Raw genomic sequence first — 52,743 nt, 5'->3', positions numbered from 1 at the left:
TCATGACGGCGATGGACGAGTTCTTGAGTCGCCTGGCCAGCCCGAACTTCCGCGCCATCTATGACGGCCTGGACGCCACCTGGAACGGCCGCGCGCAGAAGCTCAACCAGATGATGGAGGGCGCCGACCTGCCGGTGCGGTTCGCCAACTTCTCCTCGATCTGGACGGTGAAATACACCACCCCGTCCCGCTACAACTGGATGCTGCAATATTATCTGCGCGCCGAGGGCCTGGCGCTGAGCTGGGTCGGCACCGGACGGCTGATCTTCAGCCTCAACTACACCGACGCCGATTTCACCGAGGTCGCCGAGCGCTTCGTCCGCGCGGCCGAGAAGATGAAGGCCGACGGCTTCTGGTGGCACGACGGCGTGCTCACCAACAAGACCATCAAGCGGCAGATCCTGAAAGAGATGCTGGCCAAGCGCCTCGGGCGCTGAGGTTCTTCCTTCCACCACGGTCAGTCCGGGGCACAGCCTCTCCTCTCCCTCTCCCCGCTCTTCGCGGGGAGAGGGTCGGGGTGAGGGGCTGCTTCCGCAATCACGGTGAGAGCTGGACTCGCGGAGAGCCCCCCTCACCCGGATTTGCGTGACACGCAAATCCGACCTCTCCCCGCACGCGGGGAGAGGTGAAGGAAGCACCGCGTTCGCGGCCCCCAAGACGTGGATGCCCGGGACAAGCCCGGGCATGACGCAACCATCAGACATCGGAGGCCTTGGTGAGAACGGCGCGCTCAGGCGTGCTGCTCTTCGAGCGTGGGCTCGCCGATCAGCCCCAGCGTGTGCTCGGGCTTGAGGTGCAGGCCGGGGTCCATCAGCTCGCCGCGCATCAGCGCCAGCGGCGCGTTACGGTAGAGCATCAAATCGTGGAAGGGGTCGGTCAGGATCTTCGTCATCCAGACGAGGCCGGTCTCGACGTCGCGGATGAAGAACAGGTGCACCGTCCGGAACATGAGACCGCCGCCGCCGACCACGAGCCAGATCTTGGCGACCTGCCGCATGAAGTCGGTCGCGCCCACCCAGGGCGTGAACAGTCCGAACAGCGTGGGATCGACCAACAGCACCACCGGGGACAGCGCCCAGATCGACATCAGCACCACCTTGCGCTGAAGGTTGTAGCCGACCTTGATCTCTTCCTTGTGCTCGTGCGTCGCCTGGTTGATCTGGTCGTAGCCGTGCGGCTCGAAGAAGAAGTGACCCGCCTGGCGCGAGGTCATCGAGACCAGCCAGCCGACCAGCGCCGAGATCATGGGATCGACGAACAGCCAGACATAGGCGAACAGGAAGCTCAGCGCGCTGACGAAGTGCAGGCTCTGATTGATGCGGCTGTGGTGATAGTAGCGATGGTCGTCCCAGCGCTGGATCCGCAGCTGCTCGAGATAGTTCTTGATCATGCTCTCCCCCAAATGCTTTCGGGTTCAGGATTTACAGAGATTCGATGTAGGCCGTGTGACATCATCATTTTGTCATGTGACGATGTGCAGCGACGCGGTGACGCACGCGAACGGCGGCTCACGCCGCCTTGGCGACGTCGAGCTTGCGGAAGCGCACCAGCGAGAAATGACCGAGCGGCGGAATCAGGCGACGCTCGGCAAGCTCGATGCCGTTGGCACCGGCCAGCCATTTGGCGTAACGGGACCAGGCGAACTCGGCGGTGCGGAAGCCGAGCGGACGCACCACCGGCTGCAGCTTCTGCTCGATGAAGCGGCGCATGCCGGTATCGGCGCTGACGCGGGTGAGGATGATCAGCTCGCCGCCCGGGCGCAGTACGCGGGCGAATTCGTCGAGCGCGACTTCCGGATTCGGCACGGCGGTGACGACATATTGCGCCATCACGACGTCGAAGGAGTTGTCGGGAAATTCGAGCTTCTCGGCATCCATCACCGCGAGGCCTTCGACGTTGTTCAGCTTGCCCTCGGTGACGCGCTGGCGCGCCTTGTCGAGCATCGCCTCCGAGATGTCGGTGCCGAAGATGCGCAGATGCGGCGCGTAGAGCGGCAGTGAGATGCCGGTGCCGACGCCGACCTCGAGCACCCGGCCGCCGATCTTGTTGGTGGCCGCGATCGCGGCCTGCCGGCCCTTGGCGAACACGCCGCCGAACACGAGGTCGTAGACCGGTGCCCAGCGATCATAGGCCTGCTCGACCGTGCCACGGGTGAGGTCGAGCTGCTGGGTGCCGTCAAGGTTCATGATCTTAGCCATCGATGAGGTTCTCGCTGTGGTCGAACGGGATCAGCCGCGCACCGGCCGCCGCGCCATGATCGGCGAGGCGCGCAAGGCACGGCTGGGCTGGAGTGAAGTGAGGTTGCCGACGAACTGGCGCGCGCTGTTTTCCCAGGAGCGCTCCAGCGCGAAGTTGCGGCAGGTCTGGCGCGACATGGTGAGCGCGCGCAGGCACGCGGCGCGCAGATCGTGGTCGATCGCGCCGATCGGATGATCGGCGATGACGTCCTTCGGACCCGTCACCAGAAACGCCGCAACCGGCGTGCCGCAGGCGAGCGCTTCGAGCTGCACCACGCCGAACGTGTCGGTCAGGCTCGGAAACACGAACACGTCGGCGGCGGCGAGGTGCGCGGTGAGATCGGCGCCCTTCTTCTCGCCGAGGAATACCGCGTCGGGGTATTTCTTTTCGAGCGCGGCCTTCTGCGGGCCGTCGCCGACGACGACCTTGGTGCCGGGCAGGTCGAGCGAGAGGAACGCCTCGAGATTCTTCTCCACCGCCACGCGGCCCATCGTCATGAAGATCGGCCCGGGCAGATCGAGCCTGGCCGGAGAGCCGGGATGGAACAGCTCGGTGTTGACGCCGCGGGTCCAGAAGCCGAGCCGCTTGAAGCCGCGCTCGGAGAGCTCCTGCCGCAGCGAGGGCGTCGCGACCATCGTCATCGCGGCCGCGTCGTGGAAGTGGCGCAGCACGGCGTAGCCAACGCTCGCGGGAATGCCGGTCCGCACCGAGACGTATTCGGGAAAGCGCGTGGTGTAGGAGGTGGTGAAGGCGAGCCGGTTGCGGCGGCAATAAGCCCGCGCCGCCCAGCCGATCGGCCCTTCGGTCGCGATGTGCAGCGCTTCCGGCGCCGCCTTCTCGATCCGCCGCGCAATCTCCTTGCCGCTCGGCAGCGCAATGCGCAGCCCCGGATAGGTCGGCAGCGGCCACGACCGAAAGCCGTCCGGCGTGAGGAAGTCGATCTCGACATCCAATGCCTTGGCCGCGCCAGCCAGCGAGGTCAGCGTCCGCACCACACCGTTGACCTGCGGATGCCAGGCGTCAGTCGCGATTAATACCCGCATGGGAAATTCCCGAGATTTTTATGATTCTCGGCTTACGACCATCAACCACGGATATTTCAGGCGTGTGACGTCATGGAAGTGTCGGCCCACTGTTTTGTTCGTTAACGGGTCCGCGCAGCCACGAAACCGTCATGAAACAATCCTTGCCGCCATGAAGCCGTTTTCGGTTTTCCGCGCAAACGTCCCGAAACTTCTTGTCGTTAGTGATCTAGGCAACAGAGCACCGAAACGGTGCCGGGGCGGCCAAGAAACACCGCGCAAACAGGGGCGACCAATGATCAATCTGGAGACGTTGAAGACCTATTCGCGCGCCGTTGCGTGTGGCGCAATAGCTGTGACCGCGATCGCGTTCGCCGGCCCGGCCAAGGCCGCGCCCGTGCAGCTCTTCCCCTTCTTCCAGCCGCTGCCGCCGATCGCAGCGCAGCCGTACCAGCCTTATCAAGCCGCGCCCTATCAGGCCGCGCCGTCCGAAGATCAGGACGCCGTCGAAACGCCGGCCCGCTTCCGCCGCCAGACCGTCTCCTATGCGACGCGTGAGGCGCCCGGCACCATCATCATCGATACACCCAACACCTATCTCTATCTCGTGCTCGGCAACGGCCAGGCGATGCGCTACGGCATCGGCGTCGGCCGCGACGGCTTCACGTGGTCCGGCACCCAGTCGGTGACCAAGAAGGCCGAGTGGCCGGATTGGACCCCGCCGCCGGAAATGATCGCCCGCCAGCCCTATCTGCCGCGCCACATGGCCGGCGGCCCCGGGAATCCGCTCGGCGCCCGCGCCATGTATCTCGGCGGCACCATCTACCGCATCCACGGCACCAACGCGCCCGACACCATCGGCAAGCACGTCTCCTCCGGCTGCATCCGCCTGACCAATGACGACGTCGCGGATCTCTACTCCCGCGTCAACGTCGGCACCAAGGTCATCGTGCTGCCGATGACCGAGCGCCGCGCCGACCTCGGCGCCGCGACGCGGTAAGCAACAGGACATTGTGACGCAAACGGCCCCGGAACCCACCGGGGCCGTTTTCGTTTGCCCTCGGCATCCCGATGCGCGCGCTGCGGCGCGATCCCCCATGGAGGCGCGAGTGCAATCAAATCCGCAAACGCCGCAAGGCACATGGCTGCGCGCGATCGTCAGCGCCGGCGCTCTGACGCTATTGCTGACCGCGCCCGCCTCGCGCGCACAGCAGCCGGCGAGCGACGACGCAGCCCAGCAAGCCTTCAACAATTCCTGCCGAACCTGCCACTCGGTGAAAGAGGGCGACAATCGTCTAGGCCCCAACCTCAATAAAATCGTCGGACGCAAGGCGGGCTCGCTGCCGAACTACAATTATTCCTCGTCGATGAAGGAAGCCGGCTTCGTCTGGGACAAGGACAAGCTCACCCGCTTCATGGTCAAGCCGGACGAAGTCGTATCCGGCAACAAGATGCAGCCCTATGGCGGCGTCTCGGCGGAGGAGGCCGGCAAGATCGTTGCTTATTTAGAGGCGGCGGGGTTGCAATAACAACGCGATTGATGCCGGGCCGTTTTCGCTGGGCGTCGGTGATTGCGGCCATCCTTCGAGACGCCCGCCTGCGGCGTGCTCCTCAGGATGAGGACCGTACTTGCGGCTCAGCCGGTTCAACCACGACTCGTCCCTTGCACCATGTCACGGATGTCAGTTAGCCTCATCCTGAGGAGCGCGCTCTTGCGCGCGTCTCGAAGGACGAGGCGGGCACGATGACAGAAGGCGCTTACCTCTACATTCTCAGATGCGCCGATGGCAGCTACTACATCGGAACGACGCGCACGGAGCTTGAGATCAGAATCGCGCAGCACAACGCCGGCACATTCGGCGGTTACACAAAGTCTCGCCGGCCTGTGACGTTGGTCTACTCGCAGTGGTTCGACCGCATCACCGATGCGATCGAATGTGAGAGGAAGCTCAAGAAATGGAGCCGCGCCAAGAAAGAAGCCTTCATGCGCGGCAATTTTGCCGAGCTGCATGAATTGGCCAGGCGCGGATCTCATCATCCTTCGAGACGCCCGCCTGCGGCGGGCCCTCAGGATGAGGGCGGAGTGTAAGGCTCCGAGTTGCAAGCGAGACCTCGGCAAATGCCTACCGCGACCCGCAGGATGCCCGTTGAGCCTCATCCTGAGGAGCCCGCGTGAGCGGGCGTCTCGAAGGACGAGGCGGGCACCACGCGGGACTACTTACGCCGCCCTTCCCCGCCGCTCTGCAATCAGCCTCAGCCATGCCGCCGAATGAAACGCGCTCATCAAGAGATACATCGGCACCATCCCGCCCAGCATCGCCCAATGTCCGGAGCCACACAGCATGTCGGCCGGGCCATCGAGCACGGCTGTCAGCACGGCCATGATGGCAAAGGTCGGCGTGGCCGCCAGCGCCAGCCATCTGGCGAGGTGGCGCGCGGCCACCACGCCGTTGCGGCTCGGGCCGGCGCTTGCGCTGACGGGACTAGTCACGTCCTTCAGCCGCCTCCTCGCGAAAAGCCTTCTCGCCGGCGGTCGAGATCTCGACCCATTTCTTGTCGGGCTCGGCACCTTCGGTGTAGCTGTCGTGCCAGTTCCACCATTTGTAGGTCGGCGTCTGCGGATAGCCCTTCGGCGAATCTTCCCAGACCTCCTGCCGTCCCAGCGGCGTGATGTCGAGGTAATTCCAGGTGCCGCCCATCTGCTCGTCGCCCCGGCTCTTGACGAAGTAGGTGCGGAAGATCCGGTCGCCATCGCGGAAGAACACGTTGGTCCCGTGCCATTCGTCGACGCCGAAATCCGCATCGAAACTGTCGGTGACGGTGACCCATGGCATGGTCCAGCCCATCCGCTGCTTCAGCCTGCTGATATCGGCCTGGGGCGCGCGCGAAGCGAACACCAGCGTGGTGTCGCGGGCATTCAGGTGCGCGACATGGGCAACCTGGTCGGCCACCATGGAGCAGCCGCGGCAGGCATGATCGGGCCAACCGAACACGCCCGGCTCGAAGAAGGCGCGGTAGACGATCAGTTGCCGCCGGCCCTGAAACAGGTCGTGCAGACTGACCTTGCCGCCGGGCCCCTCGAACGCATAGGTTTTGGTGACTTCCATCCACGGCATGCGCCGGCGCTCGGCGGCCAGGGCGTCGCGGGCACGGGTATGCGCCTTTTCCTTCACGAGCAGTTGCTGACGGGCGGCCTCCCAGTCCTGCGGCGACACCACCGGCGGTGTTTGCATGGCGGCCTGTCCGTTATTTCCTGCGTTGTCAGCTGATGTCATCATGGCTCTCCAACTTTTCCCGGGCGGCCGTTCCGGATCTCGCGATGGAAGATGCGGAACCGCTCGCCCCTGGCCGCACATTGTCGGCGGTCAACGATCTCTCGCACCGGACGGTTGCGTGGTGGGAGTAACAAGTGTGGCGGGATTTGAATGGAGTCGCTGATCACGGCCGCGGCCCGCGCGCTCCAAGCCGGCGATCCGCTGGGCGCGCTGAACCGCGTCGCACTGCGCAACGATGCGCCTTCGCTGGCGCTGCGCGGCATCGCGATGGCGCAGCTCGGCGATCTCACAAAGGCGAAGACATTGCTGCGCAGCGCCGCACGCGCCTTCGGCCCGAAAGAGGCGGTCGCGCGCGCCAGGTGCGTGGTCGCGGAGGCCGAGATCGCACTCGTCTCGCGCGACCTGAATTGGCCGGCCAACACGCTCGCGGCCGCGCGAGCGACGCTCGCAAGCCACGGTGACCTCGTGAACGCCGCCCATGCGGGTCACATCGAGGCGCGCCGACTTCTCCTTCTCGGGCGCCTCGATGAGGCCGAACGGACGCTGGCCGAGATCAACACCACACCGCTGCCCCCGGCCGCGCAGGTCGCCCGCGAGCTCGTGATTGCCGGCATTGCCATCAGGCGGCTCCGAACGAAGGACGCGCGCGCGGCGCTCGGGCGCGCGGCGAGCGCAGCACGGCAGGCCGGCATTCCAGCGCTTGCAGCCGAGGTCGAAGGCACGAGCCGCGCGCTCGACACGCCCGCAGCGCGCCTGATCACGCGCGGGCACGAACGGCCGTTACTGCTCGAGGAGGTCGAGGACCTCGCGACATCGGAGGCGCTCGTGGTGGACACGTTTCATCACGCGGTTCGAAGGCGAGGCATCCTCGTGCCGCTCGGAAGGCGGCCGGTGCTGTTCGCGCTCGCCCGCATCCTGGCGCAGGCCTGGCCCGCCGATGTCTCGCGCGAAGCGTTGATCACGGGAGCGTTTCAGGCAAGGCATGTTGATGAATCGCATCGCGCGCGGCTGCGCGTCGAAATCGGACGGCTCCGCACAAAACTCAAGCCGCTCGCCGATGTCAGCGCTACCCGGCAAGGTTTTGCACTGACGCCGCGCAAGACGCGGCAGGTTCTCGTGCTGGCGCGGCCCGTCGAGGAAAAGCACGCCAATGTGCTCGCGTTCCTCTCCGATGGCGAGCCATGGTCGAGCTCGGCGCTCGCGCTGGCGCTGGGAACGAGCGCGCGCACCGTGCAGCGGTCCCTCGACGAGCTGGCGCGATCGAACAAGGTGCAGTCCTTCGGACACGGGCGGGCGCGGCGCTGGATGACGCCGCCCGTCCCGGGTTTCCCGACAGGCTTGTTACTCCCCGGACCACTCATGAAGACGTAAAGTGGGATCCACACCACAGGGACCGAGCAGATGAAACGTTCAGCCGCCGAGATCGTCAGGGAATACGGGCCCTTTGCCGGCGTCGAAGCCGTGCACGGCGTCACCTATGACGGCGCCCATGTGTGGTTCGCGTCCGGCGACAGATTGAACGCGGTCGATCCGGCCGATGGCAAGATCGCCCGCTCCATCGATGTCGCCGCGCATGCGGGAACGGCGTTCGACGGCCGCCACCTGTTCCAGATCGCCGAGGACCGCATCCAGAAGATTGACGCTGCGACCGGCAAGGTGCTCGCCACCATCCCCGCACCCGGCGGTGGCGGCGACTCTGGATTGGCCTGGGCCGAGGGCTCGCTCTGGGTCGGACAGTATCGTGAGCGCAAGATCCATCAGGTCGATCCCCAGACGGGAAAGATTCTTCGCACCATCGAAAGCAAGCGCTTTGTCACCGGCGTGACCTGGGTCGATGGCGAGCTCTGGCACGGCACCTGGGAAGGCGAGGACAGCGACATCAGGCGGATCGACCCCGAGACGGGCAAGGTGCTGGAGCAGCTCGACCTGCCCGCCGGAACGATGGTATCGGGATTGGAGTCCGATGGCGGCGACCGCTTCTTCTGCGGGGGCGGAGATCGCGGCAATGTGAGGGCGGTGCGCCGTCCGAAGCGCGGCTAGATGCGCTATGACGAATGCGCGGCAATTGCGCGATCGCAGCCGTTAATTTGTTTGCCCCAATTCCACCCCATCGGTGGGCTCTAGCGCCCTCCTCGCCTGCCCTGTAGACTTCTGCCCGGGCGGCCTGGGGGACTGATGCGACTGACGCTGAACTTGAAAACTGTCCTGATCGCCGTCGCGGTGCTCGCGGCGTCGTTTTTCGTCAGCCTGAAGGCGATGGACTGGCTGTCGCCGCGGGCGACGAATTCCGCACCGCCGGTCGCGCAATTGCCGCCGCTGCCGCCGGTTTCGAAGAGCTCGATCGTGGTGGCGCCGGTCGCCATCGCGCTGTCGGCGATCCGCGAGCAGGCCGAGAAGGCCGCTCCGCGCAATTTCGCCGGCAAGGCCGAGAACCCGATCTCGCAAATCCTGGAGAACGCCGACATCGGCTGGTCCGCCGTACGCGGGCCGATGGCAACTGCCGGCGACAAGGACGTGCTGACGATCTCGACGCCGCTCACGGGCAAGCTGAACGTGACGGGCTCGCTCTCGTCGAAAGCCACCGGCGCGCTCGGCGAGGCGCTCGGCAGCGTGCTCGGCGGCAATGCCGCGAAACAGATCGGCGCGGTCAACATCAAGAATTTGAACGCCAGCGCCGAGATCAAGGGCAACGTCGTCGTCACCTCGCGGCCGAAGATTGCGGCCAACTGGCATCTCGAGCCCAATCTCGGCGCCCAGGTCAACCTTGGCGACACCAACCTCAACATCTCGGGCGCCAAGGTCAACGTACCTGCGCAGGTGAAGCCGCTGATCGACAAGACCGTCGGCGAACAGATCAACGCCGTCTCCGAACGCATGCGCAATGATCCGACCTTGCGGGAGAACGCGAAGCTGCAATGGGCCAAGGCCTGCCGCTCGATTCCGCTGCAAGGCTCGGGCTCCTCGGCCGCGCTGCCGCCACTCTGGCTGGAGATGAAGCCGATCCGCGCCATCGCGGCGCAGCCGCGCGTCGATGCGCAGGCCGTGACCCTGCTGATGGGCCTGGAAGCGGAGACGCGCGTCACCTCCACGCCGACGAAACCCGACTGCCCGTTCCCCGACAAGATCTCGATCGTGCCGCCGACCGGCACCGGTGTGAACATCGGCGTACCGATCGACGTGCCCTTCACCGAGATCAACAAGCTGATCGCGGCGCAGATGGTCGGCCACACCTATCCCGAGGACGGCTCCGGTCCCGTGGACGTCACCGTCAAGAGCGTCAACGTGATCCCGTCCGGCGAACGCCTCCTGATCTCGCTGCTGGTGCGCGCCAAGGAGAAGAAGAGCTGGCTTGGTCTCGGCGCCGAAGCGACCGTGCACATCTGGGGCCGGCCGATGCTCGACCAGGCGCAGCAGACGTTGCGGCTCGCCGACATCCAGCTCGCGGTGGAATCAGAGGCGGCCTTCGGCCTGCTGGGTGCGGCGGCGCGCGCGGTGGTTCCGCAGATGCAGCAGGCGCTGGTGCAGAAAGCGACGGTCGATCTGAAGCCGATTGCCGCCAATGCACGCGAGAAGATCGCCGCCGCGATCGCCGATTTCCAGAAGAGCGAGGACGGCGTCAAGGTCGAGGCGAAGATCGACAGCCTGACGCTAGCCGACATCGCCTTCGACTCCAGGACGCTGCGTGTAATCGCGGAAGCCGGCGGCTCGCTGAATGTGTCCGTGACGAAACTGTCGGGCATGTAGCGCGCCGCCTTCCCTCGACGGCCCGCGCGCGTCGCCGCTTGCGCCGCTGGCAATCTGGTCGGAGGATGCTAAGCTGTTCCTCGCACCCCGGGGACGAGGTGCTGACAGCACTGTGGCTGACAACGCGAGGACGACATGGAAGCCGGCATGGTCACGCCTGCGCCGGCGCTGGTGCGCTTTTCCGGCATTCAGAAAACCTACGATGGCGAGCACCTCGTGGTGAAGAACCTCGATCTCGACATCAGGAAGGGCGAGTTCGTCACCCTGCTTGGTCCGTCGGGCTCGGGCAAGACGACCACCCTGATGATGCTGGCGGGTTTCGAGGTTCCGACCCATGGCGAGATCTACCTCGCGGACCGGCCGATCAAGAATGTGCCGCCACACAAGCGCGATATCGGCATGGTGTTCCAAAACTATGCCTTGTTTCCGCACCTGACGATTGCGGAAAATATCGCCTTCCCGCTCTCGGTTCGCAACACGAACAAGGCCGAAGCGCAGGATCGTGTCAAAGCGGCGTTGCGCATGATCAAGATGGAAAACCTAGCACAGCGCCGACCCGGGCAGCTGTCCGGCGGTCAACAGCAGCGCGTGGCGCTGGCCCGCGCTCTGGTTTTCAATCCGCAACTCGTGCTGATGGACGAACCCCTGGGCGCCCTGGACAAGCGCCTGCGGGAGCAGATGCAACTGGAGATCAAGCAACTGCACGAGACGATGGGCATCACCGTCGTCTACGTCACCCACGATCAAAGTGAAGCGCTCACCATGTCGGACCGCATCGCCGTGTTCAACGATGGCATTGTGCAGCAGATCGACAGGCCCGACGCGCTGTATGAGCATCCGGTGAACAGCTTCGTCGCCCATTTCATCGGCGAGAACAACGTGCTGTCCGGCACCGTCGAGACGGTCGAGAAACAATATTGCCGCGTTGCGCTGGCGGGCGGCGGCGCCGTGACCGCACGCGCGGTCAACGTATCGGGCGCAGGCGCATCGACCTCGCTGTCGGTGCGGCCAGAGCGGATCGCCATTATCCCGGTTGGCACCTCCAGCGACGAACCGAACCGTCTGCCGGCCAGGGTGCAGAACACCATTTATCTCGGCGACCACGCGCTGGCCGTGCTCGACGTCGCCGACAACAGGGAGTTCATGGTCAAGCTTCAGCCGGGGACGCATGACAGCCTTAGACATGACAGCCTGAGAGCTGGGAGCCTTACACCTGGCGATGACGTGTTCATCACCTTCCGCCCGGAGGACTGCCTGGCCCTCGATCCCGTCTGATCCAACCATGCAGCATCTCGCCAACGCGGGCGGGCCTGCACCGACCAAGCTCAACGCAAGTCACGTGAAGAAGAAGGAACAAAGACCATGCTGAAGCGCAAGATTGTCCTGGGTTTCGCCGCGGCACTCACCGCCAGCGCGGCGCTGGCCACGGTCGCGCAGGCGCGTGACCTCACAATCGTGTCGTGGGGCGGCGCCTATCAGGATGCCCAGAAGAAGGTCTATTTCGAGCCGTTTAAGAAAGCGGCCGGTGTTCCCATGAACGACGAATCCTGGGACGGCGGCGTCGGCGTGCTGCGCGCCAAGGTGCAGGGTGGCGCCGCCACCTGGGACGTCGTCCAGGTCGAGAGCGATGAACTGGCGGTCGGCTGCGAGGAAGGCCTGTTCGAAAAGCTCGACTATTCGAAGATCGGCGGCGAGGCCGCCTATATCCCACCGTCGGTCAACGCTTGCGGCGTCGGCGCCATCCTCTACGATTTCGTTCTCGGCTACGACAAGGACAAGCTGAAAGAGGCTCCCAAAGGCTGGGCCGACTTCTTCGACACCAAGAAGATCCCGGGCAAGCGTGCCCTGCGTCAGGGCCCGAAGACCACGCTGGAGATCGCCCTCATGGCCGACGGCGTCGCGCCAAAGGACGTCTACAAGGTGCTGGCGACCGACGAAGGCATCGAGCGCGCGTTCAAGAAGCTGGACACCATCAAAGGCGACATCGTCTGGTGGAAGGCCGGCGCTCAGCCGCCGCAATTGCTCGCCTCGGGCGAGGTGGCGATGACCTCGGTCTACAATGGCCGCATCGACACCGCGAACAAGAACGAGAAGAAGAATTTCGGCATGGTGTGGGACGGCGCGCTCTTCACCCTCGACACCTGGGTGATCCTGAAGGGCAGCCCGAACAAGGACGCGGCCTACAAGTTCCTGGATTTCGCCGGCAAAGCGGAGAATCAGTCGAAACTGTCGGAGAACATTGCCTATGGCACCTCGAACAAGGACGCAGCCGCTTTGCTCGCGCCTGCCGTTCTAAAGGACCTGCCGACGGCGCCTGACAACATCAAGAACGCGGTCGAGATCAACGTTGCCTTCTGGCTCGAGAACATCGACCGCCTGACCGAGCGCTTCAACAAATGGGCCGCGAAGTAGCGCGCTCCGCAGGGCTCGACCGAAGGTAACACCAATGACGGATGCGCTCTTGACCGGCGCCGATGCGTCGACCGAGGTGCCGCTCAAGCGCCGATTGCGGCGGGCGGAGCGAGCACGCCAGATCAAAGCATTGGCGCTGGTTCTACCGCTTCTCGTCTTCCTGCTCTTCACCTTCGCTGGGCCCATCGCCGGCATGCTGTGGCGTGCCGTCGATGACCGGGAGGTGCGTCTGGTTCTGCCTCAGACCATCGCGGCTCTCGCCAGTTGGGACGGCAGGGATCTGCCGGACGAAAAGGCCTACGCGGCGCTGGCGGGCGACATCATGGCGGCGCGCGCTTCCGGCACCATTGCGATTGCGGCCAAGCGGCTCAATTACGCACTGAACGGCTTCCGCACGATCCTGACCAGCACCGCACGCAATCTGAAGACCGCGCCCGAGCCCGGCACGGCCAGGGAGACGCTGAGCAAGATCAACCCGGCCTGGCGCGAACGCGCCACCTGGACCACGATCAAGGACGCCAGTGGCCCCGTGACCGGCTTCTATCTTTTGTCGGCGCTCGATCTGACGCGGAATGTGGAGGGCGCGATTATCGCAGCTCCGCCCGATCAGGCCATCTACCGCGACGTGTTCGCCCGCACCTTCCTCATCAGCCTCAGTGTCACGGTGTTGTGCCTGATCCTCGGCTTCCCGGTCGCTTACTTGCTGGCCGCGCTGCCGCCGGGGCGGTCGAACCTGCTGATGATCTTCGTCCTGCTGCCGTTCTGGACGTCGCTGCTGGTCCGCACCTGCGCCTGGATCGTGCTGCTGCAGAGCAAAGGCGTGGTGAACGACAGCCTGCTCTGGCTTGGCATCATCGACGCGCCGTTGCGCCTGATCTACAACCGCTTCGGTGTCTGCGTGGCCATGACCCACGTCCTGCTGCCGTTCATGATCCTGCCGCTGTACAGCAGCATGAAGGCGATCTCGCCTGCTTACATGCGTGCCGCCGCCTCGCTCGGTGCGCCACCCCTCACCGCCTTCCTGCGGATCTACCTGCCGCAAACCCTGCCTGGCATCGGCGCAGGAAGCCTGCTCGTTTTCATCCTGGCGCTCGGCTATTACATCACGCCTGCACTGGTCGGCGGCGCGGCCGATCAAATGATCAGCTACTTCATCGCGCTCTACACGACCGAGACGGCCAATTGGGGCCTTGCGTCGGCACTGGGTGCGGTGCTCTTGCTCGCCACTATTCTGCTCGCGCTCGTCTACGGCAAGCTGGTGCAGGGACAGCAGGTGACGGGAGGGATGAAGAATTGAGCGACAATTTCTCCATCCGCACGTCGAGCCAGCGTATCGCGTGGACCGCGACCATCGTGATCTCCACGCTGGTGTTCATCTTCCTGATCGCGCCGATCCTTGCGATCATGCCGCTGTCCTTCAGCTCGGGCTCGTACCTCACCTATCCGCTGCCGGGCCTTTCCCTGCGCTGGTACGACGACTTCATCAATTCGCCGCGCTGGATGAATTCGCTGAAGAACAGCATGATCATCGGTGTGGCCTCGACCCTGCTGTCGATGGTGCTCGGCACGCTGGCGGCGCTGGGGCTGGCGCAGTGGAAGAGCCGGTTCAAGCCGCTCGTGTTGGCCTTCGTGCTGTCGCCTGTCGTCGTGCCCGGCGTCATCACCGCGGTCGGCCTGTATTTCTTCTTCGCGCCGATCGGATTGACCGGCAGTTATCTCGGCTTGATCCTGGCCCACACTGCGCTGGCGACACCCTTCGTGGTGATCACGGTCGGTGCGACGCTGCAAAGCTTCGACACCAATCTGGCGCGCGCCGCCGCCTCGCTCGGTGCCTCGCCGCTTGAGGCGTTCCGCCGCGTGATCTTGCCGCTGATTCTGCCCGGCGTGGCATCGGGGGCGCTGTTCGCCTTCGCGACCAGCTTCGATGAGGTGGTGATCGTGCTGTTCATGGCAGGTCCGGAACAGCGCACCCTGCCGCGCGAGATGTTCAGCGGCATCCGCGAGAACATCAGCCCGACCATCACGGCAGCGGCGGTGATCCTGACCACGGTCTCGGTCATCCTGCTCGCCACATTGGAAGGCTTGCGCCGGCGCAATGAACGGCTGAGGGGCAGCGCGTGAGCGCGCGGTGTCTTCTCCTTCTCCCCTTGTGGGAGAAGGTGGCGCGAAGCGCCGGATGAGGGGTCTTTCTCCGCCCATTCAATGACAGTAGGACTCGCGGAGAGAACCCCTCACCCGTCTCCCCGCTTGCGGGGAGAGGGCAAAAACACCGCAGCGCCCTGCTTATTTCTCAACCCTCCTCGCGCATTCCGGGCTTTGCTCCCGCGACCGATAGTCGTTAGAACGGCTCCCGCAACAAAGCCCAAACAACAACGCTGAGGGAGAAAAACAAAATGCAAAAACTCATCGCCGCGGTCGCGGCCGGACTCGCTCTCGCCGCCACGTCAGGCGCCGCCGAGGCGCAGATTTCCGACGACGTCGTCAAGATCGGTGTGCTCACGGACATGTCGAGCCTCTATGCGGACGCGACCGGCAAAGGCTCGCTCGCTGCCGTCGAGATGGCGGTCGCCGATTACGGCGCCAAGGTCGCGGGCAAGCCTGTCGCAGTGGTCTCCGCCGACCACCAGAACAAGCCTGACGTCGGCGTCAACATCGCCCGCAACTGGTACGACAACGACAAGGTCGACGCGATCTTCGACGTGCCAACGTCGTCGGTGGCGCTGCCGATCTCGGCGCTGACGCGCGAGAAGAACAAGATCCACATCAATTCCGGCGGCGGCTCATCCGACATCACGGGCGTCGCCTGCTCGCCCAACACGGTGCACTGGACCTACGACACCTATGCGCTGTCGAACGTAGCCGGCAAGGCCATGGTCAAGCGCGGCGAGGACACCTGGTTCTTCGTCACCGCCGACTACGCCTTCGGCATGGCGCTGCAGCGCGACGCCGCCAACGTTGTCAAGGAAACGGGCGGCAAGGTGCTCGGCGAGGTCCGCCATCCGCTCAACTCGTCGGACTTCTCGTCCTTCCTGCTCCAGGCCCAGGCCTCCAAGGCCAAGGTGGTCGCGCTGGCCAATGCCGGCGGCGACACCACCAACGCGCTGAAACAGGCGGCCGAGTTCGGCCTGACGGAGGGCGGCCAGAAGATGATCGCCTTGCTCATGGAAATCACCGACGTTCATTCGCTCGGCATCAAGTCGACGCAAGGCCTGATCATCACCGACGCGTTCTACTGGGACACCAACGAGGAGACGCGCGCCTTCTCCAAGCGCTTCAACGAGAAGGTCGGCCACATGCCGACCATGATCCAGGCCGGGCTCTATTCGGCGACCATGCATTATCTGAAGGCGGTGGACGCCATCAAGTCGGACGAGGCACCGAAGGTGATGGAGCAGATGCGCAAAACGCCGGTCAACGACTTCTTCGCCAAGAACGGCAAGATCCGCATCGACGGCCGCATGGTCCACGACATGTATCTGTTCGAGGTCAAGAAGCCCGAGGACTCCAAGGGCGAGTGGGACCTCTACAAGCTGATCGCCACCGTGCCCGGCGACGAAGCCTTCCGCCCGCTCGATAAGGGCGGCTGCCCGCTGGTGAAGGGAAATTAGGGATAGATAACGGGCCGGCATCAATTCCTCATCCTGAGGAGCGCGTCTTCGCGCGTCTCGAAGGATGAAGGCCCGGCCGGTGGCCTCGCCCTTCGAGACGCGCGCAAAAGCGCGCTCCTCAGGGGTGAGGGTCGACACCTCGCAACGACGGGAGGCGAAAAAACACGCGACAGCGCGCCCGGCAAAAACCGGGCGCGCTTCGTTTAGCCGTTCAGAACCGCATTACTCCGAGTACTTGAACTCGGGCATGTTCTTCAGCTCATCCTTGCTCGCATTGAACACGGCATGGTCCGGATACCATTTCGACGAGGACGTGGCCGTCGTCGCGGGCTTGTTGTCGGTGCCGGTCGCGGCACCGGTCGTGGTGGTCGCCGCGGGCCGATTGGCTGCGCTGTTCGGGTTGTTCCCGGCAGCGCCGGTATAGGCCACCGCCTCGTTGACGAACTTCAGCTTCTCATAGGGCACGGCAACCAGATGCTCGCCCAGGCCGAGGAAGCCGCCGACGCCGATCACGGCGATCTTGATGTTGCCGCTCTTGTCCATCAGCAGATCACTGATCGAGCCGATGTTCTCGTTGGCGTCGTTATAGACCTTGATGCCGTCCATCTTGGACGTACGCCACTGTCCCGACGCGGTTGTGGTGGTCGTAGAGGCGGCGGCAGCCGGCGCCTTGTCGGTGGTGGCGGTCGGATTTTGCGCGAACGCAACGGTTGCGAGCAGTGCGGTACCGGCGAGACCGGCCGCGATCGATTTCATCAACATATTGTCCTCTCCTTCAGCAGAAACCTTGTGCGGAGAAAACAGTTCGGATCAGTCCCAGTTCCGCGCGTGCTGCAATTTCGTCGCGTGCTGCGCGAGTATCGGAGTGGGGTGCGATTGTTCCTAAGTCACTCAGGAACATTTTGCAGCGCACGATTCCCCTCAAGGATCACGCGGCGCGCGATCGCGATCGCCCATGGCGGTGAGATCCGGAAAAGTGTGCAGCGGTTTTCCGAATGATCATGCCCGAAGAATAAACCTCAGGCAGCGAGCGGCGGGTGCTCGAGGGCGGCCTCGTCGAAGATCGCAATCGCCTCGAAGCGATAATTGCAGGCGTGGCACGTCCAGAGATAGGAGACGCGCCCTTCGCCCGGCTCGATCCAGTCGGGCGTCGGGATCAGCGTGCCGCATTGGGCACAGGGGTTGTTTCTGGGCAAATCGTGTTCTGACATGTCGCCGCTGTGGGCTTTGACCATGGTTGATTTTGTCATGGCACCTCTCCCGATTCGCTGGCCGTGACATACTCGCTTTCGTGCGCCCATGCGAATAGACAGGCCTGCTGTCGCGAGTTGTCCGCCTGAGGAAACTCTGGCGCCAGCATTAAGTCGTCACAGCGGCTCGGCGCCGCGAAAACGTTAAAGGCGGCGTTTGGTCACATCATCGCCGCGTTCGCGAGGCCTAAACGGCAGCCGGGCGCAGGCCTTCAATCAGTCTCAGGGACCTCCGGGATATCTGATGAAAATTTTACATGTTGCCGCGCTGCTCGCGGCCGGACTGACATTGCCGCAGGCCGCATTCGCGGGCCAGGCGGAGTACGCCGAGATGGTGGCGGCCCATGCGCGCGCCAACGGCGTGCCGGAGGCGCTGGTGCATCGCGTCATCATGCGCGAGAGCCGCTATCAGCCCGGCCTGGTCGGCCATGGCGGCACCATCGGACTGATGCAGATCAAGCTCGCGACCGCCCGCGGGGTCGGCTACACCGGCGACGCCGCCGGCCTGCGCGATCCCAACACCAACCTCACCTATGCCGTGAAATATCTCGCCGGCGCCTATCACGCCGCCAATGGCGACCATAGCCGCGCCGTTCGTTATTTCGCCGGCGGCTATTACTACGCCGCAAAGCGGCAGCGGCAGGAGGCCGTGCAGGTCGCCAACATGGGCGAGGCCAATATGGGCGGCCCTTGGCTCGAGCCAAACGGCAATCCGCAGCCGATGTTCGGCAGCGTCCCACATCGCAAGCTCGCCCAGCGCGTCCGCAACGCCCGGGCCCAGGCGCCCAAATAAACGCCCAAGTAAGCGCCCAAGTAAACGCCCAAGTAAGCGCGGTTCCCACCAAGCGCGTTGACCACCCAGCCCTGCTGGCATACATTAGAGCCGTTCCGAGGGGTGCTCCGAGGAGGAGCTGAGATACCGCTAAATGGGCAAATCCGCCCAGGACCGCGGTGACCCTTTGAACCTGATCCGGGTCATGCCGGCGAAGGGACAGGGATGTTGCAGACGACCAAGCGACCGGATTCCCCGGTATCCATCATCGGCGCAGGCATTGCCGGCGCCTGGCAGGCCTTGCTGTTCGCGCAGGCCGGCCACGCCGTCACCCTGCACGAGCGCGGTGACGCCGACATGACCGATGCCACCAGCCATTGGGCCGGCGGCATGCTCGCGCCCTATTGCGAGGCGGAGGTTTCCGAACCCATCATCTCCAGGCTCGGCCTGCGCTCGCTCGACATCTGGCGGCGCGAATTGCCCGACACGCCCTTCAACGGCTCGCTGGTCGTCGCCCACCCGCGCGAGCGCAACGATTTCGAGCGTTTTGCCCGGATGACCGAAGGCCATCGCCGGCTCGATGCCGCCAGCCTTGCCGAGCTCGAGCCGTCGCTCGAAGGCCGCTTCCGCGACGCGCTGTTCTTTCCGACCGAGGGTCATGTCGAGCCGCGCCGCGTGCTGCCGAAACTGCACGAGCGCATCCGCGCCGCCGGCGGCACCATCAAGTTCGAAAGCGATGTCGCCGCGGCCGAACTCGCAAAACTTGATCCTAAAGGCATCGTGATCGACTGCCGCGGCCTTGCTGCGCGCGACGAGCAGCCGGAGCTTCGCGGCGTCAAGGGCGAGATGATCCTGATCGAAACCGCCGAGGTGCAGCTCGCGCGCCCGGTGCGGCTGATCCATCCGCGCTGGCCGCTCTATGTGATTCCGCGCGAGGACAATCTGTTCATGCTGGGCGCGACCTCGATCGAGGCCGAGGATACCGGCGTCAGCGTGCGCTCGGCGCTGGAGCTGTTGGGCGCGGCCTATGCCGTACACCCCGCCTTCGGCGAGGCCCGCATCGTCGAATTCGGCTCCGGCCTGCGCCCCGCTTTTCCCGACAATCTGCCGCGCATCGGCATCCGTGACGGCACGATCAGCGTGAACGGCCTCTACCGCCACGGCTTCCTGATCGCGCCGGCGCTGGCCGAGCTGACGCTGAGCTTTGTCGAGCGCGGCCAGATCGACAATGAGGTGATGCAATGCGCGTGATCGTTAACGGCGAGCAGCGCGAGGTGAATTCGGCCAGCGTGGACGCGCTGCTCGGCGAGCTCGACTACGAAGGCACCCATTTCGCGATCGCGCTGAACTACGATGTCGTGCCGAAGAGCCGCTGGGCCGAAACCGCGCTGAAGGCCGGTGACGAGATCGAGATCATCACGCCGCGGCAGGGAGGGTGATGTGAACGATGCAATCGCCTTTCTTCACCTCGCCCCGCTTGCGGGGAGAGGTCGAAATTCGCGCCAGCGCGAATTTCGGGTGAGGGGGACTCTCCGCGAGTCCGTCTCTCACCTCCTTTGCGGATACAGCCCCTCACCCCAACCCTCTCCCCGCAAGCGGGGCGAGGGAGCAAACCGCGAAGCGCGGAGACACTGATGGTCAATTTTTACGGCAAAACCTTCCCCTCCCGCCTCCTGATCGGCAGCGCGCTCTATCCCTCGCCTGCGATCATGCAGTCGGCGATCCGCGCCTCGGGCTCGAACATCGTCACGGTGTCGCTGCGGCGCGAATCCGCCGGGGGCAAGACCGGCGATGCGTTCTGGAATCTGATCCGCGAGCTCGACGTCACCGTGCTGCCGAACACCGCCGGCTGCCGCAGCGTGCGCGAGGCGGTGACCACGGCCAAGCTCGCACGCGAATTGTTTGGCACGTCCTGGATCAAGCTCGAAGTCATCGCCGATAACGATACGCTGCAGCCCGACGTGGTCGGCCTTGTGGAAGCAGCAAGCATCCTGATCAAGGACGGCTTCGAAGTGTTCCCCTATTGCACCGAGGATCTCTCGGTCGCCAACCGCCTGGTCGATGCCGGCTGCAAGGTGGTGATGCCGTGGGCGGCGCCGATCGGCAGCGCCAAAGGCATCACCAACCGTGACGCGCTCAAGCTGATGCGCGAGCGGCTGCCCGATATCACGCTGGTGGTCGACGCCGGCATCGGTGCGCCGTCGCATGCGGCGCAGGCGCTCGAGCTCGGCTACGACGCCGTGCTGCTCAACACCGCCATCGCCAAAGCCGCCGATCCCGTCGCCATGGCCAATGCCTTCCGCCTCGGGATCGAGGCCGGCCGCACCGCTTACGAAGCCGGGCTGATGAACGCCCGCGATTTCGCCTCCCCTTCCACCCCTGTCGTTGGGACACCGTTCTGGCATGCCGTATCCTGATCGCAACGCGTATCCTGATCGCTTTTATCCCGTCGTCGACAGCCTCGCCTGGGTCGAGCGGCTGACAAAACTCGGCGTCGGCACCATTCAGCTGCGCGCAAAAGACCTCGACGATTCGCAGTCGCTGCAGATGGTCACCGACGCGCTGGCGATCACCGCGGGCACGCAAGCCAAGCTCGTCGTCAACGACTATTGGCGCGCGGCGATCGTCGCCGGCGCAAAATATCTGCATCTCGGTCAGGAGGACCTGGCAGACGCCGACCTCGCTGCCATCCGCGAGGCCGGCGTGTCACTCGGCGTCTCAACCCACGACGAGGACGAGTTGGACACCGCGCTCGCCGCCGAGCCCGACTATGTCGCGCTGGGCCCGATCTTCTTCACCACCTTGAAGTCGATGCGCTTCGAGCCGCAGGGCATTCCGAAGATCACGGAATGGAAGAAGCGCATCGGCCCCATCCCGCTGGTCGCGATCGGCGGCATCAAGTTCGAGCACGCCGCGGAGATCTTTGCCGCCGGCGCGGATTCCATCGCGGTCGTCAGCGACGTCACGCAGAACGCCGACCCGGATGCGCGGGTGCGGCAGTGGCTCGGCCTATCCGCGGAGGCCGCGTGATGCGCAGTCTCTCCACCCGTCATTGCGAGGAGCACTTGCGACGAAGCAATCCAGACTGTCTCTGCAGAGAGATTCTGGATTGCTTCGCTGGGCTCGCAATGACGGAGCAAGAATTCACCGCCCTCGCCCAGACGCACACACATACGAATTAAACCGGAGGATCCCATGAACATCCGCTCCAATCCCGACAAGACCGTCCCCGCCGTCACCACCGGCCCGCTGCCCTCGTCGCGAAAAATCTTCGCCTCGCCCGATGCCGCGCCCGACCTGCGCGTGCCCCTGCGCGAGATCATTCTGTCCGAAGGCGCCGGCGAGCCGAACCTGCCGGTGTACGACACCTCCGGCCCCTACACCGACCCCAGCGTGACCATCGACGTCAACGCCGGTCTCGCGCGCGGCCGCAAGGCCTGGGTGCTGGAGCGCGGCGGCGTCGAGGAATATCAGGGCCGGCAGATCAAGCCGGAGGACAATGGCAGCGTCTCCACCGACAAGGCCGCGCGCGCCTTCTCGGCCTATCATCAGCCGCTGCGCGGCCTCGACGGCCACAAGATCACGCAGCTCGAATTCGCCCGCGCCGGCATCATCACGAAGGAGATGATCTACGTCGCCGCCCGCGAAAACCTCGGCCGCAAGGAGCAGCTCGAGCGCGCGGAAGCGGCCCTTGCCGACGGCGAAAGTTTCGGCGCGGAAGTCCCCGCCTTCATCACCCCGGAGTTCGTCCGCTCCGAGATCGCGCGCGGCCGCGCCATCATCCCCTGCAACATCAATCACAGCGAACTCGAGCCGATGATCATCGGCCGCAACTTCCTCACCAAGATCAACGCCAATATCGGCAACTCGGCGGTGACGTCGTCGGTCGAGGAAGAGGTCGAGAAGATGGTGTGGGCGATCCGTTGGGGCGCCGACACCGTGATGGACCTCTCGACGGGCCGCAACATCCACACCACCCGCGAATGGATTTTGCGCAACGCGCCGGTGCCGATCGGCACCGTTCCGATCTATCAGGCGCTCGAGAAGTGCGACGGCGATCCGGTCAAGCTGACCTGGGAGCTCTACAAGGACACGCTGATCGAGCAGTGCGAGCAGGGCGTCGACTATTTCACCATCCACGCCGGCGTGCGCCTGCAATACATCCACCTCACCGCCAACCGCGTCACCGGCATCGTGTCGCGGGGCGGCTCGATCATGGCGAAGTGGTGCCTGGCGCATCACAAGGAGAGCTTCCTCTACACCCATTTCGACGAGATCTGCGACCTCATGCGCAAGTATGACGTCTCGTTCTCGCTCGGCGACGGCCTGCGCCCGGGCTCGATCGCGGATGCCAACGACCGTGCACAGTTCGCCGAGTTGGAGACGCTCGGAGAGCTCACGAAGATCGCGTGGGACAAGGGCTGCCAGGTCATGATCGAAGGCCCCGGCCACGTGCCGATGCACAAGATCAAGATCAACATGGACAAGCAGCTCAAGGAGTGCGGCGAAGCCCCGTTCTACACCCTCGGGCCCCTGACCACCGACATCGCGCCGGGCTACGACCACATCACCTCCGGCATCGGTGCCGCCATGATCGGCTGGTTCGGCTGCGCCATGCTCTGCTACGTCACCCCGAAGGAGCATCTCGGCCTGCCCGATCGCAACGACGTCAAGGTCGGCGTCATCACCTACAAGATCGCCGCGCATGCGAGCGATCTCGCCAAGGGCCACCCGGCCGCCCAACTGCGCGACGACGCCCTGTCCCGCGCCCGTTTCGACTTCCGCTGGAGCGACCAGTTCAACCTCGGCCTCGACCCTGACACCGCAAAGAACTTCCACGACGAGACCCTGCCGAAGGAAGCCCACAAGGTCGCGCATTTCTGCTCGATGTGCGGCCCAAAATTCTGCTCGATGAAGATCACGCAGGACGTGCGGGATTACGCGGCGACGCTGAACGATCCGAACGGCGTCGGCATGTCGATGAGCGGCACAGCCGAGGACGGCATGGCGAAGATGAGCGCAAAGTTCAAGGAGATGGGCGAGAACTTGTATCTAGATGCGGAGAAGGTGAAGGAGAGCAATCGGGTGTTGTGAGAGACTTCTCCTCGTCGTGCCCCGGGCTTGACCCGGCATCCATCGAAAACAAAAGCCGGGCAAAACAGCCCGGCTTTTTCATCAAGAAACCTTCCTCTTTAACAACGGCTGGTCGGCCTTCACATCGGATATGCATTCCCCCTCCCAGGGAAAGCGGCGATTGACGTCCTGCCAGATGACCTGCAGACAGGGGAATGCGAGGCGGGACTTGGAGTAGAACCAGATCGCCGTGCCGAGATATTCCGGGTAAGCCTTGAACGGCACTTGCCAGAAACCGAGCCTATAACCGTTTTCCAGAAGATCGCCGGAGATATCGCCGTCGACAAATTTATGCCCCTCCGCTACCCGATCGCGAACAAGGTTGATGATGGCCCGAGCATTCTCCAAGCGCTGGCCGAAGATGATAAGCTCGGGCTGGCCATAGTTCAGAAACAGTCCAATTGAGAATGCAAAAGGCGGAGCCCCATCGGGAATTCCGACAATATGGCAACCATGATCGCAGACGTTGCGAAAAATGACTTTGTCGGCTTCGTGCTCGGGCTCGGGCCACTCGAACTTGTCTTGCATCCTTTACCTCGACCAAGTTGGTGGGTACGGCGCTCGCGCGCCTTTTGCACATCCTACAACCGCCGATCTAAGGCGCTAGACTTAATAATGCTTATGAGCAAGTGTAGCCCGGATGAGCGCAGCGACATCCGGGTCTTTGCCGTCCCGCATATCGCTCCGCTCATGCGGGCTACGGCCGCGGATAATTGACGTGCCCGATACATTCCCCCACCGCCTCCCCGACCAACTCCGTCCCAACCTCCGCCTGATCTTCGTCGGTACTGCCGCCAGCACGCTCTCAGCCGAGCTCGGGCACTATTACGCCCATCCCGGCAATCGCTTCTGGCGCGCGATCCATGAGGCCGGCATTACGCCGCGGCGTTATCAGCCGGGCGAGTTCGCGGCGCTGCTCGAACTCGGGATCGGTTTCACCGATCTGTCCAAGTCTGGCGCCGGAATGGATCACCAGATCGCGGCTGAGACGATCGACGTGGCGGGGTTCAAGGCCAAGATCGAGAAGTATCGGCCGCGGACCATTGCGTTCACGAGCAAGAAGGCGGCGAGCTTGTTTTACGGCAAGCCGTCGAGCGGGATTGCGCTGGGTCGGCAACCGCGCGACGAAAGCTTGCCGGAGATATTCGTGGTGCCGTCGCCGTCGGGCGCTGCGTCAGGGCATTGGACGCTGGAGCCGTGGCGGGAGCTTGCGGCGTGGATAGCGGCGTAGCGTGAATTTGCGATAGCGCTCCACCCTCAGGCGTCGTCCCGGCGAAGGCCGGGACCCATAACCTCAGGGAGTGGTTTGGCGGAGACTCGAGGTCCGGTACAGCGACCATTCGTCATCGATGGATTCCGCGGTATGGGTCCCGGCCTTCGCCGGGACGACACTGCCGATTTGGCAACGCATCCCGCGACAAACTCACCCCGCATACGCCTTATCCAGATCCACAATCACGATCTTTCTCATCTGCAACATCGCCTGCATGACGCGGTTGGCCTTGGTCCGATCAGAGTCGCCGAGGTGGCGGCCGAGCGCTGATGGGATCACCTGCCAGGACAGCCCGAACTTGTCCTTGAGCCAGCCGCAGCGGGATTCCTCGCCGCCGTCGGCGGTGAGCCTGTCCCAGAAATAATCGACTTCCGCCTGGGTCTCCACGCTGATGAAGAACGAAACCGCTTCGTTGAATTTGTATTGCGGCCCGCCGTTGAGCGCGTTGAAGCGCTGGCCTTCGAGCTCGAACACCGCCATGAAGTCGCTGACGGTCTCAACCTTGGCGTTGGGAAACACCGATTTGTAGAAGGCGACGGCCTCCGGCACGTTGTTGTCGAACCAGAGAAACGGCGTGATGGAGGTCATGAATGGAAATCCTTTTGCCTCGGGCGGACGCGCGGCGGCGCGCCGATGTTCCAAGGACGAGGCAGGAGGCAACGATCCGACAGTGGCGGCGGGATTTTCTTGTAGCCCGGATGAGCGACAGCGACATCCGGGGCCGGCAGCTGCCCCGCATATCGCTATCGCTCATGCGGGCTACGGGGTCCACGAAAACGCATTAACCTGTCGGAATCCACTCATTCCATTCGTCCTCCGAACGCAAGCCACCACCCGGAGCCCGCCAGATGCCCCCCACCATCACCGCCTTCGCAAACTCGCCCGACCGCGGCCGCGGACAGGCCCGCGACATGCGAGTTCGCTGGGCGCTCGAAGAGGTGGGGCAGCCGTACGACGTGCGTCTGATTTCGTTCGCGGACATGAAGGGGCCCACGCATCTCGCGCTACATCCATTCGGGCAGATCCCGACCTATGAGGACGGCGATCTCACCTTGTTCGAATCCGGCGCGATCGTGCTGCACATCGCCGGACGCCACGCCGGGCTACTGCCTGACGACGCCACCCCCCGCGCCCGCGCGATCGCGTGGATGTTTGCCGCGCTGAGCACGCTGGAGCCGCCGATCGTCGAGCTCGGCATGGCCATGCTGTTCGAGCGCGACAAGAGCTGGTACGCGGAGCGGCTTCCCATGCTGCAAGACCGCGTCCGTGTCAGGCTCGGCGAATTGTCCCGCCGCCTCGGTGATACCGACTGGCTCGACGGCGCGTTCAGCGCCGGCGATCTCATGATGGTGACGGTGCTGCGCCGGTTGAACGCGTCAGGCCTGCTGGACGAATATCCAGATATCGCCGCCTACGTCGCCCGCGGCGAAGCACGGCCCGCTTTCAGGCGGGCATTCGAGGCGCAATTGGCGGTGTTCACTGCCGCATCGCGTTCGTAGGGTGGGTTAGCCCCGCGGCTGCGTCGTCATCGGCTAACCCACCGTCGCGCGGTCACGTCTCGCAGGGCACCTTGAACTGCTTGCGCGACGTCGCACCGATCACCTCGATGCCAATGGTGCCGCGCAGATGGGAAATGTCCAGGCTGACGTGATAGGGGGCTTGGGTGGGCAATCCGATGCCGCTTTGACATCCGACGACCTCGATGCCCCAGTATTCCGGTTGTCGGATGTAGATCAGCGGCACCAAGTCGACCTTCATGGTCGCCCATGGCTTCACGCCGCTGACGATCAGGATGAACGTATTGGGCACGATACCGGGAACCACCTCTGCATCCGTAAACGATATGAGCCTGCAAGTGCTTGAATGAGGTAGCGCTTCCAGCTCCTTGAGATCACTCTCTTTCATGGAAAGCTCCTGCTGAAATCGATGACCATGGGCTGTCATCACCTCACAGTCTAATTCAATCTTTGATTGTATACAATGGGCGCCGCGCCTCGCACAGCTTTGAGCAGTTCATCGCGTCACACGGTGAGATCCCGATAGTTGGGGAACGCCGCCCTACAGCGCATCTCGAATGTAAGGCCGAGCAAATTCGTGTACTGATCGGGCATTGCTTCTGCCGCAATGCCCCCGCATGCTATCTCCGCAGATCGATGGGGAGCCGCCCATGCTGACCCTCTACTCCTATCCAGAGCTGTTCGGCGTCGCCGACAACAACGGCTACGGCCTCAAGGTCTATGCCTTCCTGAAGATCGCTTGCGTACCGTTCGTGCATGAGCATGTGTTCGATGCCTCCGCCGCGCCGCGCGGGCAGCTGCCCTATATCGTGGATGAGGGCGAGACGATCGGCGACAGCGAGACCATCATCGCGCATGCGACCGCGAGATATCGCATCACCATCGATGCAGCGCTAAGTGCCGAGCAAAGGCGGACCAATCACTTCGTCACGCGCATGCTCGACGATCTCTATTGGGTGATGTCGTATTCGCGCTGGAAGGACGAGCGTTATTATCCGGCATTCCGCGACGCCTTCATCGCGCAGCACAAGCAGATCGATGCGGCGGGGTTCGAGAAGGCGAAGGCGTATAATGCGCAGCGCTATCATTTCCAGGGCATCGGCCGCTACACGCCCGAGCAGGCCTATGCGCGGGGGCTCGCCGATCTGCAGGTGCTGGCGGAGATCGTGCCGGCGAACGGCTTCGTGCACGGCGCGTCGCCAACAAGCGTCGATGCCGGCATCTACGGCTTCATCGCCAACATCTATTACTTTCCCATCCCGACACCGCTGAAGGCCTTCGTCGATGCGCATGAAAACCTCGTCGCGCATTGCGAACGGGTGCATGCGATGGTGACGGGAACGTAGCCCGGATGAGCGACAGCGACATCCGGGGCCGAGGGTTGACCCGCATGTCGCTCTCGCTCATGCGGGCTACGAATTGAGCTGATCGCCCTACCGCATCGTGATCGCAAGCCCGCTGAGATCCGCATTCGCCATCAGGCCGACCTGCGTGCCGGACAGCTCGAGCACGGCGCCCTTCTGGTTGGTCAGCACGATCGCACGGGCGCCGCGGCCCACTGCGATGCCGGCACCGGCGGCGCCGTAGACGCCGGCGATGTCGGAGGGCCGATTGATGTTGGAGACGCGGCCGCGCAGCACGGTCTTGGAGCCGCCGAAGACGAGGCCGTAGTCGAGACCGCCGGTCGAGAGCGAATAGGCGCGGCCGCGGAAGTTCAGAACGCCCGAGCCGCCGGAGCCGCCGATGATCCAGCCCGCCTTGTAGATCGTCAGCACCACGGTGCCGCCATCGGCCAGCGCCGAGGTCGAGAGGCCGGCCAGCGCGGCAATGCCGACCAGCGCGGCGCGAAGGGTGGATGCGAACTTCATGAAGAATCTCCGGGGGCTATCTTTCAAGGGGAAAGCGAATCAGACGAGTGGAATCTATCCGATGGATCGGGGCGGCAACATGATGGGCTGCGCGTGAGTCGCGGTCTGTAGCAACGCGCTCAACTGTCATCGCCCGGTTTAACCGGGCGATCCAGTATTCCAGAGAGGGCGATGGTGAACCGAGACGCCGCGGCGTACTGGATGCCCCGGTCGAGCCGGGGCATGACGGCGGAGTTTGGCGACAAGACGCTCACCCGCCATCATGCCATTCTGCCCCTGTTTTGCCCGACGGAGCAACGATTATTTTGCTTTTCCCGAAGTCAAAAAGAAACATCAATGATTTCTGCTGGATGGCTACTGTGCATGGGGTTGTTTTCGCGTTTCTTGTTGGAGGCGCCCCGAGCTGCCGTTACGCTGGCGCGTCCAGCCGTCCATCCGAGGTGATCCCATGCCGATCCAGCATTTCGCGCCCCCGCCGCACGTCAAGGCGCCGCCGCTGTCCTTTGCCACGCGCGCCGGCGATCTCCTGTTCGTCTCCGGCATTCCCGGCTTCGATGCGACCGGCGCGCTGCCCGATGGCTTCGATGCCCAGTTCGCCAACGTCGCCGTCAACATCAAGCGCGTGCTGGCGGAGGCCGGCGCCGAGATCCGCGATCTCGTCAAGGTCAACGTGTTGCTGACCCGCGCCTCGGACGTCGCCGCCATGAACGCGCTCTATGCCGGCGCCTTCGGCCCGCCGCCCTACCCCGCCCGCACCACCTGCGTGGTCCACGCGTTGCCCGATCCGAAGATGCTGATCGAGATCGAGGCGGTGGCGTCGCTGGCCAAGGGCTAGACGTGTGCTCGTCAGGCGATAGTCAAGGGATAAGGGTCGTTCGAACAGCCGGCGAACGGCTGACATATCCGTGAACGGTCGCCGCCCCGCTTGCCAGCCGCACCATTTTGCCGCACCAGTTTCCGTGTCACGTTCCCATCAGGAGATATTTCATGCGTCGCGTTCTCGCCCTCTGTGCCGTTGCCGGCATCGCCACCTCCGTGTTCGCCGTGCCGGCCTCCGCGGCGGTCGGCTATTACGTGATCCGCTGGGACAACACCGGCATCTGCCAGGTCTGGAACGAGGACCTGAAGTACAAGCCGTTCCAGTGGGGCGTGTCGACCTACAAGGTCGTCAGCAAGCCGCTCCCGACCTTCACGGCCGCTTCGGAGCTCCAGATCAAGCTGCGCGCGGAGCGCCGCTGCACGCTCTAGGCCTGAGGCGACAGACCGGATTTCAAGGGGCGGATCGCGCAAGCGGTCCGCCCTTTTCTTTTGGACGCGCCATTGGTTTTTCGGCCGACATCGCGCATTTTCCGCGCACGCGCTTTGAACCTGGCCCGTTGGCGGACCTACTCACATCTTGTCCGGGGCGCCCCCCATCCTTGCCCGCTTGTTTTGCCCACTCGTTTTTTCCACCTCGCGGCTTTGGAGCCAATCGATGCGCGCACCGACGACAGCGACGGTTCTGGCCGCATCGCTGCTGATCGCAGCAACGGCGAACGCACAGGCCCCGCAATCCTTCCGCGTGATCTCGCCGGTGTTCGGCCAGCTTGTCAGCTTCGCGATGCCGTCGAATTTTTCCGCGGTGTTCGAGAACACCAAGGGCGGCCACTACATCCGCGAGGCCGTGCTGAAGGGTGAGACGCCCGAACGCTGGACCGAGATGATCACCGTAACAGGCGAGAAGGGCATGACGACCACTCCCGGTTCATCGCCGGAGAAATTCGCGGGCTCGATCGCAGGCGGTTTCAAATCCGCCTGCCCCGACAGCTTTGCGGCGAGGTCGCTTGGCGCCACCGCGTTCGGCCGCTTCGAAGGTTTCGTCGCCGTGATCGGCTGCGGCCGCGTCGACAGCGGCCCGACCCGGCACAGCGAGACCGCGCTCCTGGTCACGCTGAAGGGCACGAGCGACTATTACACGATCCAGTGGGCCGAACGCGGCCCCGAAAGCGACGAGCCGCCGGTGAACGACGACCGCTGGCAGGCGCGTTTGCGCGCGCTCGGCCCGATCGAGCTCTGTCCGATTTTGGCCGGCGAAGCCGCGCCCTATCCGAGCTGCGTGAACAAGAGCTGAGGCCTCACGCGTCCTTGTACGCGCGGGGATGGATCAGGAGATCGCGCGCGGCGGCGAGATCGATGAACGCTTCCGCGCTGCCGCCCCGGTCGGGGTGCATGCCCTTGGCGGCGCGGCGATAGGCCTGGTTGATGTCCTCGCAGGTGAGCTGCACCGCGAGCGGCAGGCCGAGCACCTTGCGGGCGCGATCCTCGCTGGACAATTTCTTCGGCGCAGCATTGCGGCGGCCGAAGCGCGGTGCGGTCAGGTCGTGAACGACATCGAGCACCACGCCGAGACGGCGCCGTGCCGCAAGCGTGACGCTGTGATCGTCATTGTCCACGGCCTGACGCAACACAGGAAGAGCCTGCTCGGCAGCCTGACGCAGCATGGTATCGGTGCTCATCCGCGCGATCTCGGTCACGAGACGGCCGGCCTCGGCCCAATCGGCGCCGTCCGCCGACCGCAGGCGTTCGAGTGCGAGTTTCCAGGATTCAAGCCGTTCCATCATGCGCGCAACGTTTAGCAATCAAGACCAGTATGCCAAGGCCGCCGTTTCCGACCCCTTAATTTCGAGTTAGCCTTTCATGAAACTTCGAAACGAATCCTGAAGGAAATTGTCACAGCTGCGCGCAGACCGCATCGCGGTCGTTACGCCCCCGCCAGATGGACCGCCAGACCCGGCACTGATCAGTTGAACTGATACGCGAGACCGAAAGTCGCAACGTGGGTGCGCAGTGTGACATCGAAAGTATCGACGGTGTTGCTGGGCGCGAAATGCGACGTTCGGCCGATTGCGTAAGTCGACGTGCCGAAATCGGCGAAGCGGTATTCGGCGCGCGCCAGCCAGTGATGGCCCAGCGCCGTCTCCAGGCCACCGCCGAGGGTCCAGCCCAGTTTCGTCGTGGAGTTCGCTATCACCGACGGCGATAAATTAAACAAGGTCCGGCAGGGCGCGCTCCCGCAGGTCGAGATCACCTCGTCATGCTGCCACGCCGCACCGCCGCTCGCGAATAGCAGCGTCGCCGGCGTCACCAGGAAGCCGAGACGCGCGCGCAGGCTCGCGTCCCATGTTGACTTCACCACAAGGGAATCGGCGCTCTCGTGGAAGGTGCCGAACGCCGGCGACACCGGATATCCGCTCAGCGTGACGGTCCGGTCGGCAAAGCCGGCGTCGCCCTCGATACCGGCGACCCATTTGGGAGCGAATTGCCAGTTGACGCCGGCATAGGGACTGGCGCGGAAGGCGGTGCCGTTGAACGGCACGGTGTTCTTCTCGAGCGGGATCAGTGCAACGCCAAACAGTTCCGACGTTGCCGCCGTATCCACCTGCTGCGCGCGGGCACCGAGACCAAGACCGAGATAGGGGCCGGTCCATGACATCGCGATCGGCGCTGCCTTGGTGATCATCGCTGCCTGCGCTCCTGCCACGATCGGGTCGCCGAACTTGTAGGCTAGGCCGAACGAGGCGGCGTGAGTCTGGATCTTGAGATCGAATTTGTCCGCGGTCGAATTGAAGCCCGAAGCGGGCGCGGCGGTTCGAGCAATGGTGAACGGTGCAGCGCCAAAATCGGCGTAGCGATATTCGGCGCGTGCAAACCAATTGCCGCCCAGCGCGGTCTCGATGCCGCCACCGACGGTCCAACCAACCTGGATAGACGATGCGGAAATCACGGCGGGCGAAAACGTGAAGCCGGGACAGTTGGCGCAGTTCGAATTGATGTAGCTACGCTGCCAGGCGATGCCACCGGTCGCATAGGCCAGCGTGGCAGGTGTGAGCAGGAAGCCGAGACGGGCACGCAGGCTGGCGTCCCACTCGGTCTTTGCGGTCAGGCTGTCGGGCGGCAAGGCGAAGCGGACGAAGCCGGGGGAGAAGGCCAGCGACTGGCGCGTGGTGGACTGGTCGGCGAAGCCGACATCGCCTTCGAGGCCCCCAATCCATTGCGGCGCCAATTGCCAGTTGAAGCCGGTAAAGGCACTGGTGCGGAAGCCCAGCCCGTCGAAGGACGCGCTTGTCGGCCGGCCGTCCGCCAGATTCTGCGGGGCGCCGGCGACCGTCTCCGATGTCGCCGTGGCGTCCGTGCGCGAACCACGGAAACCAAGCCCAAGACCCGCATAAAATCCACCCCAGAGCGACGTGACCGCCGATGGGACCTTGTACGTCGGCGCGGCCCCGATATCCGCCGCCAAGGCAGGCACCGTCGCTGCGAACGCGATCAGAGCCGCGCTTGCGCCCCCCAGTGTCTTCATGCCCAATACCCCCGTCCGCGCGGAATCGCCGCTGCCCCAAATATTCGAGACAGATGTGACGCTGACGGCGCCAGATTTCTTGGACCCAAGCGACGGCGGATCAGACAAGAACGAACTGGCGATGTTCGTGCCGTGCCGTGGCATCTTTGCCACGTCCATCGGAAGTCACCGCGCTCCCCGATTGCATAAGGCGTCAGCGCGGCTTGGCGTTTCTGCCGCCTCCGTTTTCCACTAGTCTTGCGCCAACGTTGAAAACCAAGAAGGAAACGCCCATGCCTCTCCTCCAAAACCATCTCGCCGTCATCACGGGCGCCGGATCCGGCATCGGCCGGGCCATCGCGACCGGATACGCCCGCGAGGGCGCGCAAGTGGTGCTGCTCGACGTCAACGCCGACACGGTCGCGGAAGCCGCCGAGGAGATCCGCAAGTCCGGCGGCAAGGCCGAGAGCTTTGCGCTCGACGTCACCAAGCGCGACGACTGCTTTGCGCTCGCCAGGCAAGTCGCCGACAAGGTCGGGCAGGTCTCGATCCTCGTCAACAATGCCGGCATCACCCGCCGCAATGCCTTCACCGCGGATACCGAGACGGTGGCGAAGGACTGGAACGACATCATCTCGCTCAACCTCAACGGCGTCTTCAACATGACGCAGGCGTTCCTCAGCCCCTTGCGCGCAGCCGAGGGCCGCATCGTCAATATCGGCTCGATCCAGTCCTTCGTGCATCTGCGCACGCCGAGCTCGGCGGCCTACACCACCTCGAAGCACGGCGTGCTCGGCTTCACCAAGGCGCTCGCGGTCGAGCTCGGCAAGGAGGGCGTGCGCGTCAATGCGATCGGGCCGGGCTTCATCGAGACCAACATCAATGCCAATGTGCGCGCGACCAATCCGGCGCTGGTGCAGGCCTTCGTCGATCACACGCCGCTGGCGCGCACCGGCAAGCCCGAGGACATCGTGGGTCCCGCGATCTTCCTTGCGTCGGACATGTCGGCCTACGTCACGGGGACGATCGTGATGGTGGATGGCGGATACCGCACGGTGTGAGCGGAATGATGCCTGCTTGGTAATGCGGAGTATGCTCGCGGGAACATGCAATCCGTGCCAATCGCGGCGGTGCGGCGGCATTCCCAAGGTCAATTGGTGCGATCCCCCCGCGGTTAACCTTTCGTTAACCAAACCCGCCCACCGTAGATTTACGGCTTGGGGGTCGTTTGTTCTCGATCCGCTTCCAAAGAGGGAGGCGGGCGTTGATCGGGGAGTGTGTCGATGACCACTGTTCATGTCGCTGCGTCCGAGCCGGGCGCATATGTCCTTTCACCGAACCAGATCGTTCCGCTGCTGATCGGGGCGACCGTCGACGAGGTCGAGCGCGAGCTCGTGCTGCAGACGCTCGCGCGTTGCGACGGCAATCGCACGCGCGCCTCGCGCGTGCTCGGCCTCTCGGTGCGCACGCTGCGCAACAAGATCAGGCTCTACGCCGCCTCCGGCATCGAGGTCCCCGCCTATCACGACTAGCGCGCGACGTGCGGCTGATTGGTGTTGATCAAGCCCAGGCGCGAGCCCGGGCGGAATTGCCGCTGTCGTCAAACGCCGCTAATTAGCTTGCTTCCGGTCAAGGGAGCAGCGGCGTGGCAGACGAACAAAAACGGCAGGGACCTCAGGGACCGCGCGGACGGCAGGGCGAACCGGGGCGGCCGGGACCGCAGGGTCATCCGGGCAAGCGGGGCCCCGATGGCGCGCGTGGCAAGCCGGGGCCGCAGGGCAAGCCGGGTCCGATCGGAAAGGCCGGACCACTGGGCAAGCCCGGTCCGCAAGGCAAGCAGGGCGAAGCCGGACCGCGCGGGGCGGCCGGTGCACAGGGACCTGTCGGACCGCAAGGGCCGGCGGGGCCGCAAGGCCCGCGTGGTGAAGCCGGACCTCCGGGCCAACTCCCGTCGATCGAGCAGGTGCTGCCGTGGCTCGATCAGCTGTTCGACGCCTGGGACGAGCGCCGCCGCCAGCGCGAGCATGAAGCCGCCGAGCGCGAGGCGCTGGAAGCCGCCGTGCAGGAGACCGACGACGCGCCCCTCGGTGACGAAGACGAGGACAGCGAAGGCGATCACAGGAAAAAGAAGAAAAAGAAGAAACACGGCCACAAGGACTGACAGACGAATCTATTTCGTCCCATTCTCCCGTCGCGGCAGCATGCCCATGCGCTCGAACTGCCAGCGCATGGCGCGGTACCAGAGATAGCCGACCGCTGCGCCGCACAAGGCCAGGATCACGACGTTCGCGCTCGAGAACGAGCCGCTCCACCACGTCATCCACGCGGTCCACAGCAGCGTGAAGACGATGGCACCTGCTTTCAGCGGAAGAAGGGGGCGGGTCATGGTGGTGCTCCGGCGTGTCAAAAGCCCGACGAACACCATCGCGCGTTGCGACCGCTTCCACCGTGAGCCAGGTCACGGAACGGACGCGCGAGCCGCCTAACCGAAGCGCAGCCGCGAACGTTCCTTGGCCTTTTCCGCCTCGACCTCGCGGTCGCGTGCCGGGGCATGGGTGTGCAGCGACGTCAGGAGCTTTCGCGCAGCCTCCGAGACCTCCGCCACCGCACGATCGAAGGCCACCTCGTTCGCCTGCGACGGCTTGTTGAAGCCGGACAGCTTTCGAACGAACTGGAGCGCGCTGGCGTGGATCTCATCCTCCGTCGCCTCCGGCTCGAAGTTGAACAGCGTCTTGATGTTGCGGCACATGCAGCCTCTCCTGACCTTTCCCTCAAGGACGAATGGCGAAAACGAAATCCTACATCCTTCCGGACAGTTCTGCTAAGTTCCGCCGCAACGCGGCCGCCGACCAGAGCCGCACGGGGGAAATAGACATGAAAGCTTCTTGCGCGGCGCTGTCAGCCATCCTGTTCTCCGTCTCTTTGTCGGCCATCTCGACATCCGCATGGGCGGCCGATTATCCGGCGCCGAAACAGGGCGACTGGGTCGCCAAGGATTTCAAGTTCCACACCGGCGAGACCATGCCGGAGCTGAAGCTGCACTACACCACCGTGGGTGAGCCGAGCGGCCAGCCGGTCCTTGTCCTGCACGGCACCGGCGGCTCGGGCGCGAGTATGCTGTCACCAGCCTTCGGCGGCGAGCTGTTCGGCGCGGGGCAGCCGCTGGATGCCTCCAAATATTACATCATCATCCCCGACAATATCGGCCATGGCAAATCGTCAAAACCGTCCGACGGGATGAAGACGAGCTTCCCGAAATACGATTACGACGACATGGTCGAAGCCCAGTATCGCCTGGTGACGGAAGGGCTCGGGGTCAAGCACCTGCGGCTCGTCATCGGCAATTCGATGGGCGGCATGCACACCTGGCTGTGGGGCGAGAAATATCCGAAGGCGATGGACGCGCTGATCCCGATGGCCTCGCAGCCGACCGAGATGGCGTCCCGCAACTGGATGCTGCGCCGGATCATGCTCGACACCATCCGCAGCGATCCCGACTACAATGGCGGCAATTACACCGGCCAGCCGCGCATGATGAAATATGCCATCACCGCCTACGGCATCGCGAGCATCGGTGGAACGCTGGCCTATCAATCGCAGGCGCCGACGGCGGCGAAGGCCGACAAGATCGTCGACGAGCGGCTAGCCATGCCGATCACAGCAGATGCCAACGACTTCGTCTACCAGTGGGAGTCTTCGCATGACTACAATGCCGGCGAGAAGCTGGAGGCCATCGAAGCGCCGCTGCTGCTGATCAATTCAGCCGACGACGAACGCAATCCGCCCGAGACCGGCATCACGGACGCTGCGATGACGCGGGTCAAGAACGGCAAACTGTATCTCATCCCGGCAAGCACCGAGACGCGCGGCCACGGCACCACCGGAAACGCAAGATTCTACAGCGAGCAGGTCCGGCAATTTCTGCAAGCCGCGCCGCAGCAAACGATCGAATCTGCGCGCCGCTGATTTTGCATCGCATCAACGGCCGTCTCGCCCGCATATTATTTGAGCATGCATTACGCTGACGGCTCGGGCTTAATCGCATCGATGCACGAATCGACGCGCGGGAAAATCGCGCGCCAACGGCACGACACGCGATGAGGAGGATCGCATGCACAGGCTCGCACTGTGCGTTTGGCTGGCCACGCTGACGAGCGCCGCGTTTGCGTTCGACAATGGGCAATATGATCACGTCCCGCCCGACATCCGCGCCTGGTTCAAGAGCGTGATCGCACCGAACGGTGTGCCCTGCTGCGACGTCTCCGACGGCCATCGCACGGAGTACGACGTGCGCAGCGGCGCCTATTGGGTGCCGATCGAGGGACAGTGGATGGAGGTGCCCGAGCGCGCCATCATCCGCGACCGCGGCAATCCGGTCGGCGAGGCCGTGGTGTGGTACGTCCGTCACCGCGGCGCCGTCATCATCAGTTGCTTCGTGCCGGCCGATGCGGTGTAGCGCGCGATAGCGCCTCGGCGCCGCGCGTGCTAGTTGGGCCGATGGCTCCTGCGAACGACAGAACGCGCGCTGTGATGCGCTTTGTGCTGGCAGCGTTTTACATCGTGGCTAGCATCGCGCATCTCCGGGTCCCCGACAAGCTGCTTGCGATCACGCCGACCCGGGTTCCGTTTGCAACACAGCTGATCCTCATCACTGGCGTGTGCGAGATCGCAGGCGCAATTGCGCTGGTGACGAAGCCGCTGCGCTGGTGGGCGGGCGTTGCGCTCGCGCTCTATGCGCTTTGCGTATGGCCGGCCAACATCAAGCATGCCCTGGAGGGCATCGACCTTCCACCGATCCCCGACAGCTGGCTCTATCACGGGCCGCGGCTGGCGCTGCAGCCGGTGCTGATCTGGTGGGCTTTATATTGTGCCGGCGTGATCGACTGGCCGCGGCGTGACAAGGGGGATAGCGATCGCGCCGGGAGATGATATTCTCAGACATTCCACCAGGGAGACCTTCGTGACTGATCTTTGCGCCGAAGACCTCGCCACCATCTATGCCCAGCCGAGCCCGCGCGTGATCGCGAAAGCGCGCCCCGCGATCGATGCGCACGCGAAAAAATTCATCGAGATGTCGCCGTTTTGCGTGCTCGCGACGTCGGGAGCCGATGGCAGCGTCGATGCCTCACCACGCGGCGGCGGCGTTGGCTTCGTCCACGTCGCCGGCCCCAACCAGCTGCTGATGCCTGATCGCTCCGGCAACAACCGGATCGACAGTTTTCGGAATGTCGTCGAGGGCTCGGGCTTCGTGCATCTGTTGTTCTTCGTCCCCGGCATCGACGAGACGTTGCGCGTCGGCGGCCGCGGCACGCTGTCGGCCGACCCGGACCTGCTCGCCTCGATGGTGGAGTTTGGCAAGTCGCCGCGCGCGGTGCTGAACATCGCCGTCAGCGAAGTCTATTTCCACTGCGGCAAGGCCCTGATGCGCTCGAAGCTGTGGTCGTCCGAGAAGGTGCCGCGCTCGGTGATGCCGAGCATCGTCGAGGTGGTCCACGAGCAGACCGGCCTTGGTGAGCCGCAGAGCCAGGAGATCGTGGAAGAGCTCTACAAGACGCAGTTGTAGCTGGGCTTTCGAACTGCACACGGGCGTCATGCCCGGGCTTGTCCCGGGCATCCACGTCTTCGTTGCGGGGTAGCACGTGGATGGCCGGGACAAGCCCGGCCATGACGAATGGAGAGTGCGGAGTAAGGGACCTAGTGTCCCTCGCCCTCGAGCCCACCGATGTGCTTCTGAGTGTAGAGTTCGAGGCCGATGCGGCCGATCAGGTCGAGCTGGGTCTCGAGGAAGTCGATGTGGTGCTCCTCGTCGCTCATCAGTTTCTCGAACAGGTCGCGTGTGACGTAGTCCTTGACGCTGTGGCAGTAGGTCGCCGCTTCCTGGTAGAGCGCCCGCGCGCTCATCTCGGCGGCGAGATCGCACTCGATGATCTCCTTGACGTTCTGGCCGATACGCAAGGGATCGAGCACCTGCATGTTCGGGAAGCCGTCGAAGAACAGGATCCGCTCGGTGAGCTTGTCGGCGTGCTCCATCTCCTCGATGGACTCCTTGCGCCAGACCTTGGACATGTCCCGCAGGCCCCAATTGTCGAGGAAGCGGTAGTGCAGCCAGTACTGGTTGATCGCAGTCAGTTCGTGACGCAGTGCCTTGTTGAGATAGTCGATAACTTTTGCGTCGCCCTGCATGGTTCACTCCAGCTCTTGCAGTCCAAATCGGCCATAAACCGAATTTAGAACGCTTCTAAATGAGTTTGAAGACTGGAGCAACCGGCTACGGGGACGCAGCCGGGGAAAAGCTCAGTCAGGGTTGCGGAAGATTTCAGCAGGCCGCGAGGGCGAACTCGGCCGGCTGGGCTGTCTCGTCATTGGCAGCCACACTGTGGTTGTGCGGGCAGCCGGAGCAGCAGGACGAGGCACAGGGGCCGAGCGCTTCGTCGATAATGGTCTTGATCGTCCGAGCGCAGCGGCCGCATTCGGCGCTACAGCCGAGACATCCATAGACCTGCTTGGCATGGCGCACGGCGTCGTCGGACTCGGCGACGGCGGCGCGGATGTCGTCATCGCTCAGCACGTTACAGGAACAAACGATCATGGAAGCGGCAGGCCCTTTGGTGATGCGCCATCATCGATATTTAAGGGGCCGGCCGGATGCAAAAGGAAAAAGCGGAATTTGAAGCTATTCCAAACTAGCCCGGAAACAGCCTAGAACGGCTCTAAAATAGGGCCTTGCGCTGGATCAAAATTGCGGCGGATCTAGTCGCCCCCGCCGCCTCCACCATCGCCGCCGCCCCCGCAATCCCCGCCACTATCGCTGCTGGAACAGCTGCCGCCGTCGGTCGCGCTGCCGGAACTATCGCTGGAAAACCAGCTCCCCAATGAGAAGCCGTCGCTCGTGCCCGCGGAGGTGTCGCCACCGCTATTGCCGCTGGCCCCGGCGCGGGAGCGCCGGTGGCCGCGGTTCTGGAGATGGGTGATCCAGCCGTAGCCGATCGCGGAGACGATCCCGGCAGCGATCAGTGCATTTATCATCGCGTTGCCCATCATCGCCCTCCCCTGGCAGAGCTGCGGTCCATGTTAATTGGTCGTCCCCGGCAAAGGTGCCGTTCATTGATCATTCAATCGAAATATGGAACTTTACCCCCAAAGAGTTCCCGTGTGTTTGCTCGAAAGGTCAGTCAATGAAGAAGTCGCTCCTGGCAATCGCTGCCGTCGCCGCTGTGGCCCTTAGCGCCGTTACACCAGCCCAGGCGCAACGCGGCGTCGCCGCGGGCGTGGCGGCCGGGATCATCGGCGGCGCCATTGTCGGTGGGGCGCTGGCCTCTCCGTACTATTACGGACCGGGCCCCGGCCCCGGCTACGCATATGGTCCGGGATATGGCCCCGGCTACTATCCGCCGCGCTACTACGCGCCGGGCCCGGGCTACGTCGCCGACGACTATTACGGCAACGGCTGCGTTTGGCAGAAGCAGCGTTTCTGGGACGGTTACGCCTGGCGCGTCCGCCGCGCGAGAGTCTGTGGCTGAAGTCGCCGCAAGCCGGTTGATTCCAGCTGCGCCGTTCATCCAGGGGCCTGAAAAAGACCGCTTTTTCTCGTCACAGCTCCGTGTGCGTTTACCGCGGATTGACCATTTGCGCGCTTCCTAGCTGCAAGGCCAATTCCATCAGAGTCTGCGTGAACCTTTGAACCCCGGACGCTCCTAACAAGGAGCATCCATCTCTCAGGAGAGCCAAGAGTATGAAGAAGACTTTAGTTGCCGCCCTTACGGTTGCGACGATCGCCGGTTCGCTGGTGACCGCCACGCCGTCCGCCCAGGCCCATGACGGCGTCGGCGTCGGCATCGCAGCCGGCCTGATCGGCGGCGCGATCGTCGGCGGCGCCATCGCATCGAGCCGTCCCGCCTATGGTGGACCGGTTTATGTGGCCGAGCCCGGCCCGCCGCCGCCGCCCTGCTACTGGCAGCGCCAGCGCTACTGGGATGGCTACGGCTGGACCGTCCGCCCGGTTCGCGTTTGCTACTGATCTGATCGCACGGCGCTCATGAGCGCCGCGATCGAAGCCCGGCCGAGCACCTCGGCCGGGCTTTTTTCTTTTAGCCAGCCCTGCGCGCCTATCGCGTCGCCTGGATCGAGCGCAGCACCTCTTCGCTCGGCCAGCAATCGACCTTGAGGCCTGCGGACTTCTGGTAGGCGCCGAGCGCAGCGCGCGTCTGCATGCCGGCCTTGCCGTCGATCTTGTCCTTGTAGAGCCCGACGCGCGTGAGCCCGCGCTGCATCGCCTCGACGTCCTTGGTTCGCAATTGCTTCGAGGCAGACCACGGCGTCGCGAACGGTTGCGGGCTCGTCATGCGGTCGGCGAGATGGCCGACGAACAGCACGTAGAGATCGGAGAAATTGTATTCCTTGATGACGAAGTAGTTCTTCGTGGTCAGGAAGGACGGGCCGTAGATGCCTTCCGGTTGCAGCAGCGAGGCCGGCTGAGCCTGCTCGGGGGCACTGAGCTTTTGTCCACGCACCGGCACAAAGCCTTCGCGCAGCCACTGGCCGATCGGCTTCGTCACCTCGGGCACGCCGGCGGTGCAATCGACCTTGGCCGGTGCCTGCACCTCGTAAGCCCAGCGCACACCGCTCTGCCAGCCCTTGTTGACGAGCTGCTGCGCGGCGGAGGCCAGCGCATCCGGCACCGAATGCCAGATATCGATACGGCCGTCGCGATCGAAATCGACACCGTGCTTGTAATATTCGGACGGCAGGAATTGCGTGAGCCCGGTCGCGCCGGCCCAGGACGAGCGCATGTCCTTGCGTGTCACCACGCCGTCACCGAGAATTTTCAGCGAGAGGATGAACTCGTTGCGATAGCTGTCCTTGCGGCGGCCGACATAGGCCTGCGTCGCCAGCACACGGACGAGATCGTAGGGCAGTGTGTAGCGGCCATAGTCGGTCTCGCGGCCCCAGATCGCCAGCATGACGGTGGCCGGCACGCCGGAGCTCTTCTCGATCTCGGTCAGGGCTTGACGATATTTCTGCAGCAGCCGCTGCCCCTCGCCGGCAAGCCGCGCGATCGAGGCTTCCCTGACATAGTCGGCCGGCACTTGCACGAACTCGGCCTGTGACGGCGCACCGGTCGCTGGGCGCCCCGGCAGGATCAGATCCGGCAGCTTGTAGTCAGGCTCGAGGCCGCGCGTCTCTCGCTCGAACGTCGTGCGCGACACGCCGGCGGCCTCCGCCTCCGGCCACAGCGAGGCGATGAACTGCGTGAAGGCGGCATCAGCGGCGCGGGCGGGCGACAGGCCGCAGGTGATAGCGATCACCGCAGCTATGAGCACCCGCCACATCATGCTGAGATCACCGCGTCAGCTTCTTGTACTTCACGCGGTGCGGAATGATGCTGTCCTGACCGAGGCGGCGCATCTTGTCCTTCTCGTAGTCCTGGAAGTTGCCTTCGAACCATTCGACATGGCTGTCGCCTTCGAAGGCCAGGATGTGGGTCGCGATGCGGTCGAGGAACCAGCGATCATGGCTGATGATGACGGCGCAGCCGGCGAAATCCTCCAGCGCCTCTTCGAGCGCACGCAGCGTGTCAACGTCGAGGTCGTTGGTCGGCTCGTCGAGCAGCAGAACGTTGGCGCCGGATTTCAGCATTTTCGCAAGGTGCACGCGGTTGCGTTCGCCGCCGGAGAGCGCGCCGACTTTCTTCTGCTGGTCGGCGCCCTTGAAGTTGAACGACGAACAATAGCCGCGTGAATTGACTTCCCTCTTGCCGAGCAGGATCAGCTCGTTGCCGCCGGAGATCTCCTCCCACACGTTCTTGCTGCCATCGAGCGCGTCGCGCGACTGGTCGACGTAACCGAGATGAACGCTCTCGCCGACCGTGATGGTGCCCTTGTCCGGCTGTTCCTGCTTGGTGATCATCCTGAACAGCGTGGTCTTGCCGGCGCCGTTGGCGCCGATCACGCCGACGATACCGCCGGGCGGCAGCTTGAAAGTGAGATCGTCGATCAGCATGCGATCGCCGAAACCTTTGCTGAGCCCTTCGAAGTCGACCACGTTCTGACCTAGGCGCTCGGCCACCGGAATCGTGATCTGCGCGGTCTGGGTCTGCTTTTCGCTCGCCTGTTTCAGCAGTTCGTCATACCGCTGATAGCGCGCCTTGGATTTGGCCTGGCGGGCTTTCGGCGAGGACGCGATCCATTCCTGCTCGCGGGCCAGCGTCTTCTGATGCGCAGCGTCCTCGCGGCCCTCCTGCTCGAGCCGCTTCTGCTTCTGCTGCAGCCAGGACGAGTAATTGCCCTCGTAGGGAATGCCCTTGCCGCGATCAAGCTCGAGAATCCAGCTCGTGACGTTGTCGAGGAAGTAGCGGTCATGGGTGACGATCAGGATCGCGCCGGGATAGTTGCGCAGATGGCCTTCCAGCCACGACACCGATTCCGCGTCGAGATGGTTGGTCGGTTCGTCCAGCAGCAACAACTCAGGCTGGTCGAGCAACAGCTTGCACAGCGCGACGCGGCGGCGCTCACCGCCGGAGAGTTTCGACACGTCGGCATCATCGGGCGGACAGCGCAGCGCGTCCATGGCCTGGTCGACCTTGCTGTCGAGATCCCAGAGGCCCTGGGCCTCGATCTCGTCCTGAAGCTTGGTCATCTCGTCGGCGGTCTCCTCGGAGTAGTTCATCGCCAGCTCGTTGTAGCGATCGAGGATGGCCTTCTGCTTGGCGACGCCCAGCATGACGTTCTCGCGCACGCTGAGTGCCGGATCGAGATGCGGCTCCTGCTCGAGATAGCCGACGCGGGCGCCTTGGGCGACCCAGGCCTCGCCGTTATATTCCTTGTCGAGGCCGGCCATGATCTTGAGCAGCGTCGACTTGCCCGAGCCGTTGACACCGAGCACGCCGATCTTGGCGTCCGGGTAGAAGCTCAGATGGATGTTATCGAGCACCTTCCGGGTCGGGTAGCTCTTGGTCAGGCCCTGCATGAAATAGATGAACTGGCGCGCCATCGGTCCCGAAAACCTTCGATTTGAGGAAATTTGCTTGCCGCCGATGTAGCGATCCCGCCCCCAAAGGGCAATGTTTTCCCTCCGTTCACCACGGGTGAATACGGGACGGACACCATCCCGCCGCCGATCCGGACAATTGAAACCATCTTTTAATAAATCAGGCCAAAGCTCGGTTTTGCGCGGAAACAGCGCCACCCGCTCAGAATGAACGGGGAGCATAGCGAGACAGCGTCATGGCCATGATCGAGACCCATTCCCTTCCCGTTCCGGCGGAAGCCGGCAGCGCCTCCGCATTTGCCTCGGAGATCAAGGGCTTCTGGAAGCGCTTCTTCGCCACCGCTTTCAACCCCTACCGGCCCGAACTGCATTACATGCGCGGCCCCGGCCCCGCCTGGCGCGCCAAGCACGGCATGAATGCGCCGTTCCGGCTCAAGCCCCGCGACCTCTGAGCCTTTATCAGCTGTCGGATTTTTGAAGACGCGAACGGCTTGCGCACGGTCCTGATTGCGCGCAACCATGGCCTGGTTCCACCTCTCGCCATGGAAGAACGCTGATGACGCGGCTGCGCTGTGCAATTCTCGACGACTATTTCAACCTCGCTCTCGATGTCGCCGATTGGCAAAGCCTGTCCGACCGCATCGACGTCACCGTGTTCAGCCATCCCTTCGCCTCCGAGCAGGCCGCGGCGAGCGCGCTGGCCGATTTCGAGATCGTCTGCGCGATGCGCGAGCGCACCGCGTTCCCGAAGAGCCTGTTCGAGAGCCTGCCGAAGCTGAAGCTGCTGCTGACGTCAGGCATGCGCAACGCCTCGATCGACATGGAGGCCGCCAAGGCGCGGGGCGTCACGATCGGCGGCACGCAATATTCACGCGATCCGACTGCGCCCCTCACCATGGGCCTGATCCTGGAACTGACCCGCGGGATCGGCCGCGAGAACGCGCGCATGCATGCGGGCGAGCCCTGGCAGACCTTTGCCGGCGTCGAGATCGAGGGATTGACGCTCGGCGTCGTCGGGCTCGGCAAGCTCGGCAGCAAGATGGCGGGCATTGCGAAGGCGTTCGGCATGAACGTGATCGCCTGGAGCCCGAACCTGACCCCGGAGAAGTGCAAGGACGCCGGCGTCGGCTACGCCACCAAGGAGGAGCTGTTCGCCAAGGCCGATATCGTCAGCATCCATGTGGTGTTGAGCGAACGCTCGCGCGGGCTGGTCGGGGCCGCCGATCTCGCGCGGATGAAACCGACGGCCTTCCTCGTCAACACCGCGCGCGGGCCGATCGTGGACGAGCAGGCGCTGCTCGAGGCGTTGCAGCAGAAGAGGATTGCAGGCGCCGGCATCGACGTGTTCTCGGTCGAGCCGCTGCCGACCGACCATCCCTTCCGCAAGCTCGACAACCTCGTGCTGACGCCGCATCTCGGCTACGCCACCGAGGACGGCTTGCGCATCCATTACGGCCAGATGGTCGAGGCGATCGACGCCTTCACCAAGGGCAGCGAGCTGCCGCGGAAGCTGGCCTGAAGCCTCAGGCCGCCGTGCGCTGGCTGGCGGGCTGCCGCGCCGCGTCGGCAAAGCCGTTGCGCCAGGAGGCATGCGCCGGCAGCCAGCCGAGCTCGCGCTTCGCCTTGGCGTTGGATGCTCCGCGCACCTCCGTCATCATCGCAACCATATGCTCGCCCGCAAGCAGGCGCCCGAGCCAGGCGGGAATGTGACGCGGCGGCTTGGCACCAAGGAGTTCGGCCAGCGCGGGCAACCAGTCCTTCACCGGCGCCGGATGATCATCGACGATATTGTAGATGCTTCCCGCGCGTCCGCGTTCAACCGCGGCGAGCGTGGCAGAGGCGGCATCTTCGGTGTGAATGAACGACCACGTGCCGCCGCCATCGCCGATCACGGGCACACGCCGATGGCGTAGCTGATCGATCATCGCCGGCGAGAGCGTGCCCGTGCCAGGTCCATAGAAGAATCCATAGCGCAGCACGATGCCCTGCGGCGTCGCCGAAGCGGTGACGCTTCGCTCCAGATACCGGATTGCCTCAAGCGTGCGTCGCAGCTCTCGCGGCGGATGCGGGTCGAGCTCATCGGTCTCGGTCTTCACCGTTCCCCCGGAGCGACTGAAGGTCCAGCCGCAGAAGCTTTGCGCTATGAAGCGCCTGGCGCCGGCCTCGCGTGCGGCATTCAGCAGAATGTCGGTTCCGCGGGTGCGGAGCTCGTTGGTTCGTTTGAAAGCCCGATCGAAATGGCGGAGGTCTGTCGCGGCCGCGAGATCCGTCATCTGGTGGATGACCGCGTCGGGCTTTGCCGCAATCACCGCAGCGCGCATGCTGTCGGCATCGAGGCCGTCGGCCACGACCGGCTCCGCACCCAATCGCCGCACATGGTCTGTTTTTGCCGCACTCCGTGTCGTGCCGATCACCGAATGTCCCGCGGCGACCAGCGCCGGAACAAGATACTGACCGACCGCGCCGGTCGCGCCCGCAACAAAGATGCGCATCCTGTGCTCCTCAATTCGTTGCAATCCTCCCGGACGTAGTCGAGGTGCGGAGCGGTTCAAGCAAGGCATGCGCATGCGCAAGCGAGACATGCGCGCATGCGTCAAACGACGACGGCGCGTGACCGAAGTTCACGCGCCGTCATCAGAGCAATTCTTGCTAGATCAATTCTTCCGAGGCCGGTTCAGCGCACGGTGACGGGCGCGGGCAGCGGCGGCACCACTGTCGGCTGGGTGCCTCCGACCGGGCCGGCCTGCGCGGCCATCGGCGCGGGGCCGGCAGCGCCGGGCACCGGCGCGGCAGATGCGGTCGCAGTTCCCGGCGGCGGACCACCCGGCATCACGACCACGCGGGTGCCGACCTTGACGCGATCGAACAGGTCGGAGACGTCCTCGTTCAGCATGCCGATGCAGCCGGAGGACACGAACTTGCCGATGGTCGAGGGCTGGTTGGTGCCATGGATGCGGTAGACGGTCGAGCCGAGATACATCGCGCGGGCGCCGAGCGGATTGCCGGGACCGCCGGCCATGAAGCGCGGCAGATAGGGCTGGCGCTCGATCATTTCCGTCGGCGGATGCCAATCCGGCCACTCGGCTTTGCGGGTGATCTTCTGCACGCCGGTCCAGGTGAAGCCGTCGCGGCCGACGCGGACGCCGTAGCGGATCGCACGGCCGTTGCCGAGCACGTAGTAAAGGTAGGTATTCGGGGTATCGACGATGAGCGTTCCGGCCGGCTCCTTGGTCGCCAGCGAGACTTCCTGGCGGCGCAGATTCTGCGGCAGCTGCGCCGGAGCAGCGTCAGGCTGCTCCTCGGGCGGGAGCGAGGCGATCGCCATCGGCCGGCCGTCGGCACCAACGGGCGGCTGCCCGGCCTGGACCGTTCCGGTTGCGCCGGGACCACCGACCGCCTCGGGCGGACGCAGGCCGTCACTGCCGGGTGCCTGAGCCGGACGATCGGCGTAGATCACCGCGGGCGGGCCGGCAGGGCGGCCGTAGCGCGGATCGTCGGGTGATGTCACGGGACCCTGCGGCGGCGCGGCCGAGTAGACGGGAGCGCCGGCGGGACGGCCATAACGGGGATCATCGGGCGACATCACCGGCCCCTGCGGCGGCGCGGCGGAATACACCGGAGGGGCGCCGGGCGGACGGCCGTAGCGCGGATCCGGACCGGGCGGCGGCAGCGCTGCCTGCGGCATCGCATCGTCTTCATCGTCCATAGCGTCGAAATTCGGCGCGCGGTCGCCGGGCCGATATTCGGCCGGCGCGCCATAGCTCGGCGCCTGCTGGACCGGATAGCTCTGGGCCTGCGCGAGCGAGGTTCCCGCCGCAGCGACTGTTGCGGCAGCGCATATCGTCAGAAAATGTTTGATCATCATCGCTCTTGTATAGTCCCCGGGCCCCGTCCGGACCGTTAATGGCCAGATGACGGAAGATAGCGGCACATTCAAGACATGACAGGCGGATTTGTGCCTGATTTGCCGATTTGTGATCCGCAAGACTACCGTTGCCTGCTTGCATCAGGGGACGAAAATCAGCCCACGCCCGAGATCACAGGAGTCGCCGGCTCCGTTTTTTACGGAACGGCGCGGAATCGTTGCGGTATGTTCGAATCAGCCTGATTCGCCTCCGCTTTGAGCTTCGATCCCCGCGTGGCGAACGCGGCAAGCAGTACCGTCACCGCGTTCAGATGGCTCATGGGCCCTGGCCACTTCGCCGCCGGGGCGGAAATTCGCAATCCCTCGATGCTTCCCGGCTTTCGCTTCCTGTTTGCCGCGATCCTGCTGTCAGCCTCCATCCTGGTATTCGGCCTGGGCGCCGCCGCGCTGCTGCGGGCGAGCCACGAGCAGTATGTCAGCAACCCCTCCTGGCGGAATGGTCCGCAGGAGCAGGTGTTTGCACAAGCTCCCGAACCGGCCCAGCCGGTGCTCGCGGTCCTGCGCGCCGAGCCGGAAGCAGCCACCGATCCGACGCCGTCGCTGCGCGATCAAGTCCCGACCATCGCACTGCCGATGAGCGAGCCTGAACCTGTCGTCGCGCTGACGACCGAGACCGACGGTCAGCCGCAGGTCGCTGCACCTCCGGCCGACGTTCCGGCCGATGCAGAGACCAACGCCGAGAGGACGACGGACGCCGCGGCGCCGGCCTCGAGCAACACGCTTACTCCGGCCGACGCCAGCGCATCCATCGCCGAGACCAAGCCCGTTTCGATCACTCTCACGAGCAAACCAGCACCTGCCGCCCCCAGCGGAGCCCCGGCTTCGTCCACGTTCGACATGGCGAGCGCGAAGTTCGCCGCATTGAACGACCCGGCGACCACGGCCTGGAAGGATCCGCCGGCAAAGGCCAAGGCCGACTCTAAGGCCGACAGCGGTTCCCCGGAGAGCAAGGTGACCAAGCCGCGGGCGCACCGCGTGAAGAAGCGCCGCCGCATTGTCCGGCGTCCGCCGCCGCCGGTTCAGCAGCTCGATCCGTTCGGGCAGCCGCAACCCACACTCGCCGCAACGACGCCCCGAGCGCGCTGACCCCTCTTCACCTCTCCCCGCTTGCGGGGAGAGGTCGGAATTCGCGTGCAGCGCGGATTCCGGGTGAGGGGGTACAGGTCCCTCGAGAATGTCATGGTGTGGAGAGAGGCCCCTCACCCCAACCCTCTCCCCGCAAGAGCGGGGCGAGGGAGCGCACCGTCCTCGCGGCTTTACGCCGGCCCCGTCGCGATGGGCGGTCCCTTTTCCTGGCCCCATTCCGACCATGAGCCATCGTAGAGCGCGGTGTCGGTGATGCCGAGGCGATAGAGCGCCAGCGTCAGCACGCCGGCCGAGACCCCGGAGCCGCAGCTCGTCACGATCGGCGCGTCGAGCTTGACGCCGGCGCCCGTGAAGGCGGCGCGCAGATCATCGAGTGGCTTCATCGTGCCGGTCGCGGCGTCGAACAGGAGATTGTAGGGCACGTTGCGCGCGCCCGGGATATGGCCGGAGCGGATGCCCGCGCGCGGCTCCGGCGCCCGTCCCTCGAACCGATCGGCGGCGCGCGCGTCGATCACCTGCTCGGCACGGCTTTCGACGTTGGCGATCAGTTGCTGCATGCTGCGCACGCGCTTTGAATCGTAGCTCGCCTTGAATGTCGCTGGCTTCGGCTTCGCCTCGCCGCTCTCGACCGGACGCCCCTCGGCGCGCCACTTCTTCAGGCCGCCATTGAGGAGGCGCACATTGCCGTGGCCGAAAGCCAGGAACATCCACCACGCGCGGGGAGCAGCGACCCAGCCGCCGGCATCGTAGATCACGACGGTGTCGGCATTGGAGATGCCGAGATGACCGACGTCGCGGCCGAACTGCTCGGCGCCCGGATACATGTGCGGCAGCGGGTTGGAATGGTCCGAGACCGCGTCGACGTCGAAGAACACTGCGCCTGGCAGATGCGCGGCGAGGTAATCATCCTTCGGCAGCGGCAGCACGCCCGGCAGCTTGAAGCTGGCGTCGAGCACCTTGACGTTGGCATCGTTGATGTGGGCGGCGAGCCATTCGGTGGAGACGAGGGGATCGGTGGGAGTGGTCATTAGGGTGCTCCGGCAATTGTCTCAGTCGTCATGGCCGGGCTTGTCCCGGCCATCCACGTTCTTCTTGCGGCGAAGACGTGGATGCCCGGGTCATCTAGCGCGAAGACGCGCTTCGCGCTTTTGCCCGGGCATGACGGAGTGTGTGGCGAGAGAGGTATTCACCTCACCCCTTCTTCTTCGGCTCCCACTGCTCGACGGGGCCGCCGGCGTCGCGCCAGGCGGCGTAGCCGCCGGCGATGTGGGCGACGGGTTTGAGGCCCATGTCCTGCGCGGTCTTGGCGGCGAGCGCGGAGCGCAAGCCGCCGGCGCAATGGAAGACGAATTTCTTGTCCTCCTGGAACACCGGCTTCGCATAAGGGCTCTGCGGATCGATCCAGAATTCGAGCATGCCGCGGGTGCAGGCGAACGCGCCGGGGATGCGGCCGTCGCGCTCGATCTCGCGGGGATCGCGGATGTCGACGATGACGACGTCGCCGTTCTTCGAGATCTCGATGGCGTCCTTGGCGGTGAGCGTCTCGATCTCGGCATTGGCCTCGTCGATCAGCGCCTTGATGCCGCGGGTGATGGTCTGGGGCATGTGGTTCTCCCTCTTGTCGTCATTCCGGGGCGCGCGGAGCGCGAGCTAGTGCGTCAATTCCTTCATCGCACCCTCGAGCCCCTCGATCGTGATCGGGTACATGCGGTTGGCGAAGATGCGTTTGATGATGGTGGTGGATTCCGAATAGTCCCAGTGCTTCTGCTGCACGGGATTGAGCCACACCGAATGCGGATAGGTGCGGATGATGCGGTCGAGCCAGACCGAGCCGGGCTCCTCGTTGACGTGCTCGACCGAGCCGCCGGGCACCATGATCTCGTAAGGGCTCATCGAGGCGTCGCCGACAAACACGATCTTGTAGTCGTGCGGGTATTTATGCAGCACGTCCCAGGTCGGGGTGCGGTCGGTGAAGCGGCGCTTGTTCTGCTTCCACACGCCCTCATAGAGGCAATTGTGGAAGTAGAAATACTCCATATGCTTGAACTCGCTCTTCGCGGCCGAGAACAACTCCTCGACCTGCTCGATATGCGCGTCCATCGAGCCGCCGATGTCGAAGAACACCAGCAGCTTCACCGCGTTGCGTCGCTCGGGCCGCATGTGCACGTCGAGATAGCCGTGATTGGCGGTCTCGCGGATGGTGGTGTCGAGATCGAGCTCGTCAGGCGCGCCGGTGCGCGCGAACTTGCGCAGGCGGCGCAGCGCCACCTTGATGTTGCGGATGCCTAGCTCGACATTGCCGTCCAAATCTTTGAACTCGCGCTTGTCCCACACCTTCACGGCGCGGTTGTTGCGGTTCTTGTCCTGACCGATGCGGATGCCTTCGGGATTGTAGCCATGGGCGCCGAACGGCGAGGTGCCCGCCGTGCCGATCCACTTCGAGCCGCCCTGGTGCCGGCCCTTCTGCTCCTCGAGGCGCTTCTTCAGGGTCTCCATGAGCTTGTCCCAGCCCATGGCCTCGATCTGCTTCTTCTCTTCGTCGGTCAGGTATTTCTCGGCGAGCTTCTTCAGCCACTCCTCGGGGATCTCGGCCCCCTCCATGGCGTCGAGCAGGCTTTCCAGCCCCTTGAAAACGGTGCCGAAGACGCGGTCGAACTTGTCGAGGTTGCGCTCGTCCTTCACCAGCGAAGTGCGCGAGAGATAGTAGAAATTCTCGACCGAGTAGTCCGCGAGGTCAGCGTCGAGCGCCTCCATCAGCGTGAGGTATTCGCGCAGCGTCACGGGGACCTGCGCATCGCGCAGAGAAGTGAAGAATTGCAGGAACATGGGTGACAGATTGCCCGTCGGGGGGCGAACGTCAAGGGGCGGAGGCCCCTGCTCTGCGCTGGACCGGGAGGCTTTTTGCTCTAGAATTGGCGGTCTCACGGGGTTGTTTTGGGGACGTTTGCAATGGGAATTCTCGCAGCGCTCATCATTGGCGCGATCGCAGGCTGGCTTGCCGGCAAGATTGTCCATGGGGCGGGATTTGGGGTGATCGGCAACATCGTCGTCGGCATCATCGGTGCGCTCGTGGCCAGCTGGATTCTGCCTCAGCTGCATATCCAGCTCGCGACGGGCACGGTCGGGGCCATCGTGGATGCCACGATCGGCGCGGTGATTGTGCTCGTCATCCTTTCGCTGATAAAACGGGTCTGAAAGCCTGACCGAACCAGGAACGGCCGCCACGCGCGGCCGTTCCCATGTCGCGACCGGAGCCATGTCTCGGCCGGCGACCAACAAGGACGCACGATGAAATTTACCGGCACCAAGGACTATGTTGCGACCGACGATCTCAAGGTCGCGGTCAACGCCTCGATCGTGCTGGAGCGCCCGCTGCTCATCAAGGGCGAGCCCGGCACCGGCAAGACGGTGCTGGCGGAGGAAGTGGCGAAGGCGCTGAACGCCCCGCTTCTGACCTGGCACATCAAGTCCACCACCAAGGCGCAGCAGGGCCTCTACGAATACGATGCGGTCTCGCGCCTGCGCGACAGCCAACTCGGCGATGCGCGCGTGTCCGACATCAAGAACTACATCAAGCGCGGCAAGCTGTGGGACGCCTTCACCGCTGAGCAGCGCCCGGTGCTGCTGATCGACGAAATCGACAAGGCCGACATCGAATTCCCGAATGATTTGCTGCTCGAGCTCGACCGCATGGAATTCCATGTCTATGAGACCGGCGAGACGATCAAGGCCAAGCAGCGCCCGATCATGATGATCACCTCCAACAACGAGAAGGAGCTGCCGGACGCGTTCCTGCGCCGTTGCTTCTTCCACTACATCAAGTTCCCCGACGCCGACACCATGACCCGGATCGTCGACGTCCACTTCCCCGGCATCAAGAAGCGGCTGGTCGAGGAAGCCTTGCGCATTTTCTTCGAGGTCCGCGAAGTGCCCGGCCTGAAGAAGAAGCCGTCGACCTCGGAGCTGCTCGACTGGCTCAAGCTGCTGCTCAACGAAGACATGAGCGTCGAGCAGCTGCGCGAACGCGACCCGCGCAAGCTGATCCCGCCCCTGCACGGTGCGCTGCTGAAGAACGAGCAGGACGTGCATCTGTTCGAGCGATTGGCGTTCCTGAGCCGGAGGGAAGTGTAGGTTCGACTCCTCCACGTTGCGGGCGAGGCAATCGGGCAAATCAACCGGTGTCGTCCTGGCGAAGGTCAGGACCCATCGCATGTACCGCCCACCAAACCACTTCCTGGAGTAATGGGTCCCCTGAGTTCACAAACGAAGTGCAACACTTCCATCTGGAGGTGTTGCCATGGGGCGGACTTACAAAC

At 64.3% G+C, this 52,743-nt stretch carries 63 protein-coding genes and 1 riboswitch (1 of these 64 only partly in view); of the genes, 38 read left to right on the top strand and 25 right to left on the bottom strand.

Features of this window, described 5'->3' with window-relative positions:
- On the top strand, positions 1-437 hold the 3' portion of the coding sequence (locus AC0L20_RS11175; RefSeq protein ID WP_473288569.1) for an aminotransferase class III-fold pyridoxal phosphate-dependent enzyme. Its footprint begins 1,228 nt before the window's first position; the window shows 437 of its 1,665 coding nt (coding positions 1,229-1,665); its start codon lies off the left edge, out of view; it ends in the stop codon at positions 435-437.
- 293 nt (positions 438-730) lie between these two features.
- Here the strand turns inward: AC0L20_RS11175 and AC0L20_RS11170 are convergent, their stop codons facing one another.
- The 3 genes from AC0L20_RS11170 to AC0L20_RS11160 form a co-directional block, all read right to left on the bottom strand.
- Entirely contained in the window at positions 731-1,390 is a 660-nt protein-coding gene (locus AC0L20_RS11170) for a hypothetical protein (RefSeq protein WP_473288568.1), read from the bottom strand.
- A gap of 118 nt (positions 1,391-1,508) precedes the next feature.
- The gene (locus AC0L20_RS11165; RefSeq protein WP_473288567.1) at positions 1,509-2,198 is read right to left on the bottom strand and encodes a class I SAM-dependent methyltransferase; all 690 of its coding nucleotides are present in this window, start codon (positions 2,196-2,198) and stop codon (positions 1,509-1,511) included.
- 30 nt (positions 2,199-2,228) lie between these two features.
- On the bottom strand, positions 2,229-3,281 hold the full coding sequence (locus tag AC0L20_RS11160; protein WP_473288566.1) for a glycosyltransferase family 4 protein: 1,053 nt from the start codon (positions 3,279-3,281) through the stop codon (positions 2,229-2,231).
- Between the two features lie 274 nt (positions 3,282-3,555).
- On the opposite strand from AC0L20_RS11160, the gene AC0L20_RS11155 reads away from it, so the two are divergent.
- From AC0L20_RS11155 to AC0L20_RS11145, 3 genes are all read left to right on the top strand, one after another.
- A complete protein-coding gene (locus tag AC0L20_RS11155; protein ID WP_473288565.1) occupies positions 3,556-4,260 on the top strand; it encodes a L,D-transpeptidase in 705 nt (234 codons plus the stop codon).
- Between the two features lie 97 nt (positions 4,261-4,357).
- Positions 4,358-4,789, top strand: coding sequence for a c-type cytochrome (locus AC0L20_RS11150; RefSeq protein ID WP_473288564.1), 432 nt, complete (start codon positions 4,358-4,360; stop codon positions 4,787-4,789).
- Positions 4,790-5,004: 215 nt separating this feature from the next.
- Positions 5,005-5,349 (top strand): GIY-YIG nuclease family protein, encoded by a 345-nt coding sequence (locus AC0L20_RS11145; RefSeq protein ID WP_473288563.1) that lies wholly within the window; start codon positions 5,005-5,007, stop codon positions 5,347-5,349.
- A gap of 129 nt (positions 5,350-5,478) precedes the next feature.
- On the opposite strand, the gene AC0L20_RS11140 is transcribed toward AC0L20_RS11145, so the two are convergent.
- Together AC0L20_RS11140 and AC0L20_RS11135 are read right to left on the bottom strand one after the other, a co-directional pair.
- Positions 5,479-5,751: a hypothetical protein gene (locus tag AC0L20_RS11140; RefSeq protein ID WP_473288562.1), complete on the bottom strand. Its 273-nt coding sequence runs from the start codon at positions 5,749-5,751 to the stop codon at positions 5,479-5,481.
- Positions 5,744-6,538, bottom strand: coding sequence for a DUF899 domain-containing protein (locus AC0L20_RS11135; RefSeq protein ID WP_473288561.1), 795 nt, complete (start codon positions 6,536-6,538; stop codon positions 5,744-5,746). The genes AC0L20_RS11140 and AC0L20_RS11135 overlap by 8 nt, the downstream gene beginning before the upstream one ends.
- Before the next feature lie 147 nt (positions 6,539-6,685).
- On the opposite strand from AC0L20_RS11135, the gene AC0L20_RS11130 reads away from it, so the two are divergent.
- The 8 genes from AC0L20_RS11130 (at position 6,686) to AC0L20_RS11095 (ending at position 16,299) form a co-directional block, all read left to right on the top strand.
- Complete coding sequence (locus AC0L20_RS11130; protein ID WP_473288560.1) at positions 6,686-7,906, top strand: helix-turn-helix domain-containing protein; 1,221 nt, start codon at positions 6,686-6,688, stop codon at positions 7,904-7,906.
- A gap of 30 nt (positions 7,907-7,936) precedes the next feature.
- Entirely contained in the window at positions 7,937-8,575 is a 639-nt protein-coding gene (locus AC0L20_RS11125; RefSeq protein WP_473288559.1) for a Vgb family protein, read from the top strand.
- A gap of 135 nt (positions 8,576-8,710) precedes the next feature.
- Entirely contained in the window at positions 8,711-10,279 is a 1,569-nt protein-coding gene (locus AC0L20_RS11120; RefSeq protein WP_473288558.1) for a DUF4403 family protein, read from the top strand.
- A gap of 135 nt (positions 10,280-10,414) precedes the next feature.
- Positions 10,415-11,554 (top strand): ABC transporter ATP-binding protein, encoded by a 1,140-nt coding sequence (locus AC0L20_RS11115; RefSeq protein WP_473288557.1) that lies wholly within the window; start codon positions 10,415-10,417, stop codon positions 11,552-11,554.
- 87 nt (positions 11,555-11,641) lie between these two features.
- Positions 11,642-12,691 carry an ABC transporter substrate-binding protein gene (locus AC0L20_RS11110; protein ID WP_473288555.1) on the top strand — a complete coding sequence of 350 codons (1,050 nt, stop codon included), beginning with the start codon at positions 11,642-11,644 and terminating at the stop codon, positions 12,689-12,691.
- 34 nt (positions 12,692-12,725) lie between these two features.
- Positions 12,726-13,988 carry an ABC transporter permease gene (locus AC0L20_RS11105; RefSeq protein WP_473288554.1) on the top strand — a complete coding sequence of 421 codons (1,263 nt, stop codon included), beginning with the start codon at positions 12,726-12,728 and terminating at the stop codon, positions 13,986-13,988.
- A complete protein-coding gene (locus AC0L20_RS11100) occupies positions 13,985-14,812 on the top strand; it encodes an ABC transporter permease (RefSeq protein WP_473288553.1) in 828 nt (275 codons plus the stop codon). Before AC0L20_RS11105 ends, AC0L20_RS11100 begins: the two co-directional genes overlap by 4 nt.
- Positions 14,813-15,084: 272 nt before the next feature.
- On the top strand, positions 15,085-16,299 hold the full coding sequence (locus tag AC0L20_RS11095; RefSeq protein ID WP_473288552.1) for an ABC transporter substrate-binding protein: 1,215 nt from the start codon (positions 15,085-15,087) through the stop codon (positions 16,297-16,299).
- A gap of 222 nt (positions 16,300-16,521) precedes the next feature.
- Here the strand turns inward: AC0L20_RS11095 and AC0L20_RS11090 are convergent, their stop codons facing one another.
- Entirely contained in the window at positions 16,522-17,061 is a 540-nt protein-coding gene (locus AC0L20_RS11090; RefSeq protein ID WP_473288551.1) for a PRC-barrel domain-containing protein, read from the bottom strand.
- Positions 17,062-17,318: 257 nt separating this feature from the next.
- Positions 17,319-17,549 carry a hypothetical protein gene (locus AC0L20_RS11085; protein WP_219685491.1) on the bottom strand — a complete coding sequence of 77 codons (231 nt, stop codon included), beginning with the start codon at positions 17,547-17,549 and terminating at the stop codon, positions 17,319-17,321.
- A gap of 244 nt (positions 17,550-17,793) precedes the next feature.
- On the opposite strand from AC0L20_RS11085, the gene AC0L20_RS11080 reads away from it, so the two are divergent.
- From AC0L20_RS11080 to thiC, 6 genes are all read left to right on the top strand, one after another.
- A complete protein-coding gene (locus tag AC0L20_RS11080; protein WP_456768368.1) occupies positions 17,794-18,342 on the top strand; it encodes a transglycosylase SLT domain-containing protein in 549 nt (182 codons plus the stop codon).
- A gap of 88 nt (positions 18,343-18,430) precedes the next feature.
- Positions 18,431-18,559: riboswitch (TPP riboswitch) on the top strand.
- A complete protein-coding gene (locus AC0L20_RS11075; protein ID WP_473288550.1) occupies positions 18,547-19,572 on the top strand; it encodes an FAD-dependent oxidoreductase in 1,026 nt (341 codons plus the stop codon). Its footprint overlaps the riboswitch before it by 13 nt.
- Positions 19,563-19,760, top strand: coding sequence for a sulfur carrier protein ThiS (gene thiS / locus AC0L20_RS11070; protein WP_473288549.1), 198 nt, complete (start codon positions 19,563-19,565; stop codon positions 19,758-19,760). The genes AC0L20_RS11075 and thiS overlap by 10 nt, the downstream gene beginning before the upstream one ends.
- Before the next feature lie 195 nt (positions 19,761-19,955).
- Complete coding sequence (locus AC0L20_RS11065; RefSeq protein WP_473288548.1) at positions 19,956-20,738, top strand: thiazole synthase; 783 nt, start codon at positions 19,956-19,958, stop codon at positions 20,736-20,738.
- A complete protein-coding gene (locus AC0L20_RS11060) occupies positions 20,725-21,351 on the top strand; it encodes a thiamine phosphate synthase (RefSeq protein WP_473288547.1) in 627 nt (208 codons plus the stop codon). The genes AC0L20_RS11065 and AC0L20_RS11060 overlap by 14 nt, the downstream gene beginning before the upstream one ends.
- Before the next feature lie 165 nt (positions 21,352-21,516).
- Complete coding sequence (thiC, locus tag AC0L20_RS11055) at positions 21,517-23,415, top strand: phosphomethylpyrimidine synthase ThiC (RefSeq protein WP_473288546.1); 1,899 nt, start codon at positions 21,517-21,519, stop codon at positions 23,413-23,415.
- 81 nt (positions 23,416-23,496) lie between these two features.
- Here thiC and AC0L20_RS11050 read toward each other — a convergent pair whose 3' ends face one another.
- A complete protein-coding gene (locus AC0L20_RS11050; RefSeq protein ID WP_473288545.1) occupies positions 23,497-23,982 on the bottom strand; it encodes a DUF4262 domain-containing protein in 486 nt (161 codons plus the stop codon).
- A 190-nt stretch (positions 23,983-24,172) separates the two neighbouring features.
- On the opposite strand from AC0L20_RS11050, the gene AC0L20_RS11045 reads away from it, so the two are divergent.
- A complete protein-coding gene (locus tag AC0L20_RS11045) occupies positions 24,173-24,685 on the top strand; it encodes a mismatch-specific DNA-glycosylase (RefSeq protein WP_473288544.1) in 513 nt (170 codons plus the stop codon).
- 192 nt (positions 24,686-24,877) lie between these two features.
- Here the strand turns inward: AC0L20_RS11045 and AC0L20_RS11040 are convergent, their stop codons facing one another.
- Positions 24,878-25,315, bottom strand: coding sequence for a VOC family protein (locus AC0L20_RS11040; RefSeq protein WP_473288543.1), 438 nt, complete (start codon positions 25,313-25,315; stop codon positions 24,878-24,880).
- 260 nt (positions 25,316-25,575) lie between these two features.
- Here AC0L20_RS11040 and AC0L20_RS11035 point away from each other — a divergent pair, with 260 nt between their 5' ends.
- Positions 25,576-26,226 (top strand): glutathione S-transferase family protein, encoded by a 651-nt coding sequence (locus AC0L20_RS11035; RefSeq protein ID WP_473288542.1) that lies wholly within the window; start codon positions 25,576-25,578, stop codon positions 26,224-26,226.
- Positions 26,227-26,278: 52 nt separating this feature from the next.
- Here AC0L20_RS11035 and AC0L20_RS11030 read toward each other — a convergent pair whose 3' ends face one another.
- Positions 26,279-26,632, bottom strand: coding sequence for a hypothetical protein (locus AC0L20_RS11030; RefSeq protein WP_473288541.1), 354 nt, complete (start codon positions 26,630-26,632; stop codon positions 26,279-26,281).
- Between the two features lie 262 nt (positions 26,633-26,894).
- Between AC0L20_RS11030 and AC0L20_RS11025 the strand changes: the two genes are divergently transcribed.
- Positions 26,895-27,590, top strand: a complete 696-nt coding sequence (locus AC0L20_RS11025; RefSeq protein WP_473288540.1) for a glutathione S-transferase family protein — start codon at positions 26,895-26,897, stop codon at positions 27,588-27,590.
- Between the two features lie 87 nt (positions 27,591-27,677).
- On the opposite strand, the gene AC0L20_RS11020 is transcribed toward AC0L20_RS11025, so the two are convergent.
- The gene (locus tag AC0L20_RS11020) at positions 27,678-28,112 is read right to left on the bottom strand and encodes a hypothetical protein (RefSeq protein WP_027519692.1); all 435 of its coding nucleotides are present in this window, start codon (positions 28,110-28,112) and stop codon (positions 27,678-27,680) included.
- 448 nt (positions 28,113-28,560) lie between these two features.
- On the opposite strand from AC0L20_RS11020, the gene AC0L20_RS11015 reads away from it, so the two are divergent.
- The 3 genes from AC0L20_RS11015 (at position 28,561) to AC0L20_RS11005 (ending at position 30,222) form a co-directional block, all read left to right on the top strand.
- The gene (locus AC0L20_RS11015) at positions 28,561-28,947 is read left to right on the top strand and encodes a RidA family protein (RefSeq protein ID WP_473288539.1); all 387 of its coding nucleotides are present in this window, start codon (positions 28,561-28,563) and stop codon (positions 28,945-28,947) included.
- A 152-nt stretch (positions 28,948-29,099) separates the two neighbouring features.
- Positions 29,100-29,360, top strand: coding sequence for a hypothetical protein (locus AC0L20_RS11010; RefSeq protein WP_007613673.1), 261 nt, complete (start codon positions 29,100-29,102; stop codon positions 29,358-29,360).
- A gap of 226 nt (positions 29,361-29,586) precedes the next feature.
- Positions 29,587-30,222 carry a hypothetical protein gene (locus AC0L20_RS11005; protein WP_473288538.1) on the top strand — a complete coding sequence of 212 codons (636 nt, stop codon included), beginning with the start codon at positions 29,587-29,589 and terminating at the stop codon, positions 30,220-30,222.
- 4 nt (positions 30,223-30,226) lie between these two features.
- Here AC0L20_RS11005 and AC0L20_RS11000 read toward each other — a convergent pair whose 3' ends face one another.
- Entirely contained in the window at positions 30,227-30,712 is a 486-nt protein-coding gene (locus AC0L20_RS11000; protein ID WP_473288537.1) for a J domain-containing protein, read from the bottom strand.
- 179 nt (positions 30,713-30,891) lie between these two features.
- Positions 30,892-32,451 carry an outer membrane protein gene (locus AC0L20_RS10995; RefSeq protein ID WP_473288536.1) on the bottom strand — a complete coding sequence of 520 codons (1,560 nt, stop codon included), beginning with the start codon at positions 32,449-32,451 and terminating at the stop codon, positions 30,892-30,894.
- Between the two features lie 272 nt (positions 32,452-32,723).
- Between AC0L20_RS10995 and AC0L20_RS10990 the strand changes: the two genes are divergently transcribed.
- From AC0L20_RS10990 to AC0L20_RS10980, 3 genes are all read left to right on the top strand, one after another.
- On the top strand, positions 32,724-33,491 hold the full coding sequence (locus AC0L20_RS10990; protein WP_473288535.1) for an SDR family NAD(P)-dependent oxidoreductase: 768 nt from the start codon (positions 32,724-32,726) through the stop codon (positions 33,489-33,491).
- 222 nt (positions 33,492-33,713) lie between these two features.
- A complete protein-coding gene (locus AC0L20_RS10985) occupies positions 33,714-33,962 on the top strand; it encodes a helix-turn-helix domain-containing protein (protein WP_018454141.1) in 249 nt (82 codons plus the stop codon).
- Between the two features lie 113 nt (positions 33,963-34,075).
- The gene (locus tag AC0L20_RS10980; protein WP_473288534.1) at positions 34,076-34,591 is read left to right on the top strand and encodes a collagen-like protein; all 516 of its coding nucleotides are present in this window, start codon (positions 34,076-34,078) and stop codon (positions 34,589-34,591) included.
- 9 nt (positions 34,592-34,600) lie between these two features.
- Here AC0L20_RS10980 and AC0L20_RS10975 read toward each other — a convergent pair whose 3' ends face one another.
- Entirely contained in the window at positions 34,601-34,816 is a 216-nt protein-coding gene (locus AC0L20_RS10975) for a hypothetical protein (protein ID WP_027519699.1), read from the bottom strand.
- A 96-nt stretch (positions 34,817-34,912) separates the two neighbouring features.
- Positions 34,913-35,179 carry a DUF2277 domain-containing protein gene (locus AC0L20_RS10970; protein ID WP_473288533.1) on the bottom strand — a complete coding sequence of 89 codons (267 nt, stop codon included), beginning with the start codon at positions 35,177-35,179 and terminating at the stop codon, positions 34,913-34,915.
- Positions 35,180-35,304: 125 nt separating this feature from the next.
- Between AC0L20_RS10970 and AC0L20_RS10965 the strand changes: the two genes are divergently transcribed.
- The 4 genes from AC0L20_RS10965 (at position 35,305) to AC0L20_RS10950 (ending at position 37,993) form a co-directional block, all read left to right on the top strand.
- Positions 35,305-36,396 (top strand): alpha/beta fold hydrolase, encoded by a 1,092-nt coding sequence (locus AC0L20_RS10965; RefSeq protein WP_473288532.1) that lies wholly within the window; start codon positions 35,305-35,307, stop codon positions 36,394-36,396.
- Between the two features lie 145 nt (positions 36,397-36,541).
- Positions 36,542-36,886 carry a hypothetical protein gene (locus AC0L20_RS10960; protein WP_456768349.1) on the top strand — a complete coding sequence of 115 codons (345 nt, stop codon included), beginning with the start codon at positions 36,542-36,544 and terminating at the stop codon, positions 36,884-36,886.
- Positions 36,887-36,960: 74 nt separating this feature from the next.
- Positions 36,961-37,359 (top strand): DoxX family protein, encoded by a 399-nt coding sequence (locus AC0L20_RS10955; RefSeq protein WP_473288531.1) that lies wholly within the window; start codon positions 36,961-36,963, stop codon positions 37,357-37,359.
- A gap of 31 nt (positions 37,360-37,390) precedes the next feature.
- Positions 37,391-37,993, top strand: a complete 603-nt coding sequence (locus AC0L20_RS10950; protein WP_027519704.1) for an MSMEG_1061 family FMN-dependent PPOX-type flavoprotein — start codon at positions 37,391-37,393, stop codon at positions 37,991-37,993.
- 131 nt (positions 37,994-38,124) lie between these two features.
- Here the strand turns inward: AC0L20_RS10950 and bfr are convergent, their stop codons facing one another.
- The 3 genes from bfr to AC0L20_RS10935 all read right to left on the bottom strand — a co-directional run bounded on the left by bfr (position 38,125) and on the right by AC0L20_RS10935 (position 39,471).
- Positions 38,125-38,613 carry a bacterioferritin gene (bfr, locus tag AC0L20_RS10945; protein ID WP_473288530.1) on the bottom strand — a complete coding sequence of 163 codons (489 nt, stop codon included), beginning with the start codon at positions 38,611-38,613 and terminating at the stop codon, positions 38,125-38,127.
- Positions 38,614-38,746: 133 nt separating this feature from the next.
- Positions 38,747-39,019, bottom strand: coding sequence for a (2Fe-2S)-binding protein (locus AC0L20_RS10940; RefSeq protein ID WP_473288529.1), 273 nt, complete (start codon positions 39,017-39,019; stop codon positions 38,747-38,749).
- Between the two features lie 161 nt (positions 39,020-39,180).
- A complete protein-coding gene (locus AC0L20_RS10935) occupies positions 39,181-39,471 on the bottom strand; it encodes a hypothetical protein (RefSeq protein WP_473288528.1) in 291 nt (96 codons plus the stop codon).
- 134 nt (positions 39,472-39,605) lie between these two features.
- On the opposite strand from AC0L20_RS10935, the gene AC0L20_RS10930 reads away from it, so the two are divergent.
- Together AC0L20_RS10930 and AC0L20_RS10925 are read left to right on the top strand one after the other, a co-directional pair.
- Entirely contained in the window at positions 39,606-39,950 is a 345-nt protein-coding gene (locus AC0L20_RS10930; protein ID WP_473288527.1) for a hypothetical protein, read from the top strand.
- 212 nt (positions 39,951-40,162) lie between these two features.
- A complete protein-coding gene (locus AC0L20_RS10925; RefSeq protein ID WP_007613695.1) occupies positions 40,163-40,447 on the top strand; it encodes a hypothetical protein in 285 nt (94 codons plus the stop codon).
- A gap of 88 nt (positions 40,448-40,535) precedes the next feature.
- Here the strand turns inward: AC0L20_RS10925 and AC0L20_RS10920 are convergent, their stop codons facing one another.
- Positions 40,536-41,762 (bottom strand): lytic murein transglycosylase, encoded by a 1,227-nt coding sequence (locus tag AC0L20_RS10920; protein ID WP_473288526.1) that lies wholly within the window; start codon positions 41,760-41,762, stop codon positions 40,536-40,538.
- 7 nt (positions 41,763-41,769) lie between these two features.
- Positions 41,770-43,419 carry an energy-dependent translational throttle protein EttA gene (gene ettA, locus AC0L20_RS10915; protein WP_027519709.1) on the bottom strand — a complete coding sequence of 550 codons (1,650 nt, stop codon included), beginning with the start codon at positions 43,417-43,419 and terminating at the stop codon, positions 41,770-41,772.
- A 233-nt stretch (positions 43,420-43,652) separates the two neighbouring features.
- On the opposite strand from ettA, the gene AC0L20_RS10910 reads away from it, so the two are divergent.
- Together AC0L20_RS10910 and AC0L20_RS10905 are read left to right on the top strand one after the other, a co-directional pair.
- Positions 43,653-43,868 (top strand): hypothetical protein, encoded by a 216-nt coding sequence (locus AC0L20_RS10910; RefSeq protein WP_027519710.1) that lies wholly within the window; start codon positions 43,653-43,655, stop codon positions 43,866-43,868.
- Positions 43,869-43,972: 104 nt separating this feature from the next.
- Positions 43,973-44,935: a D-2-hydroxyacid dehydrogenase family protein gene (locus AC0L20_RS10905; RefSeq protein WP_473288525.1), complete on the top strand. Its 963-nt coding sequence runs from the start codon at positions 43,973-43,975 to the stop codon at positions 44,933-44,935.
- 4 nt (positions 44,936-44,939) lie between these two features.
- Here AC0L20_RS10905 and AC0L20_RS10900 read toward each other — a convergent pair whose 3' ends face one another.
- Both AC0L20_RS10900 and AC0L20_RS10895 read right to left on the bottom strand, forming a co-directional pair.
- Positions 44,940-45,908 carry an NAD-dependent epimerase/dehydratase family protein gene (locus tag AC0L20_RS10900; RefSeq protein WP_473288524.1) on the bottom strand — a complete coding sequence of 323 codons (969 nt, stop codon included), beginning with the start codon at positions 45,906-45,908 and terminating at the stop codon, positions 44,940-44,942.
- A 182-nt stretch (positions 45,909-46,090) separates the two neighbouring features.
- Entirely contained in the window at positions 46,091-47,278 is a 1,188-nt protein-coding gene (locus AC0L20_RS10895) for a L,D-transpeptidase family protein (protein ID WP_007600703.1), read from the bottom strand.
- A gap of 321 nt (positions 47,279-47,599) precedes the next feature.
- Here AC0L20_RS10895 and AC0L20_RS10890 point away from each other — a divergent pair, with 321 nt between their 5' ends.
- On the top strand, positions 47,600-48,427 hold the full coding sequence (locus tag AC0L20_RS10890; RefSeq protein ID WP_473288830.1) for a hypothetical protein: 828 nt from the start codon (positions 47,600-47,602) through the stop codon (positions 48,425-48,427).
- A gap of 170 nt (positions 48,428-48,597) precedes the next feature.
- On the opposite strand, the gene sseA is transcribed toward AC0L20_RS10890, so the two are convergent.
- From sseA to AC0L20_RS10875, 3 genes are all read right to left on the bottom strand, one after another.
- Positions 48,598-49,455 (bottom strand): 3-mercaptopyruvate sulfurtransferase, encoded by an 858-nt coding sequence (sseA, locus tag AC0L20_RS10885; RefSeq protein ID WP_473288523.1) that lies wholly within the window; start codon positions 49,453-49,455, stop codon positions 48,598-48,600.
- Positions 49,456-49,618: 163 nt separating this feature from the next.
- Positions 49,619-50,032 (bottom strand): rhodanese-like domain-containing protein, encoded by a 414-nt coding sequence (locus AC0L20_RS10880; RefSeq protein WP_007613708.1) that lies wholly within the window; start codon positions 50,030-50,032, stop codon positions 49,619-49,621.
- A 45-nt stretch (positions 50,033-50,077) separates the two neighbouring features.
- Positions 50,078-51,253: a vWA domain-containing protein gene (locus tag AC0L20_RS10875; RefSeq protein ID WP_018454121.1), complete on the bottom strand. Its 1,176-nt coding sequence runs from the start codon at positions 51,251-51,253 to the stop codon at positions 50,078-50,080.
- Positions 51,254-51,376: 123 nt separating this feature from the next.
- Here AC0L20_RS10875 and AC0L20_RS10870 point away from each other — a divergent pair, with 123 nt between their 5' ends.
- Positions 51,377-51,622 (top strand): GlsB/YeaQ/YmgE family stress response membrane protein, encoded by a 246-nt coding sequence (locus tag AC0L20_RS10870; protein ID WP_473288522.1) that lies wholly within the window; start codon positions 51,377-51,379, stop codon positions 51,620-51,622.
- A 93-nt stretch (positions 51,623-51,715) separates the two neighbouring features.
- Positions 51,716-52,558: an AAA family ATPase gene (locus AC0L20_RS10865; RefSeq protein WP_007600695.1), complete on the top strand. Its 843-nt coding sequence runs from the start codon at positions 51,716-51,718 to the stop codon at positions 52,556-52,558.
- The last annotated feature ends 185 nt before the right edge of the window (positions 52,559-52,743 follow it).

The sequence above is a fragment of the Bradyrhizobium sp. Kon58 genome, assembly GCF_055807455.1.
This window is presented reverse-complemented; position numbering and strand designations above follow the sequence as displayed.

What these genes read in the sequence shown, in the direction of transcription:
- AC0L20_RS11170 (WP_473288568.1), bottom strand. Translation starts at nt 1,390, where the DNA reads ATGATCAAGAACTATCTCGAGCAGCTGCGGATCCAGCGCTGGGACGAC.
- AC0L20_RS11165 (WP_473288567.1), bottom strand. Translation starts at nt 2,198, where the DNA reads ATGGCTAAGATCATGAACCTTGACGGCACCCAGCAGCTCGACCTCACC.
- AC0L20_RS11160 (WP_473288566.1), bottom strand. Translation starts at nt 3,281, where the DNA reads ATGCGGGTATTAATCGCGACTGACGCCTGGCATCCGCAGGTCAACGGT.
- AC0L20_RS11155 (WP_473288565.1), top strand. Translation starts at nt 3,556, where the DNA reads ATGATCAATCTGGAGACGTTGAAGACCTATTCGCGCGCCGTTGCGTGT.
- AC0L20_RS11150 (WP_473288564.1), top strand. Translation starts at nt 4,358, where the DNA reads ATGGAGGCGCGAGTGCAATCAAATCCGCAAACGCCGCAAGGCACATGG.
- AC0L20_RS11145 (WP_473288563.1), top strand. Translation starts at nt 5,005, where the DNA reads ATGACAGAAGGCGCTTACCTCTACATTCTCAGATGCGCCGATGGCAGC.
- AC0L20_RS11135 (WP_473288561.1), bottom strand. Translation starts at nt 6,538, where the DNA reads ATGATGACATCAGCTGACAACGCAGGAAATAACGGACAGGCCGCCATG.
- AC0L20_RS11130 (WP_473288560.1), top strand. Translation starts at nt 6,686, where the DNA reads ATGGAGTCGCTGATCACGGCCGCGGCCCGCGCGCTCCAAGCCGGCGAT.
- AC0L20_RS11125 (WP_473288559.1), top strand. Translation starts at nt 7,937, where the DNA reads ATGAAACGTTCAGCCGCCGAGATCGTCAGGGAATACGGGCCCTTTGCC.
- AC0L20_RS11120 (WP_473288558.1), top strand. Translation starts at nt 8,711, where the DNA reads ATGCGACTGACGCTGAACTTGAAAACTGTCCTGATCGCCGTCGCGGTG.
- AC0L20_RS11115 (WP_473288557.1), top strand. Translation starts at nt 10,415, where the DNA reads ATGGAAGCCGGCATGGTCACGCCTGCGCCGGCGCTGGTGCGCTTTTCC.
- AC0L20_RS11110 (WP_473288555.1), top strand. Translation starts at nt 11,642, where the DNA reads ATGCTGAAGCGCAAGATTGTCCTGGGTTTCGCCGCGGCACTCACCGCC.
- AC0L20_RS11105 (WP_473288554.1), top strand. Translation starts at nt 12,726, where the DNA reads ATGACGGATGCGCTCTTGACCGGCGCCGATGCGTCGACCGAGGTGCCG.
- AC0L20_RS11095 (WP_473288552.1), top strand. Translation starts at nt 15,085, where the DNA reads ATGCAAAAACTCATCGCCGCGGTCGCGGCCGGACTCGCTCTCGCCGCC.
- AC0L20_RS11090 (WP_473288551.1), bottom strand. Translation starts at nt 17,061, where the DNA reads ATGTTGATGAAATCGATCGCGGCCGGTCTCGCCGGTACCGCACTGCTC.
- AC0L20_RS11085 (WP_219685491.1), bottom strand. Translation starts at nt 17,549, where the DNA reads ATGACAAAATCAACCATGGTCAAAGCCCACAGCGGCGACATGTCAGAA.
- AC0L20_RS11080 (WP_456768368.1), top strand. Translation starts at nt 17,794, where the DNA reads ATGAAAATTTTACATGTTGCCGCGCTGCTCGCGGCCGGACTGACATTG.
- AC0L20_RS11075 (WP_473288550.1), top strand. Translation starts at nt 18,547, where the DNA reads ATGTTGCAGACGACCAAGCGACCGGATTCCCCGGTATCCATCATCGGC.
- thiS (WP_473288549.1), top strand. Translation starts at nt 19,563, where the DNA reads ATGCGCGTGATCGTTAACGGCGAGCAGCGCGAGGTGAATTCGGCCAGC.
- AC0L20_RS11065 (WP_473288548.1), top strand. Translation starts at nt 19,956, where the DNA reads ATGGTCAATTTTTACGGCAAAACCTTCCCCTCCCGCCTCCTGATCGGC.
- AC0L20_RS11060 (WP_473288547.1), top strand. Translation starts at nt 20,725, where the DNA reads ATGCCGTATCCTGATCGCAACGCGTATCCTGATCGCTTTTATCCCGTC.
- thiC (WP_473288546.1), top strand. Translation starts at nt 21,517, where the DNA reads ATGAACATCCGCTCCAATCCCGACAAGACCGTCCCCGCCGTCACCACC.
- AC0L20_RS11050 (WP_473288545.1), bottom strand. Translation starts at nt 23,982, where the DNA reads ATGCAAGACAAGTTCGAGTGGCCCGAGCCCGAGCACGAAGCCGACAAA.
- AC0L20_RS11040 (WP_473288543.1), bottom strand. Translation starts at nt 25,315, where the DNA reads ATGACCTCCATCACGCCGTTTCTCTGGTTCGACAACAACGTGCCGGAG.
- AC0L20_RS11035 (WP_473288542.1), top strand. Translation starts at nt 25,576, where the DNA reads ATGCCCCCCACCATCACCGCCTTCGCAAACTCGCCCGACCGCGGCCGC.
- AC0L20_RS11030 (WP_473288541.1), bottom strand. Translation starts at nt 26,632, where the DNA reads ATGAAAGAGAGTGATCTCAAGGAGCTGGAAGCGCTACCTCATTCAAGC.
- AC0L20_RS11025 (WP_473288540.1), top strand. Translation starts at nt 26,895, where the DNA reads ATGCTGACCCTCTACTCCTATCCAGAGCTGTTCGGCGTCGCCGACAAC.
- AC0L20_RS11020 (WP_027519692.1), bottom strand. Translation starts at nt 28,112, where the DNA reads ATGAAGTTCGCATCCACCCTTCGCGCCGCGCTGGTCGGCATTGCCGCG.
- AC0L20_RS11015 (WP_473288539.1), top strand. Translation starts at nt 28,561, where the DNA reads ATGCCGATCCAGCATTTCGCGCCCCCGCCGCACGTCAAGGCGCCGCCG.
- AC0L20_RS11010 (WP_007613673.1), top strand. Translation starts at nt 29,100, where the DNA reads ATGCGTCGCGTTCTCGCCCTCTGTGCCGTTGCCGGCATCGCCACCTCC.
- AC0L20_RS11005 (WP_473288538.1), top strand. Translation starts at nt 29,587, where the DNA reads ATGCGCGCACCGACGACAGCGACGGTTCTGGCCGCATCGCTGCTGATC.
- AC0L20_RS11000 (WP_473288537.1), bottom strand. Translation starts at nt 30,712, where the DNA reads ATGATGGAACGGCTTGAATCCTGGAAACTCGCACTCGAACGCCTGCGG.
- AC0L20_RS10995 (WP_473288536.1), bottom strand. Translation starts at nt 32,451, where the DNA reads ATGAAGACACTGGGGGGCGCAAGCGCGGCTCTGATCGCGTTCGCAGCG.
- AC0L20_RS10990 (WP_473288535.1), top strand. Translation starts at nt 32,724, where the DNA reads ATGCCTCTCCTCCAAAACCATCTCGCCGTCATCACGGGCGCCGGATCC.
- AC0L20_RS10985 (WP_018454141.1), top strand. Translation starts at nt 33,714, where the DNA reads ATGACCACTGTTCATGTCGCTGCGTCCGAGCCGGGCGCATATGTCCTT.
- AC0L20_RS10975 (WP_027519699.1), bottom strand. Translation starts at nt 34,816, where the DNA reads ATGACCCGCCCCCTTCTTCCGCTGAAAGCAGGTGCCATCGTCTTCACG.
- AC0L20_RS10970 (WP_473288533.1), bottom strand. Translation starts at nt 35,179, where the DNA reads ATGTGCCGCAACATCAAGACGCTGTTCAACTTCGAGCCGGAGGCGACG.
- AC0L20_RS10965 (WP_473288532.1), top strand. Translation starts at nt 35,305, where the DNA reads ATGAAAGCTTCTTGCGCGGCGCTGTCAGCCATCCTGTTCTCCGTCTCT.
- AC0L20_RS10960 (WP_456768349.1), top strand. Translation starts at nt 36,542, where the DNA reads ATGCACAGGCTCGCACTGTGCGTTTGGCTGGCCACGCTGACGAGCGCC.
- AC0L20_RS10955 (WP_473288531.1), top strand. Translation starts at nt 36,961, where the DNA reads ATGCGCTTTGTGCTGGCAGCGTTTTACATCGTGGCTAGCATCGCGCAT.
- bfr (WP_473288530.1), bottom strand. Translation starts at nt 38,613, where the DNA reads ATGCAGGGCGACGCAAAAGTTATCGACTATCTCAACAAGGCACTGCGT.
- AC0L20_RS10940 (WP_473288529.1), bottom strand. Translation starts at nt 39,019, where the DNA reads ATGATCGTTTGTTCCTGTAACGTGCTGAGCGATGACGACATCCGCGCC.
- AC0L20_RS10935 (WP_473288528.1), bottom strand. Translation starts at nt 39,471, where the DNA reads ATGATGGGCAACGCGATGATAAATGCACTGATCGCTGCCGGGATCGTC.
- AC0L20_RS10930 (WP_473288527.1), top strand. Translation starts at nt 39,606, where the DNA reads ATGAAGAAGTCGCTCCTGGCAATCGCTGCCGTCGCCGCTGTGGCCCTT.
- AC0L20_RS10925 (WP_007613695.1), top strand. Translation starts at nt 40,163, where the DNA reads ATGAAGAAGACTTTAGTTGCCGCCCTTACGGTTGCGACGATCGCCGGT.
- AC0L20_RS10920 (WP_473288526.1), bottom strand. Translation starts at nt 41,762, where the DNA reads ATGATGTGGCGGGTGCTCATAGCTGCGGTGATCGCTATCACCTGCGGC.
- ettA (WP_027519709.1), bottom strand. Translation starts at nt 43,419, where the DNA reads ATGGCGCGCCAGTTCATCTATTTCATGCAGGGCCTGACCAAGAGCTAC.
- AC0L20_RS10910 (WP_027519710.1), top strand. Translation starts at nt 43,653, where the DNA reads ATGGCCATGATCGAGACCCATTCCCTTCCCGTTCCGGCGGAAGCCGGC.
- AC0L20_RS10905 (WP_473288525.1), top strand. Translation starts at nt 43,973, where the DNA reads ATGACGCGGCTGCGCTGTGCAATTCTCGACGACTATTTCAACCTCGCT.
- AC0L20_RS10900 (WP_473288524.1), bottom strand. Translation starts at nt 45,908, where the DNA reads ATGCGCATCTTTGTTGCGGGCGCGACCGGCGCGGTCGGTCAGTATCTT.
- AC0L20_RS10895 (WP_007600703.1), bottom strand. Translation starts at nt 47,278, where the DNA reads ATGATCAAACATTTTCTGACGATATGCGCTGCCGCAACAGTCGCTGCG.
- AC0L20_RS10890 (WP_473288830.1), top strand. Translation starts at nt 47,600, where the DNA reads ATGGGCCCTGGCCACTTCGCCGCCGGGGCGGAAATTCGCAATCCCTCG.
- sseA (WP_473288523.1), bottom strand. Translation starts at nt 49,455, where the DNA reads ATGACCACTCCCACCGATCCCCTCGTCTCCACCGAATGGCTCGCCGCC.
- AC0L20_RS10880 (WP_007613708.1), bottom strand. Translation starts at nt 50,032, where the DNA reads ATGCCCCAGACCATCACCCGCGGCATCAAGGCGCTGATCGACGAGGCC.
- AC0L20_RS10875 (WP_018454121.1), bottom strand. Translation starts at nt 51,253, where the DNA reads ATGTTCCTGCAATTCTTCACTTCTCTGCGCGATGCGCAGGTCCCCGTG.
- AC0L20_RS10870 (WP_473288522.1), top strand. Translation starts at nt 51,377, where the DNA reads ATGGGAATTCTCGCAGCGCTCATCATTGGCGCGATCGCAGGCTGGCTT.
- AC0L20_RS10865 (WP_007600695.1), top strand. Translation starts at nt 51,716, where the DNA reads ATGAAATTTACCGGCACCAAGGACTATGTTGCGACCGACGATCTCAAG.